The 57,671-nt window shown below is 45.4% G+C and carries 65 protein-coding genes and 1 tRNA gene (1 of these 66 only partly in view); 35 read left to right on the top strand and 31 right to left on the bottom strand.

Features of this window, described 5'->3' with window-relative positions; translation table 11 throughout:
* From QXV08_RS05530 to QXV08_RS05510, 5 genes are all read left to right on the top strand, one after another.
* A protein-coding gene (locus tag QXV08_RS05530) for a DUF499 domain-containing protein (RefSeq protein ID WP_342784955.1) crosses the window boundary here: on the top strand, positions 1-1,284 show its 3' portion. 2,142 nt of this gene lie to the left of the window's left edge; 1,284 of the gene's 3,426 nt are visible here — the last part of the coding sequence; its start codon lies off the left edge, out of view; its stop codon occupies positions 1,282-1,284.
* A 5-nt stretch (positions 1,285-1,289) separates the two neighbouring features.
* Entirely contained in the window at positions 1,290-1,727 is a 438-nt protein-coding gene (locus QXV08_RS05525; RefSeq protein WP_342784957.1) for a hypothetical protein, read from the top strand.
* The gene (locus QXV08_RS05520; protein ID WP_342784959.1) at positions 1,690-4,731 is read left to right on the top strand and encodes a protein NO VEIN domain-containing protein; all 3,042 of its coding nucleotides are present in this window, start codon (positions 1,690-1,692) and stop codon (positions 4,729-4,731) included. The genes QXV08_RS05525 and QXV08_RS05520 overlap by 38 nt, the downstream gene beginning before the upstream one ends.
* A 9-nt stretch (positions 4,732-4,740) precedes the next feature.
* Positions 4,741-6,024, top strand: a complete 1,284-nt coding sequence (locus tag QXV08_RS05515) for an MBL fold metallo-hydrolase (RefSeq protein ID WP_342784961.1) — start codon at positions 4,741-4,743, stop codon at positions 6,022-6,024.
* Between the two features lie 295 nt (positions 6,025-6,319).
* Positions 6,320-6,448 (top strand): hypothetical protein, encoded by a 129-nt coding sequence (locus QXV08_RS05510; RefSeq protein WP_342821427.1) that lies wholly within the window; start codon positions 6,320-6,322, stop codon positions 6,446-6,448.
* Positions 6,449-6,492: 44 nt separating this feature from the next.
* On the opposite strand, the gene QXV08_RS05505 is transcribed toward QXV08_RS05510, so the two are convergent.
* Positions 6,493-7,056 (bottom strand): class I SAM-dependent methyltransferase, encoded by a 564-nt coding sequence (locus tag QXV08_RS05505; protein ID WP_342821426.1) that lies wholly within the window; start codon positions 7,054-7,056, stop codon positions 6,493-6,495.
* 505 nt (positions 7,057-7,561) lie between these two features.
* Here QXV08_RS05505 and QXV08_RS05500 point away from each other — a divergent pair.
* Both QXV08_RS05500 and QXV08_RS05495 read left to right on the top strand, forming a co-directional pair.
* Positions 7,562-7,765 carry an antitoxin AF2212-like protein gene (locus QXV08_RS05500; RefSeq protein WP_342784965.1) on the top strand — a complete coding sequence of 68 codons (204 nt, stop codon included), beginning with the start codon at positions 7,562-7,564 and terminating at the stop codon, positions 7,763-7,765.
* Positions 7,766-7,770: 5 nt separating this feature from the next.
* A complete protein-coding gene (locus tag QXV08_RS05495; protein ID WP_342785361.1) occupies positions 7,771-8,211 on the top strand; it encodes a PIN domain-containing protein in 441 nt (146 codons plus the stop codon).
* A gap of 356 nt (positions 8,212-8,567) precedes the next feature.
* On the opposite strand, the gene QXV08_RS05490 is transcribed toward QXV08_RS05495, so the two are convergent.
* Positions 8,568-8,711: a DUF5615 family PIN-like protein gene (locus QXV08_RS05490; protein WP_342788191.1), complete on the bottom strand. Its 144-nt coding sequence runs from the start codon at positions 8,709-8,711 to the stop codon at positions 8,568-8,570.
* 13 nt (positions 8,712-8,724) lie between these two features.
* The gene (locus QXV08_RS05485; RefSeq protein ID WP_342788192.1) at positions 8,725-9,171 is read right to left on the bottom strand and encodes a hypothetical protein; all 447 of its coding nucleotides are present in this window, start codon (positions 9,169-9,171) and stop codon (positions 8,725-8,727) included.
* Between the two features lie 557 nt (positions 9,172-9,728).
* Between QXV08_RS05485 and QXV08_RS05480 the strand changes: the two genes are divergently transcribed.
* Entirely contained in the window at positions 9,729-9,986 is a 258-nt protein-coding gene (locus QXV08_RS05480; protein WP_342788193.1) for an AbrB/MazE/SpoVT family DNA-binding domain-containing protein, read from the top strand.
* A complete protein-coding gene (locus QXV08_RS05475; RefSeq protein ID WP_342784973.1) occupies positions 9,961-10,413 on the top strand; it encodes a PIN domain-containing protein in 453 nt (150 codons plus the stop codon). Before QXV08_RS05480 ends, QXV08_RS05475 begins: the two co-directional genes overlap by 26 nt.
* Before the next feature lie 665 nt (positions 10,414-11,078).
* Here QXV08_RS05475 and QXV08_RS05470 read toward each other — a convergent pair.
* From QXV08_RS05470 to QXV08_RS05450, 5 genes are all read right to left on the bottom strand, one after another.
* The gene (locus tag QXV08_RS05470; protein WP_342821425.1) at positions 11,079-12,161 is read right to left on the bottom strand and encodes an integrase; all 1,083 of its coding nucleotides are present in this window, start codon (positions 12,159-12,161) and stop codon (positions 11,079-11,081) included.
* Positions 12,162-12,481: 320 nt separating this feature from the next.
* Positions 12,482-12,556, bottom strand: a tRNA-Arg gene (locus QXV08_RS05465).
* A gap of 67 nt (positions 12,557-12,623) precedes the next feature.
* Entirely contained in the window at positions 12,624-13,046 is a 423-nt protein-coding gene (locus QXV08_RS05460) for a hypothetical protein (RefSeq protein ID WP_342784977.1), read from the bottom strand.
* Between the two features lie 2 nt (positions 13,047-13,048).
* Entirely contained in the window at positions 13,049-13,423 is a 375-nt protein-coding gene (locus QXV08_RS05455; RefSeq protein WP_342784979.1) for a hypothetical protein, read from the bottom strand.
* A 1-nt stretch (position 13,424) separates the two neighbouring features.
* The gene (locus QXV08_RS05450) at positions 13,425-13,808 is read right to left on the bottom strand and encodes a hypothetical protein (RefSeq protein ID WP_342788194.1); all 384 of its coding nucleotides are present in this window, start codon (positions 13,806-13,808) and stop codon (positions 13,425-13,427) included.
* Positions 13,809-13,936: 128 nt separating this feature from the next.
* Here QXV08_RS05450 and QXV08_RS05445 point away from each other — a divergent pair, with 128 nt between their 5' ends.
* Both QXV08_RS05445 and QXV08_RS05440 read left to right on the top strand, forming a co-directional pair.
* Positions 13,937-14,815, top strand: coding sequence for a hypothetical protein (locus tag QXV08_RS05445; RefSeq protein WP_342784983.1), 879 nt, complete (start codon positions 13,937-13,939; stop codon positions 14,813-14,815).
* Between the two features lie 41 nt (positions 14,816-14,856).
* A complete protein-coding gene (locus QXV08_RS05440; RefSeq protein ID WP_342785363.1) occupies positions 14,857-16,014 on the top strand; it encodes an AAA family ATPase in 1,158 nt (385 codons plus the stop codon).
* Between the two features lie 491 nt (positions 16,015-16,505).
* Here QXV08_RS05440 and QXV08_RS05435 read toward each other — a convergent pair whose 3' ends face one another.
* Positions 16,506-16,691: a chromatin protein Cren7 gene (locus tag QXV08_RS05435; protein ID WP_173361975.1), complete on the bottom strand. Its 186-nt coding sequence runs from the start codon at positions 16,689-16,691 to the stop codon at positions 16,506-16,508.
* Positions 16,692-16,943: 252 nt separating this feature from the next.
* On the opposite strand from QXV08_RS05435, the gene QXV08_RS05430 reads away from it, so the two are divergent.
* The 4 genes from QXV08_RS05430 to QXV08_RS05415 all read left to right on the top strand — a co-directional run bounded on the left by QXV08_RS05430 (position 16,944) and on the right by QXV08_RS05415 (position 21,041).
* Complete coding sequence (locus tag QXV08_RS05430) at positions 16,944-18,155, top strand: 4Fe-4S dicluster-binding protein (RefSeq protein ID WP_342784987.1); 1,212 nt, start codon at positions 16,944-16,946, stop codon at positions 18,153-18,155.
* 117 nt (positions 18,156-18,272) lie between these two features.
* Positions 18,273-19,556, top strand: a complete 1,284-nt coding sequence (locus QXV08_RS05425; RefSeq protein ID WP_342788195.1) for a phosphoglycerate kinase — start codon at positions 18,273-18,275, stop codon at positions 19,554-19,556.
* A gap of 2 nt (positions 19,557-19,558) precedes the next feature.
* Positions 19,559-20,611, top strand: coding sequence for a type II glyceraldehyde-3-phosphate dehydrogenase (locus tag QXV08_RS05420; protein WP_342784991.1), 1,053 nt, complete (start codon positions 19,559-19,561; stop codon positions 20,609-20,611).
* A 13-nt stretch (positions 20,612-20,624) separates the two neighbouring features.
* Positions 20,625-21,041, top strand: a complete 417-nt coding sequence (locus tag QXV08_RS05415) for a universal stress protein (RefSeq protein ID WP_342784993.1) — start codon at positions 20,625-20,627, stop codon at positions 21,039-21,041.
* On the opposite strand, the gene QXV08_RS05410 is transcribed toward QXV08_RS05415, so the two are convergent.
* Entirely contained in the window at positions 21,028-22,560 is a 1,533-nt protein-coding gene (locus tag QXV08_RS05410; protein ID WP_342784995.1) for a glycosyltransferase, read from the bottom strand. The genes QXV08_RS05415 and QXV08_RS05410 overlap by 14 nt on opposite strands.
* A gap of 81 nt (positions 22,561-22,641) precedes the next feature.
* On the opposite strand from QXV08_RS05410, the gene QXV08_RS05405 reads away from it, so the two are divergent.
* On the top strand, positions 22,642-24,288 hold the full coding sequence (locus tag QXV08_RS05405; RefSeq protein ID WP_342784997.1) for a peptidase: 1,647 nt from the start codon (positions 22,642-22,644) through the stop codon (positions 24,286-24,288).
* Positions 24,289-24,293: 5 nt separating this feature from the next.
* Positions 24,294-25,958 carry a phenylalanine--tRNA ligase subunit beta gene (pheT, locus tag QXV08_RS05400; RefSeq protein WP_342784999.1) on the top strand — a complete coding sequence of 555 codons (1,665 nt, stop codon included), beginning with the start codon at positions 24,294-24,296 and terminating at the stop codon, positions 25,956-25,958.
* Between the two features lie 65 nt (positions 25,959-26,023).
* On the opposite strand, the gene QXV08_RS05395 is transcribed toward pheT, so the two are convergent.
* From QXV08_RS05395 to QXV08_RS05385, 3 genes are all read right to left on the bottom strand, one after another.
* Positions 26,024-27,199, bottom strand: a complete 1,176-nt coding sequence (locus tag QXV08_RS05395; RefSeq protein ID WP_342788196.1) for a cation:proton antiporter — start codon at positions 27,197-27,199, stop codon at positions 26,024-26,026.
* 57 nt (positions 27,200-27,256) lie between these two features.
* Entirely contained in the window at positions 27,257-28,216 is a 960-nt protein-coding gene (locus QXV08_RS05390) for a hypothetical protein (RefSeq protein ID WP_342785003.1), read from the bottom strand.
* A 138-nt stretch (positions 28,217-28,354) separates the two neighbouring features.
* Positions 28,355-28,729: a helix-turn-helix domain-containing protein gene (locus QXV08_RS05385; RefSeq protein ID WP_342788365.1), complete on the bottom strand. Its 375-nt coding sequence runs from the start codon at positions 28,727-28,729 to the stop codon at positions 28,355-28,357.
* 225 nt (positions 28,730-28,954) lie between these two features.
* Between QXV08_RS05385 and QXV08_RS05380 the strand changes: the two genes are divergently transcribed.
* Positions 28,955-29,080 (top strand): hypothetical protein, encoded by a 126-nt coding sequence (locus QXV08_RS05380; protein WP_342785007.1) that lies wholly within the window; start codon positions 28,955-28,957, stop codon positions 29,078-29,080.
* 58 nt (positions 29,081-29,138) lie between these two features.
* On the opposite strand, the gene QXV08_RS05375 is transcribed toward QXV08_RS05380, so the two are convergent.
* Positions 29,139-29,510 (bottom strand): MGMT family protein, encoded by a 372-nt coding sequence (locus tag QXV08_RS05375; RefSeq protein WP_342785009.1) that lies wholly within the window; start codon positions 29,508-29,510, stop codon positions 29,139-29,141.
* 191 nt (positions 29,511-29,701) lie between these two features.
* On the opposite strand from QXV08_RS05375, the gene QXV08_RS05370 reads away from it, so the two are divergent.
* The 6 genes from QXV08_RS05370 (at position 29,702) to QXV08_RS05345 (ending at position 35,158) form a co-directional block, all read left to right on the top strand.
* Positions 29,702-30,184 (top strand): molybdopterin-binding protein, encoded by a 483-nt coding sequence (locus QXV08_RS05370; RefSeq protein WP_342785010.1) that lies wholly within the window; start codon positions 29,702-29,704, stop codon positions 30,182-30,184.
* Between the two features lie 6 nt (positions 30,185-30,190).
* Positions 30,191-30,919, top strand: a complete 729-nt coding sequence (locus tag QXV08_RS05365; RefSeq protein ID WP_342785012.1) for an HAD family hydrolase — start codon at positions 30,191-30,193, stop codon at positions 30,917-30,919.
* A gap of 30 nt (positions 30,920-30,949) precedes the next feature.
* The gene (locus tag QXV08_RS05360; RefSeq protein ID WP_342785365.1) at positions 30,950-32,347 is read left to right on the top strand and encodes an MATE family efflux transporter; all 1,398 of its coding nucleotides are present in this window, start codon (positions 30,950-30,952) and stop codon (positions 32,345-32,347) included.
* 81 nt (positions 32,348-32,428) lie between these two features.
* Entirely contained in the window at positions 32,429-33,631 is a 1,203-nt protein-coding gene (locus tag QXV08_RS05355) for a DUF1464 family protein (protein ID WP_342785014.1), read from the top strand.
* A complete protein-coding gene (locus QXV08_RS05350) occupies positions 33,618-34,241 on the top strand; it encodes a DUF447 domain-containing protein (RefSeq protein ID WP_342785016.1) in 624 nt (207 codons plus the stop codon). Before QXV08_RS05355 ends, QXV08_RS05350 begins: the two co-directional genes overlap by 14 nt.
* Positions 34,226-35,158 carry a GHMP kinase gene (locus QXV08_RS05345; RefSeq protein WP_342785017.1) on the top strand — a complete coding sequence of 311 codons (933 nt, stop codon included), beginning with the start codon at positions 34,226-34,228 and terminating at the stop codon, positions 35,156-35,158. The genes QXV08_RS05350 and QXV08_RS05345 overlap by 16 nt, the downstream gene beginning before the upstream one ends.
* 9 nt (positions 35,159-35,167) lie before the next feature.
* Here QXV08_RS05345 and QXV08_RS05340 read toward each other — a convergent pair whose 3' ends face one another.
* Both QXV08_RS05340 and QXV08_RS05335 read right to left on the bottom strand, forming a co-directional pair.
* Positions 35,168-36,676, bottom strand: a complete 1,509-nt coding sequence (locus QXV08_RS05340) for a gamma-glutamyltransferase (RefSeq protein ID WP_342785019.1) — start codon at positions 36,674-36,676, stop codon at positions 35,168-35,170.
* Between the two features lie 9 nt (positions 36,677-36,685).
* The gene (locus QXV08_RS05335) at positions 36,686-37,864 is read right to left on the bottom strand and encodes a CaiB/BaiF CoA-transferase family protein (protein WP_342785021.1); all 1,179 of its coding nucleotides are present in this window, start codon (positions 37,862-37,864) and stop codon (positions 36,686-36,688) included.
* Between the two features lie 104 nt (positions 37,865-37,968).
* Here QXV08_RS05335 and QXV08_RS05330 point away from each other — a divergent pair, with 104 nt between their 5' ends.
* On the top strand, positions 37,969-38,772 hold the full coding sequence (locus QXV08_RS05330; RefSeq protein WP_342785023.1) for a hypothetical protein: 804 nt from the start codon (positions 37,969-37,971) through the stop codon (positions 38,770-38,772).
* Between the two features lie 69 nt (positions 38,773-38,841).
* Here the strand turns inward: QXV08_RS05330 and QXV08_RS05325 are convergent, their stop codons facing one another.
* Positions 38,842-39,600, bottom strand: coding sequence for an RAD55 family ATPase (locus tag QXV08_RS05325; RefSeq protein WP_342785025.1), 759 nt, complete (start codon positions 39,598-39,600; stop codon positions 38,842-38,844).
* A 125-nt stretch (positions 39,601-39,725) separates the two neighbouring features.
* Between QXV08_RS05325 and QXV08_RS05320 the strand changes: the two genes are divergently transcribed.
* The 4 genes from QXV08_RS05320 to QXV08_RS05305 are packed head-to-tail and all read left to right on the top strand — an operon-like array spanning position 39,726 to position 43,085.
* Complete coding sequence (locus QXV08_RS05320) at positions 39,726-41,195, top strand: FAD-dependent oxidoreductase (protein WP_342785027.1); 1,470 nt, start codon at positions 39,726-39,728, stop codon at positions 41,193-41,195.
* Positions 41,192-41,674 (top strand): 4Fe-4S binding protein, encoded by a 483-nt coding sequence (locus QXV08_RS05315; protein WP_342785029.1) that lies wholly within the window; start codon positions 41,192-41,194, stop codon positions 41,672-41,674. The genes QXV08_RS05320 and QXV08_RS05315 overlap by 4 nt, the downstream gene beginning before the upstream one ends.
* Positions 41,674-41,958, top strand: coding sequence for a (2Fe-2S)-binding protein (locus QXV08_RS05310; RefSeq protein ID WP_342785031.1), 285 nt, complete (start codon positions 41,674-41,676; stop codon positions 41,956-41,958). Before QXV08_RS05315 ends, QXV08_RS05310 begins: the two co-directional genes overlap by 1 nt.
* Complete coding sequence (locus tag QXV08_RS05305; RefSeq protein ID WP_342785033.1) at positions 41,955-43,085, top strand: FAD-binding oxidoreductase; 1,131 nt, start codon at positions 41,955-41,957, stop codon at positions 43,083-43,085. The genes QXV08_RS05310 and QXV08_RS05305 overlap by 4 nt, the downstream gene beginning before the upstream one ends.
* 7 nt (positions 43,086-43,092) lie before the next feature.
* On the opposite strand, the gene QXV08_RS05300 is transcribed toward QXV08_RS05305, so the two are convergent.
* From QXV08_RS05300 to QXV08_RS05265, 8 genes are read right to left on the bottom strand one after another with little or no spacing between them, the layout of a single operon-like run.
* Positions 43,093-43,569 (bottom strand): molybdenum cofactor biosynthesis protein MoaE, encoded by a 477-nt coding sequence (locus tag QXV08_RS05300; RefSeq protein ID WP_342785035.1) that lies wholly within the window; start codon positions 43,567-43,569, stop codon positions 43,093-43,095.
* 1 nt (position 43,570) lies between these two features.
* Positions 43,571-43,807 carry a MoaD/ThiS family protein gene (locus tag QXV08_RS05295; RefSeq protein ID WP_342785037.1) on the bottom strand — a complete coding sequence of 79 codons (237 nt, stop codon included), beginning with the start codon at positions 43,805-43,807 and terminating at the stop codon, positions 43,571-43,573.
* Between the two features lie 2 nt (positions 43,808-43,809).
* Positions 43,810-44,238, bottom strand: a complete 429-nt coding sequence (gene moaC, locus QXV08_RS05290; protein ID WP_342785367.1) for a cyclic pyranopterin monophosphate synthase MoaC — start codon at positions 44,236-44,238, stop codon at positions 43,810-43,812.
* Positions 44,239-44,255: 17 nt separating this feature from the next.
* The gene (gene moaA / locus QXV08_RS05285) at positions 44,256-45,170 is read right to left on the bottom strand and encodes a GTP 3',8-cyclase MoaA (protein ID WP_342785039.1); all 915 of its coding nucleotides are present in this window, start codon (positions 45,168-45,170) and stop codon (positions 44,256-44,258) included.
* Between the two features lie 2 nt (positions 45,171-45,172).
* Entirely contained in the window at positions 45,173-46,282 is a 1,110-nt protein-coding gene (locus QXV08_RS05280) for an ATP-binding cassette domain-containing protein (protein ID WP_342785041.1), read from the bottom strand.
* Positions 46,275-47,051 carry an ABC transporter permease subunit gene (locus QXV08_RS05275; protein WP_342785043.1) on the bottom strand — a complete coding sequence of 259 codons (777 nt, stop codon included), beginning with the start codon at positions 47,049-47,051 and terminating at the stop codon, positions 46,275-46,277. Before QXV08_RS05275 ends, QXV08_RS05280 begins: the two co-directional genes overlap by 8 nt.
* Positions 47,048-47,911 (bottom strand): molybdate ABC transporter substrate-binding protein, encoded by an 864-nt coding sequence (modA, locus tag QXV08_RS05270; RefSeq protein WP_342785369.1) that lies wholly within the window; start codon positions 47,909-47,911, stop codon positions 47,048-47,050. Before modA ends, QXV08_RS05275 begins: the two co-directional genes overlap by 4 nt.
* 15 nt (positions 47,912-47,926) lie before the next feature.
* Positions 47,927-48,925 carry a molybdopterin-binding protein gene (locus QXV08_RS05265; RefSeq protein WP_342785045.1) on the bottom strand — a complete coding sequence of 333 codons (999 nt, stop codon included), beginning with the start codon at positions 48,923-48,925 and terminating at the stop codon, positions 47,927-47,929.
* A 136-nt stretch (positions 48,926-49,061) separates the two neighbouring features.
* Between QXV08_RS05265 and QXV08_RS05260 the strand changes: the two genes are divergently transcribed.
* Complete coding sequence (locus tag QXV08_RS05260) at positions 49,062-49,970, top strand: ARMT1-like domain-containing protein (RefSeq protein WP_342785047.1); 909 nt, start codon at positions 49,062-49,064, stop codon at positions 49,968-49,970.
* Here QXV08_RS05260 and QXV08_RS05255 read toward each other — a convergent pair.
* From QXV08_RS05255 to hxlB, 4 genes are all read right to left on the bottom strand, one after another.
* Positions 49,959-50,222 (bottom strand): hypothetical protein, encoded by a 264-nt coding sequence (locus QXV08_RS05255; RefSeq protein ID WP_342785049.1) that lies wholly within the window; start codon positions 50,220-50,222, stop codon positions 49,959-49,961. The genes QXV08_RS05260 and QXV08_RS05255 overlap by 12 nt on opposite strands.
* The gene (locus QXV08_RS05250; protein ID WP_342785051.1) at positions 50,215-50,655 is read right to left on the bottom strand and encodes an ArsR family transcriptional regulator; all 441 of its coding nucleotides are present in this window, start codon (positions 50,653-50,655) and stop codon (positions 50,215-50,217) included. Before QXV08_RS05250 ends, QXV08_RS05255 begins: the two co-directional genes overlap by 8 nt.
* 40 nt (positions 50,656-50,695) lie before the next feature.
* Positions 50,696-51,169 (bottom strand): hypothetical protein, encoded by a 474-nt coding sequence (locus QXV08_RS05245; protein ID WP_342785053.1) that lies wholly within the window; start codon positions 51,167-51,169, stop codon positions 50,696-50,698.
* Positions 51,170-51,244: 75 nt separating this feature from the next.
* A complete protein-coding gene (gene hxlB / locus QXV08_RS05240; RefSeq protein WP_342785055.1) occupies positions 51,245-51,850 on the bottom strand; it encodes a 6-phospho-3-hexuloisomerase in 606 nt (201 codons plus the stop codon).
* Between the two features lie 265 nt (positions 51,851-52,115).
* Between hxlB and QXV08_RS05235 the strand changes: the two genes are divergently transcribed.
* The gene (locus tag QXV08_RS05235) at positions 52,116-53,006 is read left to right on the top strand and encodes a radical SAM protein (protein ID WP_342785057.1); all 891 of its coding nucleotides are present in this window, start codon (positions 52,116-52,118) and stop codon (positions 53,004-53,006) included.
* Positions 53,006-53,551, top strand: a complete 546-nt coding sequence (locus QXV08_RS05230) for a ZPR1 zinc finger domain-containing protein (protein ID WP_342785059.1) — start codon at positions 53,006-53,008, stop codon at positions 53,549-53,551. Before QXV08_RS05235 ends, QXV08_RS05230 begins: the two co-directional genes overlap by 1 nt.
* A gap of 1 nt (position 53,552) precedes the next feature.
* Here the strand turns inward: QXV08_RS05230 and QXV08_RS05225 are convergent, their stop codons facing one another.
* The gene (locus QXV08_RS05225) at positions 53,553-54,656 is read right to left on the bottom strand and encodes an aminopeptidase (protein WP_342785061.1); all 1,104 of its coding nucleotides are present in this window, start codon (positions 54,654-54,656) and stop codon (positions 53,553-53,555) included.
* Positions 54,657-54,714: 58 nt separating this feature from the next.
* On the opposite strand from QXV08_RS05225, the gene QXV08_RS05220 reads away from it, so the two are divergent.
* Entirely contained in the window at positions 54,715-55,200 is a 486-nt protein-coding gene (locus tag QXV08_RS05220; protein ID WP_342785063.1) for a ferritin, read from the top strand.
* A gap of 58 nt (positions 55,201-55,258) precedes the next feature.
* A complete protein-coding gene (locus tag QXV08_RS05215) occupies positions 55,259-56,221 on the top strand; it encodes a triphosphoribosyl-dephospho-CoA synthase (protein ID WP_342785065.1) in 963 nt (320 codons plus the stop codon).
* On the opposite strand, the gene QXV08_RS05210 is transcribed toward QXV08_RS05215, so the two are convergent.
* Positions 56,208-57,155 carry a molybdopterin-dependent oxidoreductase gene (locus tag QXV08_RS05210; RefSeq protein ID WP_342785067.1) on the bottom strand — a complete coding sequence of 316 codons (948 nt, stop codon included), beginning with the start codon at positions 57,153-57,155 and terminating at the stop codon, positions 56,208-56,210. The genes QXV08_RS05215 and QXV08_RS05210 overlap by 14 nt on opposite strands.
* A 54-nt stretch (positions 57,156-57,209) precedes the next feature.
* Here QXV08_RS05210 and QXV08_RS05205 point away from each other — a divergent pair, with 54 nt between their 5' ends.
* The gene (locus QXV08_RS05205; protein WP_342785069.1) at positions 57,210-57,575 is read left to right on the top strand and encodes a hypothetical protein; all 366 of its coding nucleotides are present in this window, start codon (positions 57,210-57,212) and stop codon (positions 57,573-57,575) included.
* Positions 57,576-57,671: the final 96 nt, after the last annotated feature.

Genomic DNA, 57,671 nt, shown 5'->3' with positions numbered 1-57,671 from the left:
ACCGATGCCTCTATGGCCGATACCATAGTTGAGACAGCTACGCGTGCTCTTAAAAACACTAGACCACCGAAACTCTATGAAGAGCTAGACTTTGAGCAGCTCGAATACATGCTATCCCAAGCCGGCATTAATATATCCGAAGGAGACTCCGCAAGACTCGTCTCAGATATCGTCGACTACTTCTACTCCAACCCAAGACTACCCATGGTGAGAGAGGAGACAATCAAAAACGCCCTAATCGATGGCGTAAAGACTCTAAGGATTGGAGTGAAGAGGTCGGGCAAGATATTCTTCAAGAAGGTGTATGAGTGCAAGTCTAGGCATGACTGTAACCCGCCTTCGATGGAAGAGGGAGAGGCTCCGCGGGAATTAGAATCGAGTGATTTAATACTACCGTGGAGGATGGCTCTCCAGGAGCAGCTTGAAGGCCTAAGAGATGTCAGAGAAGAGAGGGTAGCTGGCGGAATAAGGAGGATATGGTACGCATTCCACATTAACGGGAACTTTGTACCCGTAGCAAAAGCACTGGATACCATGGACCTCGATTCATTACGCTATAGCCCATTAGTTAGAGTTACAGAGTTCATAGAGGAAGGTGTAGACGTTAAGCTAGACAAACACGAAATCACTGCTTCGCCAGGCGAGGAGGTAACAATAACAATACTTGTAGATAGGATTGGCGGGTTCAAAGGAGAATTATCCCTGTCAGCTACCAGTGGCGAGCTAAGCTCTAGTAAACTTAGTATCGACGACGAGAGAACGTCTGCAACGATAAATTGGAGGATAAAGGCCCCGGAGGAGCCAGGTACGTACAGCTATGAAGTGAAAGCCTTGAATACTTCTGGAGAGATACTAAAGACCTCAACGGTCACGATTATAGTTAGGCCGAAGGGCCGCGAGGCTGTTAAGGGTGTTCCACCGAAGGGTACAAAGCTCTCGCTGATAGAGGTTGAAGTCTCCGGCTTCAACTTCAAACCACTAAGGGTTATCGATTCCAAGTTTGGCTCTGAATGCGAGGTTGAAGAGGCTGTACTCGAGCTAGAGGCTGAAATAGCTGGTAGGAAGCCCAAGGTGGCCCTAAGGCTCAATGGTGTAGCCCTTGATGACGTAAAGAGCATCTTCCCGGCTATTGCACAGAGATACGGCATCTCTATGAGACACCTGTGGTATCGTCTTAGGCTGAGGCCCCGCAATGGTGAATACGTTTTGGCGCCGGAGTTTAGCGAGAACGAGGCGAGAGATGTTGAGAACTATATGACCTACTACGTGTTTGAAGAAGGGTGATAACAGTGGAAGCTAGTGAGAAGCGAATAGTTTTACGTTTTACAACTAGGAGAGTGGGCAAGCATGGCAAGCCCGTGGAAGTTGTTCATTTTTATAGCTCAACAGGTGGTAGGGTTTTCCACGCATGCTGCGAGAGGGGAGTGGTTTCGAGTTTCCTCCAAAGGATAAACTATGACGCTAGGCGGAGTAGGACAGGCAAGACAATCTACTTAGAGGGAGACAGAGCCGAGGAGCTCTTCAGGAAGCTGGTTATCCTTGCAGGATGCAGACAATGTACGAGAAGCCGGGCGAAAATACCCGAGATAGCAGAAGTGGTAGCAGGTCTTGGCGAGTTCGAGACAATCTTCTGGTACAGTAAAATCCTCGAGGAATACGAGAAGAGGGGGTTCTGGGGGGTGTGCAGGGTTGCAAAAGGCTTCCGGGTTCTCTACAGAATCGACTAGGAGACAGGCCCTGAGCCTCCTCGGTAGGATTGTTAAGGGATACGAGCTTCACCCCTTCTTCTTCATTTTAAACACCAGTGCCGACCCTCCGATATTGCCCTTTGCTCACCAGACAGAGCTGCTTTTCAGGCTGGCTTTTCGTAAGCCCATTAGAATCCTTGTTGGCGACGAGATAGGACTAGGTAAGACTATCGAGGCGATACTCGCAGTCAAGCTACTTGAGAAGAGAGATGGGGTTAGAAGGGTACTGTTCCTCGTCCCTAAGATTCTATTGGAGCAGTGGAGAGGGGAGCTTAAGAGGTTCGGGGTTCATGCAAAGGTCATAAAGAGGGGGAACATCTCTACTCTAGCCCAGCAAGGCTTCCCCGAAGGATGGTATATTGCTTCTATAGACCTTGTTAAGAGAGAGGAACACAAGCCTAAGATAACTGGCGTTGACTGGGACGTGGTTATAGTTGACGAGGCTCATAGAGTAGGAAAAACTAGGTCGGGCCAGGAAAGTATTACACAGAGATATGAACTGGTGGAGGATTTAGCAAAGACTACTAGTCGAAATATCATTCTACTCTCAGCAACTCCTCATAGGGGACATGTCACTGACTATATTTCTAGGCTTAAGCTTATTGACCCCTATCTTATTGGCGAGAAGGAGCTGGATAATGACTCATTCTACAGGCTAACCTGTGACTCAATTGTGATACGCAGAACTAAAATGGACGTGAATGAGGTCTATGAGTACAGACAGATATTCAAGAAGGCCAGGTTTGTCGCAAGGGTCATAAGTGCTACACGTGAAGAGGCGGAGTTCAATGAGCTTCTATTTAGATTTCTACGAGATAAATTATTAAAGTATTATGAATACATTGGAGAAGAGCCTAAGGCTCTTCCCTTGCTACTTGCCCTTATAGCTAAGAGAGCCTCCTCAAGCCCCTATGCTGCTATGCAGACACTAGAAAGAATGCTCTACAAAAGGTCCCTTGTAATTGAAGGAAAGGCAGCCTCTTTGGTTGATGCCGATAAGCTTGATAAAGAGGCTGAAAACATAGTTGAAGCTTACCTTGGCTTAGGCTTTGAAGACTATAGTGAATTAGGTGACCAAGATGAGGCCGTCGAACCCGACGAGCCCATTAATAGATTCGCTGAGAAATGTGGTGCCCTGCTCGAGGAACAAGACCTAGAGATAGTTGAGCAGCTCTTTCGTCTTGCAGGGGTAATAGCCGAGCGTAATGATAGTAGGTTAAAGGGCGTCTTTAAGCTTATACGTGAACACCTTGCTAGTGGAGACAAGATTGTAGTATTCACAGAGTACAAGGATACGGCCGAGTATATTTATAGCAAGCTTAAAGAGGAAATGCCGAACGTCGTTGATGCAACAGCAGTCATCACGTCCGAGGGAATAATTATTCCTGGTTGGAGAGAGCGTAGAAGACCCGATATTGAAGACTTAAAGAGATATTTACGGCTTGGGAGAATTAAACTCATTATTTCAACAGATGTCGCATCAGAGGGGCTGAATCTACAGGTAGCAAACATCATTATAAACTATGAGCCCACCTGGAGCCCTATTAAAGTAGAACAACGCCTCGGGAGGGTGTGGAGGCTTGGCCAGGAAAGAGAGGTAACAAGCTACACGCTTTTCCTGGCTATAAGAAGCGATAAAGACGTCCTAGATGTGTTGTATAAGAAGTTGCTTGCATGGGGTCGCTCCCTCCAGGAATCCCGGGTATCTATTGGAGAGGAAGTCGTCATAGACATGATGACGGAGGAAGGGTTTACAACGATTCCCATCGATGTAGCTAAGGGCACTCCGAAGTACAGCGAGTACAAGGCCTTATTGACATACATACGTGAGGGCCGTGATGGACTAGAGCACTATGTTCAAAGCATCATAAATGCTCTAGCTGCTCTGAAGAAGAACCTCGAAAGGGTAGGTCTAACCAGGAGGAATATTGCATTTAGAATTGAAAGACTGCTTAGCGATGTTCTAGGTGATTTCCGTGGAAACACTGTTGACGAAGTGTTCAAGAAGCTATTCATAGTAGTAGCAGGGCTGAAGGGATTAAGTGTTAAAGTTGACGGAGACAGGGTATTTGCCGGGACATATAGACTAGACAATGTAAACGATTTTTACCTAAATACTATCTCGCTTCTTTCAGGCACTAGTGGTTTAGATAAGCCCGTTTACATGGTATCCTCGGCGCAGGTGGAAGGTTTAAAGGAGTTGTATTTGTTCAAAGTCACGATATTCCTTGGAAATAGCCCTATTTACTCTGAAACCGTGGGCGTTGGAGTTAAAGCTGGTTCTACTGAAGTGTTCAGAGGGAGAAAGTTACTTGACATTATTGCCGAGAGTTTGTTGCCGGACCGGATTATATCAAGTGTGGACGAGTACTACGCCCCAAGTACGCTTTTACAAGACTTAAGTGTGAAAGCCTCGAAGACGATTTTAAATAATGTTGTGAGGGCGGCGACAAAGGAGCTGCTCGACTATGTATCCAAGCTTGAGAACCTACGTTTAAGCGCACAACACCGAGATTGGGAGCCCAAATCCCTGGAAGTATACAGTGATAAGTCCGAGTACCTTGGAGCAATAATATTCACAGCACCATCTGAAGGTGGTGTCAGCAGCTCTGCTCCACCAATCCCAATTAAGGTTAAGGAGATAGAAGAAGCTGCTATGAGGATAGCAATGGAATACGAGAAAAAATCGGGAAGAATACCTGAGGACGTCAGCATGAGAGAGCATTTCGATATTCTAAGTAGGAATCCACGAACCGGCGAGGTGCGGTATATAGAGGTTAAGGGGAAGTCTAGCTTTGACCTTGAAATCGAGCTTACTGAAACCGAGTTTAGAGTTGCTAAAGAATATGGCGAGAAGTACTGGCTCTACATAGTCTATGGAATTGGAACTGGAAAACCCAGGCTATTAGCCGTCCGAGACCCTGTTAACAATATGAGGTGGAGTGAGGTTAGCGTTAGGAGGTATAGGTTCAAGCCGGAGTAGGTGCTAGCCTTGAAGCCGCAGCTAGTCCTAACCGAGGAGCCGATAACCCTTGAGGTGTATGGTGGGTATAGGGAGATTGGCGGGAACTGCATCGTCATCAAGGATAAGGATAGGAAGATAGTTTTCGATAATGGTATTAGGTTCCAGGTGCTTAGGAGATATTATCGTGGAAGGATACGACCTCTCGGTATAAACGAGTTGAGAAGTATTGGTGTTATACCACCACTAGACGTGTTCGAGGATATTGATGCACTCTACATATCCCACTTTCACCTAGACCATTTAGGGTTACTTGGAGCGCTTCCTCCTGGAACGAGGGTTTATGTTCCATCAATTAGTGTATTGGAAACTATTGAGGAATGGTATAGAGTGACTCCTACCTGGCTTGCGGAGTTACCCCATAAGCTGCATGTAGATATTGCTGAGCTAAAACCGTACAAGGAAGATGAGCATGGAGTGACTCCTATACCAGTAAGTCACAGTGCTTATCCCTCTTATGCACTAGTCTACAATGGGTATGATAAGACTGTTTTCTACAGCGGTGACTTCAGGGTTCAAGGACCACTAGGTCCCAGAATCGATACACTGCAAAATATGGGGAGGGTTCTCGGTGCTGAAGGTACAGACTTCGCTTTACTCGAAGGCACTAATATAGGAGGTGTCGAGACGCCTATAGGACCCGAAGAGTTTAGAAGCATAGTGAACAGGGTTCTCATGGGAGGCGGATTATCAATAATCTCCCTTGACCCTCTTGACTTCGAACTTCTTACAGCAATTTCTGAACTGGCATTATCCAATGGTAGAACGGTTGTTATAGCGTCTTCGATGATAGCTAGTGTTCTGCCACAGTGGTTTACTAGCGAGTTTAACGTGGGTAACCTTAAGCTTGCCGTAGCAACCGAGCTAGAAGAAGTATCAGCAGTGCCAGTAGACCATGTTAGCCTCAAACAGGACGTGTTCGAAGACCCTAGTAGTTATCTGTTAGTGCAAGAGCCTGTTGGCTTCTTAGAGATGCTTAGACAAATGAGAGTTTGGGGGGAGAGGTTGCCAAGGGATGCAACAGCTCTCCTGACTACGCCAGAACCCTTTGAGGCCGAGTCAGAGGTCGAGGAGGAGACTCTCGCCTACTGGCTGTACATGCTGGGGATACAGGTCTATAGGGTAAGACTCTCCGGACACTACTATCCACACGAATTAAGAAGCATACTCGACGTAGTCAAATACAGGAGACTAATACCGATACATACTAGGCACCCTAAACTAATGCATACCCTCTCCGGGTATAACAAGTAGGGCCTAAACTAGATTATCACACAATGTGATAATTAAAGCACAAGCATAAAACACAGCATTCACATTAAGCCAAGTATACCACTAAGGTATACTGTCTAAGTTAAGAAGACTGTATCATCTGTTGTTGATATTTATTTGGGCACCATATACAATACCTTACGGTAATGTTCAACAAATAGTCTAAACAGGTAAGTGTTACATTTTTCATTATGTTGGTTCGGCTGTCCAGGCGGTTATTGGAGGATTCCACCTCATTAATGCACCATATGAGAGGATAAAGAAGACTGTCGAAGCGTTGGAACAGTTGAATGTTAAATACGTATATGCTGGACACTGCATCGGCTTCAAAGCACAAGTAGAGCTTTACAGAGTGTTTGGAGACGGGTCCGCACCACTGAGTACTGGAATGGTATTAGAGTTCTAAATTTCTTAATTGATGAAAAGGTGATTAATCAGCATAGAGAGGTCTCACGGAATTCTAACCAGTAGGATTCCCTCCTGAGTAGGTATTATAGTTGCGACAAAACCGCTCTCGCCGCTCATAACGTCTTTGAAACTTTTAGCAACCTCGTCTACGTATGCATTATGGAAAGCTATTGCTCCTCTAGGCCTCACCTTCTTCACTGCTTCGTTGAAGAACTGCCTGTAGGCGTGTTTGTCGATGTCGACGAACACGAAGTCTATCTCTCCATCCCCGAATGCTTTTATAAAGTCGAGAGCGTCTTGGTTGACTAGCTTAACCTCTACACACTTACTCTTCACATTTTCGAAGTTACGTTTTAACACCTCATACCTTCCACGGTTTCTCTCTACAGCGTAGACAACTCCTTTAACGCACAACGCGTCGAGTGAAGCTACAATCCATAGAGTCGAGTAGCCGACGCCGGCGCCTGCGTCAACAGCGGTAAAGCTCCTTTTGTTTTCAACCAGCATTGAAACTAACGTGTATAGTGCTAAACCGTCTTCCCTATCGATCCTAGGGATAAACATTCTATCAGAGGCTTTCTCGAGATAATTGAGATATTTCAGCAAACCGTTCGAGTAACACATTCTAGCCCAGCCCAACATAAAGCTGTTATCGAATGCCTAACATCTTATTAAAATCCCATCAGCACTTATTCAATATTTACGCAGGAAGCTCTTGAAAATCCAACTTCAACAGTCTAGTTGAAACCAAGCCTACTCCTCACCGTCGAGTATAGTTCATCGAGTATCATCACTAAGGGATTCAACGTTAACATTCTCAAACCAGCTACCACGATAAGAGGTAACACTAGGTAGTCTACCCAACAGTTTACACTCCTTGAATAATGATATGAACTACAGGAGAAAAGCAGATGTTTCTACGGGCACGCCGGGATTTGAACCCGGGGATCCTCCGGCTCCGAAAGCTGATACCAATATCAGGGTGTTGTGTGAAGCCATTGAGTGTTTACAATGTTTTTGTAGGAGTGGCTATGTGTTATCCAGTGGTGGAGTTATTCTACTGCAATACGTTTTAATCTCTAAAGTCATAGTATAGTAATTGGGTGAATGCATGTCCAAGGTTATCAGGGTAAAGTATGAGAAGGGGGTTCTTAAGCCTTTGGAGCCTTTGGAGCTTCCTGAAGGTGAAGAGCTACTGGTTGAAATTATTGATGTTGAAGAACGTATTAGGAGGCTTCAAAGGTATAGAGGAGTACTTGGCCCCGTTGATGAAGAGCTTTTAGAGGAGGCTGTAGAGGAGGCAGAACAGCTTTGATATACGTGGACTCAAACGCTCTGATTTATTTACTTCACGATGTCAGGCCCAAGTCCGATCTAGTTATCAGACACTTAGCTAGGCATGAAGAGGTATTCACTAGTTTGAGAACAGTAGAGGAAGCATCATACATAATAATTCGGGTAAAGGCAAGCAAGCTGTATGGTGCAAGAGGAGTTTATGATATCCGCAGGATTGTTGCTGAGCACGGGCTCGACTTCGTGAAGGACGAGCCGGAGGCTCTTAGGAAGCTAGTAGAGGAGAACAACATAGCTGTTCTACAAGACGTGGCGACTACAGAAGAAATCCACGAAACTATGTTAAAATACAAACTCCTTCCAGGAGACGCTATCATAGCCTTAACCTGCAAGCGATACGGCATAGACACCATACTAACCTTTGACGAGGACTTCAAGAGGATACCCTGGCTGAAGATTATACCTTAACCCCTACTCTAGGATAAATCACGCCCGACTATCTATCCTGCGAAAAGACTAGCGCCCTTCCAGGGTCTCGACTACCGATACATTTCAAGCATGAGTTAACACGGTCTTGACAAGTTCCAACGGACACGCCGGGATTTGAACCCAGGGCCTCCGGCTCCGAAGGCTTACATCTATATTAAATTATTGCATGGAGTCAAAGGTTTTACTACCTGATAGGTCTTCTCCTAATACTAGTCTCGGTCACTACCTTTGTGTAGCCATATAGTTTCTCACATAACTGTAAGGCACGTAGTATTGCCTCTAGTCTATGAGGTATTGTAGTGGTCCTTAATCTTAGGAGCAGTATTCCTGGAGGATTATATTGCTTGTGCTAAGTAGCCGAAATCCCTATCCGTAGTCACCACTACCTTGCCATGGCTCACGGCTATTCTGAGAACCTTCTCGTCTGAAACACCGCGTAGTTCTTCAATAACTGTTTGGACTAGCAATATCTGTGACACTTTTCTGGGGGTTCTACAGTATGTTAGTATATCCCAGATAATCTCGTAGATGCTCCGCCTTGGCTTCATTGCTTATCACGTGCAATATTATTTTGATGGAACTACTTGATGGACTTGAAAGCACATTTTCTATCTGTTTAACTCTCGCCAGCCTTCTGAAAATAATTCTCCTCTCGAGGTATAGATCTAGGACTCCATAGCCAAAGTATATGGTGGTCAAGGCAAATCTAAATAAGCCCGAACCTATCTCCCTATCAATGCTCTCTTTCACAGCCAGTACTGTTAGTGCTATAAGCACGGCACCTATTGTTGTCAGCATTATCCCCACCAAGACTATGCACCAGCGATAGCCCCTGTAAAGCGATATTACGTCCTTTACAAGGTGAACAGCCTCCTCATCCAGCCCACGTATTCTAGCATAAGGAAATGGTAAAGGCCCATATCTTCTTAGAATACACAAGATATTGTAGATTAGTGTAGCTGAAATTAGAAGCCCCAGAACACCGGAGAGAGCTAACAATGTATATTAAGTAAATAATCAGCGATACCAGTAGTCACTAGAAACCCCCCTAACGGAGCTACCTATCATTGAGGCTGAGAGACCGAGCAAAACTGATGAAGCGGCCAACCAGGCAGACAACCCGTCAATCTTTCTTGGCGACCGACCCCTCCTTTCCAGCCACTACAAACACCACTAACATAACGAACGCTATACTTATCTAAAAAGCTGTTGTGTATTTTAGATTCAAAAAACTTATAAACAAAAACGTGAGCTAGGTATTGACCAGACTAACGAGATAATGTTACAGAAATCGCTTTAGTCCGTACTACATCAATGGATGAATATAAATGCATCTTGGTAAACCCTCAAACATAGGGTTGACAACGCTAAATCTTTAGTCGCATGCCTTTCTAGTGCTCTGTACCCTAAGGAAGAGCTGATTTATCAAACTGCGTTAGAGAATTGGAGTCTGCTATTTAGTTAAACCTTAAATAAAGCGCTAAACTACATCTATAATGGTGGAGATTGTGAACATAGTTGTAGAGACTAAAGTTGGTAAGAAAAGAATTATTGTTATACCTAAGACTATTGCTGAGGCTGTAAAGATTAGTGAGGGCCAGAGAGTTAGGATCATGGCGGCTGAAAATAAGATTGTTATAGAGCCTGTGAGAGATGCTGTATGGCTCGCTCTCTACGGCAGGAAGATAGGTAAGATACTACCCGAGGAGGTTGAGGAGGAGAGTCTCCGTGAGCAAGAAAAACTCTCGGGTTAGTAGCAGGGTACTACTCGACACATCATTCCTCCTACCAGTCCTTGGTTTTGAAACATCAGATAGAGTTATGAGGGTTTTTCAAAAACTAGGGTCTTACGAGCTATACTACAGTGAAATCAGCATACTTGAAGCCCTCTGGAAGATAGTGAAAACTATTAAAGGAGTAGAAGAAGAGCTCGCACGCATTGAAGAAGGCGTTATAGCCATAAGAGAATCCATGAAGCACGCGCCAATCAATAGCGAAGCCGTCAAGAACGCTATACACATGTATAAGCTGAGCCACAAGGACATGGTGGATAACCTGCTCTACTCGATCGCCGCATCGAACAAGCTCAGATTTCTCACGGTAGATGAAGAACTAGTAGAGTTCATAGAGAAAAATGGTTTAGCAAGAGAGTATATAGCTACCCCTGAAGAACTAGGATAGGATATAACAAGATGATAGTAGTTCTTTTCGAAGAGTTCTTTTACTAAAAAGTGGAGGAAAAGCTACTGATCGAGATAGCCAACAGACTGAGTAGACCTGTTTTAACGAGAGTCCACGATTCAATCCTGCAACGGCTACTCGACTGACCGAATTGAGAGGGTAACAAATGATCTTCGTGCCAAAGAACCTCTACCCTAGTATTCTACCATCTGCTGGGTGCTCTGGAGGAGGCTAAGCTAGTGTATAAAGCTAGCATAAAATTCATATCCACAGAATTGACATTTAATCACAGCCATTGTGTCCTAACCCCTCTTCCTAACAAATATCTTACCATCCTCGAAAATCCACTCACCTTGTCGTTCTCGTTTAAGCCTAGAAGCTTGCGTACCTCGCGGGGGACAGTCGTCCTATAGTACCTGCCGATCCTGGTTACGGCGAGCACAGGCATAGACTCTACAGCACCTACTATAAGATTTGCAATAGTAAGGTAATAAACCCGCTGTCTAAGCGGCTTCTGCATCTCTAGGAACTATGGTCCTGGACTCATCTGCATCAGTTCACGGATCATGAAAACCTTGTCTACATCTTTCTACACTTCCATCGCCACGATGTCTGCGTAGAGCACTAAGTAGTGCCCATAACCACCACCTTCACTACTCACCGCCTCACCCTATTCCCTTCTCTTCCAGCTCACTAACCAGCTCCAGGTACTTTGGGTAGTACTGGTCTGCCTCGCTCAGTAAGTCCTCGTACCTGGCTTCAGAGACCCTTAGCTCTCCAAACCTGCTCTGGATGAACCTCGCAACCTCTCTAGGCATGGCTTTGATCATAAGCCTCCAGGCAACCTTCCTCATGTACTTGGGTAGCACGAGGCCGTGCCGCTTAGCGTATTTCCTGATAGCATTTCTATCTATATACTTAGGAGCAATAGTTCCAAGGACCTTTGCTGTCTCCAGGCTCATGTACACCCATTCACAAGGCTTCTCAGGGCCCTTCAACCCCATGTAGTACCTGCAGAAGCCTTCCTTCTCGAAGCAGACGAGCCTCTTGGTCTCCAAGCCTACCCCTGGCACCTCGACTACTTCGCTGGGGTTCCATTCCTCTATCATCTTGAGGGTGTGTTCGAGCCTAGTGCCTGACTCAAGCATAACCCTGTATACAATGTAGTACACTTTATGCCTCTCCCTGAGGAACTCCAGGGTTTTCTTAACGCTCTCAAGGTCTATCTGATACGGCCTAACATCTAGTTTGTAGCTCCTGCTCGGGACAACCTCCATTATCCAGCCAAAGGTCTCTGGACTGATCCTGCGCTTGTAGTAAAGGTATTGAATGTAGTGGTGGAACACGTTTCTAAGCCACTTGTTGGGGTGGTTCACCACGTAGTCTATGAGCTGCTCCGAGAGCTCCTTGCCCTGCAGGTACTTCGTGAACAGCGACTTGTAGTACTTCAACGTGTCGACGTCTTTCACCTTTCTTCTCTTCTTGCCCTCTGATAGAAAGCGCTCGAAGTCACTGCTCCATTCAAGCTTCACGCCCGCGAAGCTTATGCCAAGCATCTTCCTAAGATCCTCCCTGAAGTTCTCGACGACGGACCTCAATATCAGCTGCTTGAGGTACTCGTCGCTGGCGGCTATCCTGAGGATCTCGATAGCCACGGGGTAGTTCACGCTACCATCCTGCCTTACAACACCCAGAGCCTCCAGTGCTTTCCTCGCGCCCAGGACCTCCCTGAACTCCTGCTCTGTCATCAGGGAGAGCAGGGCCCTCAGCTTCCCATCGTCTACTTTCTGTCACCTATTCAAAAGCCGCCACAAAGTGACCCTGCTAACGCCTAAAGCCTCTTGAACCTTATCCTTACCTAGCCTATTAATGAGGTATTCTAGGATTCTGTACCTGTCGTCGTCACCCACTCTGCTTAAATCAAGCGAATCTACCCAGCTAGCCAAAACCACGGCACCAAGTATATTATTCCATGGTCTTATCAAATAAATGTTTCATGAAGCCGACTTGAAACATGAAACATTGAGGAAACTCTACTCACGGGTTTAATCAAGTGATGAAAAACTGACGGGCCCGCCGGGATTTGAACCCGGGTCCTCCGGCTCCGGAGGCCGGCGCCCTATCCTGGCTAGGCGACGGGCCCGTGTTCCTTGATTATAGTATGCTCCCCGATTTTTATTAATTATGTTGTTGCTCTGGAGTATTGATGTCTACTCGTCTTCTTTAACTAGTTTCTCGAGGATCCCGGTGATGCCCCATGCCGTTATGATGCCTAAGATTACTAGTAGTAGTGGCATGATGTCTATGTAGACCTCTATGTTGTCTTCTCCGGTGGCTAGTGGGGCTTTGATTAGTCCTGGGCCTGCTGTGGATGTGATGAGTAGTATGCCTACTAGTATGGATAATGCATGGAAAACTATTCCGATAAACGGCTTCAACAGGTATGAAAGGGTGCTTAGCGCTGTGAAAACACATATCAGGAGTAGTGGTAAGTGGGGCTCAACTAATTCGATCCCTGTATTCAACATATGGCTTAGTGTGCCTGGTAGTATGAGGGCGAATACAGCATAGTATATTAACCCAGTTATAAGCCCCTTGATGATGCTGGCCACGGTTTTCCCCACGGTCGTCATACCTATCCACCAGTCTTAATCACTATCTTGTATAAGCCTAGAACCTTGAACTCAACGTAGTTGATGCTCGGGGCCTCGTTAACATCTAGGTCGACCTCTACTACTTTTTCTCCTTTATCCAGCTCAGGGATCGAGATACTGGTTGTATTGAGGTTTACCTTGAAGTCCCTTAGCTTTATGGTTGAGCAGTATGAGATAATTAATGGAACCCTATAAGTATTATTATCGAGGACCTGGAGACCACTGGTATCAACCCTGATTGATAGGCAAGATGGATTAGTAGCGAAATCACGCATTAGTATAATCAGCGGGGATATTAATAGAATAACCACTGTAACAGATGCCACGAACAACACGTACTTGAATGGGCCGAGCAAGCTACTTCCCTTGCTTTTCTTCTCTCATCTTAGACTCAGGCTTCTCTCCAGGCTTCTTCTCCTCCCCTTCACAAGACTTACCCTCAGACCTTAATCCCTTGATTCCATGCCCTATTAGGATGGAGCCCGCCCACACGGTTATGCCTAGGAAACCCAGTCTAACCGCTATATCGACAAGTATGCCCACTAATTTGACTACTGCTTCCTCCATGCTTGAGCCCTCGATCCCTGGCAATCTATAACCGTAGAATGATGACAAAGCTATTGATACAGCTAGAACTATGAATACTAGTCCCAGCAGTATCAAGACTAGGGAGACGAGTGAGGCATGCTTAACAAGATCCATCTCTATATCAACTCCTCTAGAAATATTATTGTAATCCATAATATTTAAGCCTTGAATACCTTGGCCGACTAATAGTACTGGATACGCTAGCTGTATTACTATACCCGTTGTTTAAAAACCGTTCACAAGGGATATGTTGGTGGAAGCGTGTGGTAAGGGGTTTAGGCATGTCTATCTCTATTAGTGGCTCAAGAGGTGGCTTCTTCAGTAAACTACTGTGGGTGTTTAAGCCTAAGGATCCATTTGTCAAGAATATTGAGGAATCCATAGTATTAATGGATAGGATGATAAAGAGTATTGAGGCATCCAAGAAAAGCCTTGAGATCACCCTCGAGGAGCATAAGAGGAAGCTTAAGCTAAGTGGTACACAAGACAGGGAGCTCCAAGAGATAATAGACGAGGAGAACAGGAATATAATGGGCTACCTCAACCTCTTCACAAAGGTATACTATGATTTAACAAGGGTCAGGCTCAGGCTTGAGACGATCACGCAGGTTCAGGAACCAATGAAGGTGTTACCAGAGGTACTGGAAGAATTAAAGAGGATCGAGCCTGAGGTCGAGAAGATCAACCCACAGCTGGTAAGCTTGATAAGAATGATTGAGCAGAAGGTTGGAAGCATAAAGGTGTCAACAGATAGCTCATCGATACCTCAGCCCCTCATAAATAAGTATATGAGTCAGAAAAACGAGGAAAAGACACCGGTAAAACCGATTGAAAATATTGAGGCACTAGTCCCGCCAGCTACAGTGGACGAGGGAGCCAGGGCGGCTGTGAAAACACCGCCTCCACCACCCTCGAACAATGTGCAGCAAGCGTTGAAACCAATAGAGGTTGAACCCGAGTTTCAGCGGGGCAGTGTAGAGAGCAGGGATGAGGTACCGTTGAATATTGTTGAGCAATGGGTGCTGGCTGAGCTAAGGAGTAAAGCAGGGATACTCGACATCCAGTACTTCACGTCGAAGTACAGGGTTTCACGCGACAAGGTTTATGAGGCATTAAGGCGGCTAGAGGAGAAGGGATTAGTGAGGTTAAAGCGCTTCTAAGCTGAATCAACCCTGGCTGCTGGAGGGTGATTGCTGTGAGCATGCAGTATCTCGTTGATAAGGGTGTAGAATATGCTCACAAGGCTGTCTCAGCAGATAAGGCTGGAGACTATGAGACAGCTATAAAATACTATAACTCCGCCATAGATCTCTTATCAAAGTACCTTAAACTATACCCTGACTCACCTCTAGCGGAGACATATAGGGACCTGGTGCAGAAGTATAAGAATAGGGTGGCACTGCTAGAGAAGTACCTATCCAACTCGGTGAAGATAGGTGGCCCCCAGGGCGAGGAGGGCAGTATAGATGATGTTGTCGAAGTACTGGAGCCTGAGAAGAGGAGTAATAAGAACATGTTTAAGGATCTAGTAGACCTGGAGGAAGTAAAGCAGGCGTTGAAACGTTCAGTGATATATCCTGTGAAAACACCACACCTCTACCCTCTTGGATGGTCGCAGGGAATACTCTTGTTCGGTCCGCCTGGATGCGGTAAAACAGAGCTGGCGATAGCCCTTGCCAACGAGGTAGGCGCTGTCCTCATAAATGTAAGCCCAGCCACAGTTATGAGTAAGTGGCTCGGCGACACAGAGAAAAACGTTAAGAAGATATTTGATAAGGCCAGGGAGTATGCTTCGCAAGGTAAACCCGTGATCATATTCATTGATGAAGTAGACAGCTTACTACAGCCCCTGGGAAACGAGGTGGGCGGCGAGAAGAGGATGAGAAACCAGTTCTTGATCGAGATGGATGGATTAAAGAGCAAGGAGAACAAGAAGATGCCGTTATTCGTAGTGGGTGCAACGAATAAACCATGGACGCTCGACATAGGCTTCATAAGGAGGTTCGAGAAGAGGATATATGTTCCACCACCAAACAGGGAGGTCAGGAAACAATTATTCATACACTACATCGGTAAACTAAGGGACATCTACTCAATCGATAACATAGACTATGAGAAGCTAGCGGACTTAACAGAAAACTATAGTCCAGCAGACATAGCCAGCATAGTTAAAGAAGTACAGAATAATGTAGCTGAGGAATTAAACGAGAAGGGGTTATCGAAGCCAGAGGACATAAAGCAAAGCAGGCCACTAACCACAGAGGACTTCGTGAAGGTAATAGAGAAGAGGAAACCCAGTATAGATCCCTCATGGCTGGAAGCATACAAGGAATGGCAGGAGAAATACGGCGCACTCTAAGGAACCGGGTACCCGGTATCCCGGTTTTCGCACTCTATAATAGGGTCACATTATACTAGCAATGTCTTACTAGTGCGTGAACCCATTCCATGCCTTCCTACCGGTTCATTAATACTCCTTATACCCGGTTTTCATAGTTGTTCCAAGTACTCCCCGTGTCCATTGATATCCGTGGAAATGATTAAATCCATGTCTCGGAATAAATAATATAATGTGCGATGAGGAGAGTCATGCCGAGGGATCCCTAGGATGACCTCAACCCTGGGGTAGCTGAGCGATTCTTCATCTATAGGACCAAGCTTATGAATAGATATTACAACTGAAAGCCTCGTCCCCAGGATGGAGAGAGGTCACAGCCAATCATGCTAGAACCCTGGCATCAACTAGTCCTCTTCCCAGGATTAATAGAGGTCTATATTGATACTATCTTGGAAGAGGATCATATCCTCGAAACAGAGATAGAGGGTTAAAAACATACTGTGGTTAACCAGCTAGCTGCAGAGCGGGTATTCCTCTGGTACCCTGGTTCTAAAGTATCTCCCGGTTCCAGGATCCTGGAACAACCCTATCTTTACTCCTTTCCTACCCCTTGGGTTCAGCTGCCATACCTTTACAGGAACTAGCTCTAGTTCCCTACCACCCGGGGTTTTCACTTTTACTTTCTCTGTACAGGGCATATGGATCACCATTGTAAATTAATATGTTAAACCCTTATATAACTTTTCCCATAGCTTAGTAATTATTCGATTTTTCTCGATACAATACTATCTATGTACATAACAATGTTATTACATATATTCAACTATATTGAGAAACAATAAGCTGACCTCCCCCCAGCCCTAAAAGGGTGAGGCTTTCAGTTGCAATGTTAGTGCTTATTTACCTGTTTTAACAATATATACTCATAATAAAGGTTGGTGGGAGAGTATATGGCTGACCTAAGTGTTGAAGTAGCCGGGTTGAAGCTAAGAAACCCAGTAATGAATGCTGCATGTCCTGTATCAAGGGACGCCGAGGCCATGAAGACGTTAATAGATAACGGCGTTGGCGCAGTTGTGGCTAAGACTATAAGTGTGAAGCCGGCTATAGTCCCGCGCCCCAGTATGGCGGCCGTTGATCGTGGATTAGTGAGGGCTCACCTACTGAAAACCCTGAAGCCTGGCGATGTAAGGATTACGCCGGTGGACAGCGGGAACCACCGCTTCATATATGCTGTCCTCAATGCTGAATTATGGAGTGATATACCTGCTGAGCATTATTTAGAGAGAGAGTACCCGCTTGTTAAGAGGTATTGTGAGGAGAAGGGGGCAGTGTTTATAGCGAGTATAGGGTATACGCCTGAGGAACTATCTTTACTCGGCCCGAAGGTTGAGAAAGCCGGTGTTCAAGCGATCGAGTTTTCAACCCATTACATAGGTAGGGATTATCGCCCAGTAATAGAGGCTGCCAAAGCCCTTAGGGAGAGCGTTGACATACCAATATTCCCGAAGTTAAGTCCCTTCACCCCTAATATTCCCGAATTAGTGAAGGAGCTTGAGAAAGTTGGTGTTGATGGAATCGTTGCTACAAATACCATTGGCCCAGCCCTACACATAGATGTTGAGACCGGCTTGCCGATCGTTGGCGGTCCATACGGCTATGGATGGATGAGCGGCCCAGCCCTTAAGCCACTCGCATTAGCGGTTGTCTCACAGGTTGCATTGAATACAAAGCTGCCTGTGATAGGTGTTGGAGGGATTAGTAGGGGTGTGGATGTCATAGAGTACTTCATGGCCGGTGCTTCAGCAGTACAGGTATGTACAGCAGCGTTGATCGAGGGCCCACAGGCATTCGCTAGAATAATCAGGGAGGTGAACGAATGGCTCGATAGACACGGATATACAAGTATCCTTGATGTAAAGGGCTTAGCATTGAAGCACTTAAAACCGGAGCCTAGAAGAGTGTGGGCCCAGCCACCGGTAGTGGATGAGAAGAAGTGTATTGGATGCGGGTTCTGTGAGCAGGTATGCAACTATGATGCTGTACATGTTGAGGAGTCGAGCGGTAAGCGTGTTGCAAGGGTTAATATAATGAAGTGCTATGGATGTGGATTATGTACGAGTGTATGCCCCACTAGAGCTATACACTTCATTGAGAAGTAGAAGTAGTTTTAATCAGACACCATAATTTTTCTTAATTCTTCATTTTATCATGTTTATGTAAAAAACCATGTAGGAATTCTCGTTGATTCGTTTTAAATATTTAAATAAACCCTTCCATTGGAAGTTATAAACGCCGGCGTCAATGGGATAAATGGTGGAATAATGAGCCACTTAGAGATCCCCAGGCTACCCACAATAAGGGATATTGATATAACGGGTAGAAAAGTCTTCATGCGTATAGATATAAATGTCCCCATGGATCCCGACACCGGTGAAATACTCGATGATCGACGGATTAGAACACATTCCTCATTCATCAGAAAAATAATGGAGGAGTATAGGCCTGCACTGGTACTTGCATCACACCAGGGTAGACCCGGTGACAGCGATTTTACATCAATGGAGAAGCATGCCGAATTATTATCAAAGTACACTGGGATAGATATACGTTATATCCCTGATGTAATAGGTCCAAAGGCTCTTGAGGAAATAAATAACTTAAAGCCAGGCGAGATCCTGTTGCTGGATAATCTGAGGCTCCTTTCAGAGGAGGTATTAGAGGCCCCACCCGAGAGGCAGGCATTAACCATTATGGCCAGGAGGCTTTCATCAGTGATCAACATATATATGAATGATGCATTTGCAACGGCTCACAGGAGCCAGCCGAGCATCGTGGGATTACCACTACTCATGCCGAGTTGCATCGGCCCCCTGTTTGAGCGTGAGATGGAGGCAGTTAAAAAAGTATTCGGCTCCGGTGAGTCACCCAGGATATATGTTCTAGGCGGCTCCAAGGTTAGGGAATTATTAAGGGTCATCGAGAACCTGATGAGGAATAAGTTAGCCGATAGAATACTTACAACAGGCCTACTAGCACATCTATTCCTAGTCGCCAAAGGAGTGAACATAGGGACGGAAAACATGAAGATCCTGGAGGAGAAAGGGGTACTACCCCTTGTCCCCAGGGCTAGATACATACTGCTACGGGGAGCACCGGTTGAGACACCAGTGGATCTCAAGGTTGAAGTAAACGGTGATGTAAGGAACACATATATAGGTGAGGTTAGAGGTGTGGCTAAGGATATAGGTGAAAACACAGTCCAGATATACAGCGACCTCATAAGGGATGCCAGGATCATAGTTATGCGTGGCCCGGCGGGCGTTATAGAGGATGAGAGGTTTAGAGATGGAACACTTAGGATACTCGACGCCGTATACAGTTCCAACGCTTTCACATTAATAGCTGGAGGACACTTGGCCTCCATGGTGAATGAATCGAAGTTATCGAATAGAATACACGTGTCAACAGGCGGTAACGCACTCCTACTATTCCTCTCCGGCGAAGAACTCCCGGCATTGAAGGCACTGGAGTTATCAGCTAAAATGTTCCTGGGATGGTAGCCATGCCTGTTAAAGTAGCTGTAAACGGCTCGGGAACCATAGGTAAGAGAATTGTTGACTCAGTATTGTTGAACAAGGACTTTAAGCTAGTTGGAGTCGCCAAGTATAAGCCGGATTACCAGGCGTACCTAATGATGGAGAAGGGTATACCAGTGTTTGTTCCACGGGATAAAGCAGGGGAATTCATTAAATCAGGCATCGAGCCGAGTGGATACATAGACTACTTGTTTGAAGAAGCAGATTTAATATATGATGCCTCGCCAGGTGGTAAAGGCGTATTAAATAAGGAAATATATGAGAAACACGGTAAACCAGCTGTCTTCCAGGGAGGCGAGGACCCGGAGATAGCTGAGATCAGCTATAGCACGCTCTGTAATTACAGTGATGCATTAAACAAGAAATATGTAAGAGTCGTCAGCTGCAATACAACAGGCATGCTGAGACTACTATGTATACTGGGAAGGGAGTACGGTGTCAAGAAGGCGCTGGCAGTAATTATCAGGAGAGCGGCGGATCCCAAGGAGGATAACAGGGGACCTGTTAACTCCATACTGCTGGATCCCCCGGAGATACCTAGTCACCACGGGATAGATGCCCGCACAGTAGCTCCATGGCTTAATATCACTAGTGCCGCCGTCGTGGTTCCAACAACTCTTATGCATATGCAGTTCATAGAGGTGGAGTTAAAGTCCCCTGTCAAGAAGGATGAGGTGCTGGAGGTGCTGGGGAGATATAGGAGGTTTCTACTTATAGATTCAGCCCGGACAGGCATCGATTCCACAAGTAAGCTCATGGAGCTAGCCAGGGATGCTGGTAGGATGCGTGGCGACATATATGAGAACTCAGTGTTCATTGATACAGTCAAGATCGAGGATACACGACTCTACCTGTTCCAGGGGATCCACCAGGAGTCAATTGTTATCCCGGAGAACATGGATGTAGCATACGCGATGCTGGGCCTTGAACACGACCAGTATAGGGTTGTGGAGAAAACAGATAGCCTACTGGGGATCGGCTCCCTGGAAAAATTGATTAAGACGAGTAGACATAAATAAAGAGGTGAGAACCATGAGTGAAGCACCCACATACGAGATAAGCTTCTACTTCAGGAAAATCCTTGTCCCAGTAGATGGGAGCGAGAATAGTTTGAAAGCACTGGAGTTCGCTATTGACCTGGCAAGGCACTACGGCTCCAAGATAATTGTAGTATACGCTAAACCGAGGGGAGATCTACGGGGAGACCCCTTTGAACGCGTGAAGCTAAGGGTGGCTAAGGAGGGCATGGATATACAGTATAAGCTGATAGAGTATGATCCCTCAAGTAGTAACACTCCCTCAGTCCTTGTCAGGGAGGTTATTGAAGGAGGTTATGACGCAGTGGTAGTGGGGGCTAGGGGTCTAAGTCTCTCGACGGAAATACCTATAGGGAGTACGGCTTTATCCCTAGTAATAAACTCGCCGGTTTCAGTGTTTATTGTGAGGTAGATCCACTGAAATAATATTTTTTCAGGACACCAGTCATATCTACTTTTTCAGGAGTCCTCTTCCAGGCATTCATTGAGACCTCTAGGTATTTCTCCGGGTCTTTATGATACATGTCTATTATCCATAGTAGCTTGCTTCTGAACTCCGCGTATTCTCTTTCATCTATCTCCCTGGCTCTAGGATCAGTATATATGTTTATGAAGTCCCTGAGGTCCTGGCCAAAGAGCCAGCCTGTAACCCCGTCTTCAACCACCTCGAGTACTCCCCCATCCCTACTAGAGAGTACCGGTACTCCATTAACCTGCGCCTTCATAAAGCTTGTTCCACATGCCTCCCACCCGCTGAACGGGGTGAAGAGCCATAGGTCTGATCCCTGTATTATTAAACGGGCTGTCTCAACATCGTATTCTGGAAGATACACTACGTGAGCCAGCTTCAAGTCTAGCTCCCTGAATTTCCTCAGATACTCTATTCCATCCTGGTCTCTTGGATGGGGTTTCCCAGCTATTATGAAGAACGCGTTGATATCCGGGTTTTCCTCAATGAATCTAGCTATAAAGTAGGGCCTCTTGTATCTAGCTAAACGCCTTGTCCACGCAATAATTGGCCTCCCCTCAGCGTTTACATTATTTTTCACTGCTTTAACGAGTGAGAGAAGCTTCTCCCGCGACTCGGTCCTGGCCTTCACTAGTATTTCTTTCTGGAATAAGCCTTGCCTCCACGCATTATATAGCTCTGGATGCATCCACCTGGGTAGATATATGCCGTTAGTTATCCCCTTGAATTTACCAGCGTACGCCGGGAAGATCCTGCCTATTATCTCCTCCTGCTTCCTGGATACAACGATTGCTGATTTAAGCCGTGATAAAGCATACTCGGAGAGGTTTACATTGTCTCCCAGGAACAGCCCGAATTCTCTCGCTATATATTCCCCTGGGAACCCTGGATGACCCCAAGGCCCGGGTGTGTGGATTATTATCCTGGCTTTATCGCTAACATCTAACATGCTTAGGATGAGCGCGGTGTATGACTCCTCGAGGTCTATTACGCTGATCTTATCCAGGCCTATAATGTTCCTTATATAGTACGAGGACGCCTTCGCTAGAAGAGCATACTTGAGGAAACTCTCCTCCGCATTGTCTTCAAGGTATACCCTATCAGTTAGCTTCCTCGCCCATTGAGGGCAAACAGCCTCGAATAATACGGCTTTCGCCGTCTTATACTTGTAGACCCAGGGTCTGACTATTACCTCAGTGTTCCTCAGGGTTACCACGAACTCCTCCTCAGGGGTTAGTTTTTCAAGGAATTCTTTACTCTGTCCTTCGGGAGCTAGTAGTGGTTGAATGCCCTGGAAAGACACAGACACATATCCATGCCTATAATAGAGGGAGAGCACTGTGTAATCAATACCCATATCGCCTGCCCCATATAGCTTATCCCCCTCTAGGACGCCTAGTCCGCCTGCATATATGTGTGATTTATCGAGGGCTAACTCGGGTGTTATACTTACAATGACCATGCATATCTCCCGGTATTATTTTTAATGGCTTGCCACACTTTATTATCCCTATAGATTATTTAAGTATTACTTACATGGGGATTGACGAATTTGATTAAAGAAGTAATGGAGTCCCTTAGGAGAAATACACGTGGTTTAATAACATTAGACGTCTTAAACATGCTGACAAGGCATCATAGAATACAGGGTAGTAGCGGTCTCGAGAACGCTTTAATGGATCTACGCGAAATACTTGAGGGGCTGGGCTACTCTACACGGATGATAGAGATACCCAGCGATTCCAGAAAAGGATTCATCGATACCCCTGTTTCATGGGATATCGACGAAGCCTTTCTACAATTCAAAACAGGGGGTAATGTGATAGAGGAGTATCGCTTCGATGAGCATCCAACACTGGTTGCAGCCCACTCGCCTCCAGGGGAGGGATGCGGCGTTCTCTCCCTGTGTAGTGGAGGAAAATGCGAGGGTGAGGTAGTTTTAACTAAGGGCCCTGCCTACGAGGCGTATGTTAAAGCGGATGCCAGGTTGGTGTTGGTCTATGATTCTAAGAGATATAGTGAGGCAGTACCTTACATGGGGTTGTTCCTCCATAGTAATGAGGTGAAGGATAAGGTTGTAATGAATATACCGTATAAAACAGCCCTTAAACTAATGTCGATGCTGATAGAGAACCCTGGAAGGAGGATAGAGGTTTGCTGGAGCAGTAGGACAAGGTATACGGGTAAGCCTATGCACGCGCTCATCGCTTGTAATAAATACGAGGAGCCCGGTATAGTGCTTGTAAGCCATATATGCCACCCTAAACCAGGGGCTCATGATAATGCCAGTGGTAGTGTCGTAAACTATATGGCGGCTTTCGCATCACGGTTAACCGGGTTGGATGTACCTTTATGTCATGTATGGGTCCCGGAGCACACTGGGACCGTATTCCTCGATAACGCTCTACCATGGCAGCCTCTTGGAGTAATCAACCTAGACATGGTGGGCTCTAAGCAATGGGTGACTGGGTCCACGCTCAACATAGTTAACACGCCATTATATATGGAGTCGATGATTACCCCGTACATGTATCTAGCTGTGAAAGCGGTATTTGATACAGCACAGTCATTCGGAGGCTTTAATCTACCAGGGGCGAGATACTCGCTGTCACCGTATACTGTTGGAAGCGATCACGATGTCTTTATTTCATGGGGGCTTGACACAGTCATGCTTAACGAGTGGCCGAGTAAATACTATCACACAGACATGGATACCGTGGAGACTCTTTCACGGCATTACCTACAGGAGACAACAGTGGCTTCACTACTGGCTGCGTTTCTAGCTTATAGGAGGCTTCATGGCGACGAGGTTTCCTCAGTGTTCAGGAATTATTTAAAAACATGGTATGCTGTAGAAGCCGTTAAAACAGGCTTCGGCACCAGCCTGGGAGATCTATCAAGAGTGATCGATGGATTCCCGAAGCTGAGGCCTGACAATATCGTGAAACTGTCATCACCAATATCAACAAGGAGTATTCAGAGAATACTGGGATTTGAAACATATAAGAGGGTTTCAGAGATAAAGGGGGCTCTCACATATTTATCGCTCTACGCGCCCTTAGCCTACGTTAACGGCTTAAATAACGTTGCACAGTTATTCCAGGTTGAAAACTTGATTAAGTGGAGTAGTGAGGAAGAAACATTAATCAATAACGCCTGGGAATCAATTAGAAATGAATTATTGAAGTGATAGATATGCCGGTTATCAGGGTAAGCATTAGCGATATAGAGGCCTTGCTGGGTAGTCGTGTCACATTGGAGAAATTATATAAAGGGTTAACGAAGCTTAAATGCGAGGTTGACAATGTTGAGGGAGATATATTAGAGTACGAGGCAAACCATGACCGCCCCGATCTCTTTAGTGCAGAAGGCCTTGCAAGGGCTCTGAGACCCTTCCTAGGGCTGGAGGGGAAGCAGTACTATTTTGTCAATTCAAGTATTAAAGGATATAGTGAGGGCATCCCTGGGAGACCCTATATAGCTCTCGCCGTGGTAAGGGATGTAGTTTTGAATGAGGAGGCCATCGTCCAAATAATGCAACTACAGGAGAAACTGGCCTCCACATATGGCCGGGCACGTAGGAAGGCGAGTATAGGTGTATACGATCTCGACAAGATTAAACCACCAATATACTATCGGGCTGTCGACCCCTATGAAACCAGGTATAAGCCTTTAAATGAAAACCGTGAAATGACGCTTAGACAGGTGCTTAGTGAAACCGAGAAGGGGAGGTTGTATGGGTATATAATTGAGTCCATGGAGAGGTACCCGGTGCTAATAGACTCTAAGGGGACGATACTCAGTCTAGCACCTATACTTAACTCCGATGATAACAAGGTCACCACTAATACACGCAACATATTGATTGATTCAACAGGTTTAAACCCAGAGATCGTCGTAGACATGGTTACTATAATGGCTGTGAACATCGCCGAGAGATCCCAAAGCAGGGTAATCGAAGTCGTTGGAGTAGAGCATCCCGGCGGATTAATCATTGAGGCGCCTAGGAGAAAGGGCAGCCTCATCAGTGTTAATTTAAGTGATGTCAGTAGACTCATAGGCGTCGACATCAGTGTAGAAGACGCTGTAAGGTATCTCTCACTCCATTATTATACAGTGAGAAGCATTGAGGGGGGAGTCCTCACGGTGGAGACGCCTATCTACAGGATTGATGCTAGAAGCTGGGTTGATGTTGCAGAGGATATAGCTATATCCTATGGCTACGATGCTATAGGAAGGCAGGCAGACTCCCTACCCTACTCAACCAGCATTGGGAAGATACATCCATTAGAGTATATATCGAGGAGGGTCAGGGATATACTAGTAGGACTCGGATTCACTGAGATAGCAAGCTACATGATGACTAGTATCGAGTCCCAGACTACATTAATGGGGTATAATCAGGAGGTCTTCGTTGTCGAGAACCCTAAGTCGGATAGGTATACAGCTATAAGGTCATGGCTGACGCCCGGCATAATAGAGGCGATGATCGAGAACAAGGGTAAGAGGGCCAGGCTTGCAGTGTTTGAAATCGGGGATGTAGTGCTCCCCGACGAGTCAATGGAGACGGGTGCACGCGTGGAGAGGAGAATAGGTATTGCTGTTTCCCATGAGAAGGCCACGTTAACCGATGGCCTCGCAGTGGTTAGAACACTCTTCAAAGAGCTTGGTGTAGCATTATCTTTTGAAAAAACCATAGTCCCAGGCTTACTCCCCGAGAGAACGGCTGCTATCAATGTAAACGGGGAACAGATAGGCTTTGTCGGGGAAGTGAAGCCCGAGATACTGTATAAGCTGGGATTAATGAATCCTGTCGTCGTATCTGAAATAAACCTGAATAAAATTATTAATTACTTGTAACCAATCGGATATTTTCGAGGATGAGGCTTGGAAGGGATGACTCGAAAGGGGATGAATGCACGGGCCTAGCTGAATCCTTTCCTAGATAATAAGGATACAAACATTATTGAAGCAATGATAGTGGAGAGGGCAACGGCCACCACGGTGTTAAATATCTCAAGTGATACAACCCCTAGTTCGAAGCCCTTAACCAGCAGGGTTAGCTCCAATACCCCCCTCCCTGTCATTGATGCCCCTGCAGCCAGGCTTGTAAATGTTTCTTCACCCCGGAGCTTGAAGAATGAAAAATACACCAGTGTTTTAACAGATAACCCTATGACTAGAAGCAAGACGAAGAGTAATGTGTTGATGGCTGATACTGTTATATGGAGCCCTACATATAGCATGAATAAGGGGGTGAAGACACCATCTATTATGGTACTCAATATACTGGTGAAATCATTTATCCTGGTTCTATATCTTAACATGGGGTCATGCATCCATATTCCCCCCGAGATGAATATCCCAGCTAGATAAGCAGCTATAAAGGGGCTTACACCGGAGACATAGGCTACTAGTAGCATTAGTGATAATAGTAGCAATGCTATATCAGTGAAAAACGCTATGTCCCTAGACATATAGATAAACATGTTTTTAAGGATGCTCTGCCGCCTCGATAATATTGCGAGGACCAGTATCGTGAGCGCCATAGAGACCAGTATTGGTAGTACAACATTACTGATGTCCCCTGTTACATACCAGGTATAGTATGCAGACGCAGCAAACAACATGAAGAGATCATCAACGAAGCTTGCCGAGACCAGTATCGACTTAATGTGGATGGGGAGCCCCTTTATAATCATAGATACTGTTTCAGTCGCGGTGTTAGATAATAATAATGCGATGATGAACGCTGACTCGAGAGGGAATCCAATATATGTTACAGCCAGTAAAACAGATACCATGGTGAAGGCAACGGAGAGCAGTGAGATCATTGTTGATGACTTGAAATTCTCGATTACAGTCTCTAGATCACTCGAGACGCCTGCATAGAATACTACAAATATAGCCGCCACATTTGAGATAAGCATTAGATCACGTATATACTCGCCCCTACCCAGGGTTAATCCAAGTAGAATAGCCGTTGCTAAATAACCAGTTGCCTCGTTTATATTCAGTCTACGTGCCATATGCCCGGCGATCTTCGAGATTAGAAAGCCTAGAAACACGTATTCTATTGTTTCCATTTTAGTCGGTATCACCGTATATTATACTGCTTATAGAATAGCTTTTAAGCCTTGCCTAGTTAAAAACAAGCCTTAAACCATAGGCAGCTGCTTCACACCCCATAGCCTATATGTTATCTCTACTGCTGAAAGAGATTTCCCGAGCGATACCAATTCGTTTGCGAGGCCCTTGACGGAGAGGTTTTCGATTTTACCGTAGAAGCCTATAGGCTCCCCATTCCTGTTAACAAATATCACTAGATCCACCGTATCGCTTTTATCCTTTACAGAGAGTATCCCCATTTTATACTGCGAGAGCACGCCTTTCTTTTCACGTGCCTTATTTATAAGGATGTCGATATCCCAGGGCGCGGTTAACTCACCTGATGACACTAGGTCGGAGTTTATGAGTGCCATCGCTATCGATACCTCGTCAAATAATTTAGTAACGTCTATAGTGGTTTCTTTTTCCTGGGGAACCTGCGTCTTCTCGAGTTGAGTAGGCTTAGGTGGAGCGGGAGATAACGGGGGTGGGGGAGGCTGGGGGGTCGGTGGCTTTACTGCTTCCTGTGGCGGGGTTTCAACTCTTTGAGGTGCTACCTCGGCTGGCTTTGGGGCTGGCTTAGGTGGAGTTATCATTGGCTTTACAGGCTTCTTTAACACATCCTCTAACTCCTTGGTGAATGAGTCGAGAACGCTTGAACACAGCGCTATATTTCCTCCCTCACACACAGCCCTTAAATTAATATGTAAGGCGTAGAAGACTGGTACAAGCCTATACTCTATCCATGCCTTAAATGCATCCGAGTTGAAATACATTAGGATGGTATCATCACTCTTGACCTCGCTTCTTATCTTCAGAGGTATCCTTGTTACTCCTAGAATAGACCTCCTGCTTAAGACGGCTGAGACCTCGTTGGTGGATGGGTCGCGCGCTGTTATCGTGAAGGACTTCATGTTTGATATAAGAGTGGCTACATCATACAGTAATGCATATGCTTCCTCCTTAGATAGAGGCCTTATTATTACCTTCTCGAAACCGCTTGATGCCACGGAAAATGCCACCTAAAATAGATTTACCCCTACAAAATATTAAAAATAACAACTATGACAAATATACTTTTATCCCAGCTTTAAACCAACTATAACTCGATATAAATAATTCCGGGAAGTAATGTATCGTATACGAGATTAAAGCCTACCGCCTCCACTGATCTCTTCTATAGGCTCGTCAACAGCATTAAGAACCTCCCTGTAGAGGCCTCTCGAGAATAGGGAGCGGCATATACTGCATTGATCCAGGTCTTTCATTCTTCCCTTCCTGAAATCCTCTACAGTCTCCTCAAGCAAGTTCTTAAGGCCTGGTATTCCAAGGACTGTCTCATAATACTTAGGCTTCCTCTTTCCCGTTAAAGCATAGTTTACAGCCGACTGCTTCATACCTAGTGCTCTGGCTGCTTCAAGTTGTGTGAATCCTAGTTCTTTAACTAGCCTCACCGCTAGATAGGATTTAATAACTGGCATTATCTTCCTGTTTAACACCATGCAGAAAGCCTTCAAACTCACCACCTATAACCATGTTATTTATTAAGTGTGACCAGGATATTAAAATAATTAGCTGTTCTTCACCTCTTGACTGCTGTTTTGGTTTCGTGCGTGTTTGTGTTGGTTGATATCAGTCTTGCTTGATGCTCTTGTGCTACTGGGTTTCTTCACAGCGTTATCGTGCTCTTCGAAAAGCTATAAGCTTTTCACTTACATGATTATGTTGAGGACGGTACAGTGAACTCGGTGAGCAATGCGAGGGGATGGAAGCTGCTCAATGAGGCCCCGTGCCTGCCCGAGAGAGGAAGGCTCCTGAAGGGCGGGCGCAGAAGCCGGGCAAGGGGTGATGAGGCAAGCGGCGAAACCAGTTAACATGAACCACTATGAAACCAGAACCCCTAGCTCGGGATTCATTTACTAGGTAAAAACTCTAAGAGGGTTTACTTAGGATGCTGGATTCCAGATCCACTATATAGTCTTCTTTAACGTGTCCCTCCAGGAATTCCACACCTTCCAGGCTTAACAGCTTCTTCTTCACATGACTACCTCCCAGTGAAAAACCACCTATTCCTCCATCACTATAAACGACCCTATGACAGGGGATGATAACCGGGTGTTTATTAATGGAGAGGCAGTAAGCCACTATCCGGGGGTGTATCTTGAGTAGCCTAGCTATACTCGAGTATGATGTTGTTTTACCAGGGGGTATGATCATAGTCAATGTATAGACGGCTTCACATATATCTCTCATTGACGCTTTGTATGCAGTGACCTCTCCGTCCTTGACCTCGATTACTATCAAGGCTCACACCTTTAATGGCTTCTAACAGGATTAAGCTTCTTAAATGTTATTTTAACACCTTCCCCGGGATCGGCATCTATGTCTGCCTCCTTACTCTACACTGCGTGATAGATTCATGTGAAGTAAGAATAGTGTTGATACAGCTAGGTTAATTAAACACGTGGGGGTTCTAGTTATCCATGGTGTTGAATATGGCTGTGAAATTCCATATTGTAGTGGTTAGTGATAGGGTTGCCAGTGGGGAATCTATGGACGTCAGCGGTGAGAAAGCCGTTAACTACATTACTGCGAGGGGGCATATAGTTACAGGGAAAACCGTGATAGGTAATAATTATAGAGACATAGTCAGGGTAATACGTGAGGCTAATGGCAAAGTCATATTATTCATTGGCGGTACAGGCCCCAGTCCCAGGGATATAACCGTGGACGTTATTGAATCGCTTGCATGGAGAACATTACCCGGCTTTGGTGAAGCCTTCAGGAGAATATCGTATGAGAGAGAGGGGTCGAGGGCGTTACTGTCCCGTGCAGGCCTCTATATACTGCCGGATGGGAGAATAGCTGTTGCGCTACCAGGTTCCCCCAGCGCGCTTGAGATAGGTTTAAAGATACTAATGGATATTATTGAACACCTTGTTGAAGAAGCGGAGAGATTCGAGGGCGCTCATAGGTGATTAGGTATGGCTGGTTGCCTGGCTATAAGTTTCGATATATGGGGTACGCTTGTGGATCTCGATAAAACCCTTGATCACCTCTCAGAGATAGCTTCTAATAGGCTGGGTTTAAGCATTGATGAAGCGCGGAGAGCAATATATGTATCGCATGAGGAGGCCCGGAAGCTCAGGAGGTTCACGCCGAATATTCCACCACTTGAACTCATTGCACGTGGCAAGGAGATAATCGCGGCAAAGCTCTCAACCAGCCTCAGCACTGTTGACTCCATCCTAATGGAGGCGTTCACAACCGTTGATCCGGGATCGATAATCTACCCTGATGTTATACCGGCTTTAAGTAAGCTCCATGATGAAGGCATCTATATGGGTGTAGTGGGTAATGTTCTCTTCTGGCCCAGTGCTTACACAATGATCATATTGGATAAAACCGGGCTCTCAAAATACTTTAGGGCAACCATATTCTCGGACATTGTAGGCTACAGCAAGCCGGATAGAGAGATATTCCTGGAATTCGCTAAGACCTCCGGTTTCGAGCCAAACAAGGTAATACATGTAGGAGACAATGTCATCGAGGATGTTGGCGGAGCATTGTCATCGGGATTCCTTGGTGTATTGATAAATAGGGGGTCTAATAGAAGTATATATGTATGGGAGCTTAACGCGGCCGTAATTAACGATATGAGGAACCTGGTAGACCTCTACAGGGAGGCATCGCTGAAGATATGCCGTAAATAGTGCAATGATTTACTGGTGATCGAGAAAGTGATGAGGATAGAGGAAAACAGGGAGAGAATACTTTACGGGCCCATTGGTAGAACACTCCTATGGCTCGGGCTACCATTAATGGCTGTCCAATTAGTGAACGTATCATACAATATAGTGGATACATATTGGCTAAGCCGCTACAGTGAGATAGCTTATGCTGCACCAAGGCAGGTCATGCCAACTTTCATGTTATGGAACTCGATAGCGCAGGGATTAATGGCGGCGAATCTAGCATTGATAACTCAATTGATAGGTGCACGCAGGTATGATGAGGCAAGGAAATACGTGTCATTCTTTGTCTCGGCAACGCTTCTCATCAATACTGTTGTTTCTATAATATACTTTATTCTAAGACCCATAATATTCAGCTACATAGTGCAGACACCGCCTCTCCTCTACAATGATACCTTAACTTATTCCGGGATAATCACGCTAGATATAGTTTTCTCGGCATTCACTCTAACCTACTCGACAATCCTTCAATCAATAGGTGATACACGTACACCTGCATTAATAAACTTCGGAGCCGCATCCATGAACATGGTTTTAGACCCCATATTCATTCTAGGGGTTGGAATCAATGGATCGATGCTGATACCGCCTATGGGGGTTGCTGGGGCAGCGTATGCTACAATACTTTCAAGGTTCATTGGAGTATTACTCCTGTATGACAGATTGAATAAGAAATACCCATATCTAAAGCCCAGGTTAACACTTAAAATAGAATGGGACTGGCTTGCTAAAAACCTGAGGATCGGGGCTCCAGTGTCGTTAATGATGGCTTCAAATAGCTTGGCATTCATGTTTCAGAATGGCCTTATAAACCAGTTCGGTGAGTATGTTGCCGCTGCAGCGGCCATAGGGCTTATAATGATGGATCTAGCTGATGCAACTTTATGGGGTTTCACAAGCAGTGTCGCAGTCATGGTGGGGCAGGCACTTGGGGCTGGATTAATTGATAGGGCAAGGAAGGTCGCCTTTAAATCAATGCTCTATATAGGGGTGTCAACACTAATAGGGTCATCCATGGTTTACATGTTAAAGGAGGCATTTATCTCCGTGTTCACTGATAACCAGGTTATATCGTCTGAGGCAGATAGATTCGTCACAGTTTTCCTACCATCAATAGTGTTCTTCGCGTTATTCTTCATAGGCATGAGCGTTGGCAGGGGTTCAGGGCATACAATGGTTCCAACAATAATGGGGATAATTCGCTTATGGGGTATAAGAATACTATTAGGCTATATACTAGCGTTCACCATAGGCCTTGGTAGTCTAGGAGTATGGATCGCGATGAGTTTAAGCAACGTGGTTGCCGGCCTCTTAATGATAATATGGGTTGCTAGAGGTAGATGGGCTATCCCAGTTGTAAAGACCAGGGAGTCCGCAACAGTTTAACAGTGTTCTATCACTCTTTAATGGTTGAACCTAATGCTTTAATATTGCATCCCACTTAGTTGTGTTTTAGGGGTTCTCGAAATGCCTAGAGTTCTGGGTATGGATCCCGGCTCTAAGAGTATTGATATATGTGGTCTCTGTGATGGGAGAATATGCTTCGAGAAATCAATAGATACCGTTGAGGCGAGTAAGAATCCTCTCAGAGTAGTGGAGCTCGTTGAAGGCTTCCACGGGGTTGATCTAATAGCTCTCCCCTCGGGCTATGGTGTAGAGCTCACATACCTGGATCATATAGAGGACAACATGTTGGAGGACTGGTATTACACCTTCATACTAGCCACCACCAGGGAGGAGATAGTGGAGGGCTTAAACAGGAATAATATCGGGGCATTCATCTATGACGCGATGGGGAAGATAGTGAGGGAGTTGAAGAAGAGGAGGGTTAGAGGGGTATTTATTCCAGCAGTAATAAACCTTGAAACAATCCCCCTACATAGGAAGCTCAACAAGATCGATATGGGTACAGCTGATAAGCTAGCCGTTGCAGTCCTAGGGATACACGAGGTCTCCCAGGAGCATAAAATACCCTATGATAGAGTTAACTACATACATGTAGAGATGGGGTTCGGCTATAACGCAGTGATAGCAGTTAGGAATGGGGTCATAGTTGACGGTGTCGGCGGCACCTTAATGCCTGGCCCAGCGTTTCTAACTTCGGGCGCACTGGATCTAGAAGTAGTACAGGCCGTAGGGTTATTCAGCAAAACAGATGTGTTTTCCACCGGTTGCAATGTATTAACTAATACTATGTCACCGGAGGAATTCATATCTAGGATAAGTGAAGATCCATTAGCAGAGATCTGCTTCGACGCGATGATCGAGTCTATTGTAAAGACGGTTTACTCTATGATCCCGCTGGTGGGCGAGGTACGTGAAATACTGTTATCAGGCAGGGTTTCAAGAAACCCTGTCGTTAAAGATTACATAGAGGATAAGCTCGGGGACTTGACGAGTATTAGGGCGATGAAGGGATTGCCTGGTGCATCCATAGTAAAAGAGACCGCGCAGGGATACGCTGTAATAGCTGATGGCATAGCCGGCGGCGTCTTCAAGGAACTAGTTGATCACGTTGGAATAAGAAGTGCTAGAGGCACCTCCCTTGACTACATAGTTCACCCGAGATTCATGAAATCAAGGCTTGGAGCGAAGTTCGCTGAGTTAAGGAGGCTGATGCATGGGGAAGCATTTAATATAAGATGGTGGAGGAGTCTTGGCTCTAATTAGGGAGGGAATACTATACGAGGCGATAATATCTCTACTAGATGATCTAGGCAAACCCTATGCAACACCATCGGGGTTCTGGAAGTCAAATGGGAGAATACTGGTGAAGTTCTACAAAGGGTTTAAAACACATGAGTTATTAGTGACTGTGAAAAACCCAGTACTCAACATTGTCAGGGATCCGCTTCTATACTATAGGACAGCTTTTAAGGCGGAATCCAGTGGGTTGACTCCAGAGGACTACGTGGTTGATGAGGTGAATGGGCGTGTCTTCCTGAGGAATGCTGAAGCCTACCTGCTACTAGACCTTATTAGAACCGTGGATTATGGGAAATATAGCTTATTTGAATATGATTTAAGGGAAATAAGGGTGAACCCACATATCCACCTGGTACTTGAACCATACTCAAGATGCTATAGCTCTCTCATAGAGATGATTATATACGCTACCAAGATAAGGGCGCGAAGCCAGCTCTCAACCACAGAGCTTGAAACAGCTTTAAGAAGTATTGAGTATTCATATAATGTAGCAGTGAAGACCTGTATGGATAGTGCTTACATGGATTTAGCCAATACGATTAGAAAGGTGGTGGAGGATTGGCTAGGAAAGTAAAGATTAACACACCCTCGAGACTACACTTCGGCATGGTTAACCCGTTTATCAGGGGAGCGAGGAGATATATTTCAGCAGGGGTTGCAGTATCATACCCTAACAACATCGTTATCGTTAAGGAGGGAAGTGAACTACGCGTCGAGGGTTGCAGGTCCGATGAGGTGTTTACCAGAATAAAAGACTTCGCCGTTAAACATGGTTTAAAGGGGATCATCGAAATAAGGGAATGCATACCCAGACACATAGGGCTAGGTTCCACAACGCAACTAGTGCTCGCAGCTGGATATGGGCTTGCATTAGTGAACAACCGCCTGATAGATCCTGTCGAAATAGCTGTCGAGACAGGGCTTGGCAAATACTCTGGTGTTGGAACATATGTATTCAAACATGGTGGATTCGTGGTTGACATGGGTAGATCCGGGTCCACAGTATTCCCGCCCCTCCTAACCAGGCTTGAATTCCCTGAGGAATGGGTTTTCATCATTGCAATACCTTCAGGTAGTGGGCTCGATGAGGAGAGGGAGGACAGGATTTTCACTGAAGAAAACAGGAATATTCCCGTAGAATTAACATGGAAGGCCTCATATCATCTAATCGAGTTATCCTCAGCCGTAGTCGAAAGGGATTTTGACTCATTCGTGAAGGCGTTGACAGCTCTGCAGGAAACCGTTGGCTCTATGTTTTCCAGATATCAGGGAGGTGTTTTCTCGGTTAATTCTGCTAGGGCCATTGAGCTACTCAGAGAAAACGGTGTAGAGGGGGTTGGGCAAAGCTCGTGGGGTCCGGCTGTCTATGGGGTTGTAAAAGGATTAGAAGAGGCTGAGGCGATCTTAGAGAAGTTGAGGCCGAGACTTGATGGGAAGGTATTCATTACTAGTCCACGTAATAAAGGAGCCGAGGTTGTGGAGGAAAAATAGCGTTGTAATCTAGTTTATGGCTATAGCTATCCCCTCGCTACGTGGGTCGCCGGCAAGTATTAATTTCTCATTATCTAGGATGGCTACATGTACATGTCCATGGCTTCCAAAATACTCTACTTCTTCGATGCTTATGCCTCCAACCGTATTAGCCTCAAGCGGTTTCTCTAAGACAAGTCTTTGGCTTCCGCGGGGTTCCACATAGATGAACCGGGGAGCTGCAACCGCTTTTACGGGGTCCATTCCATATACGAATATGTTTTCATATACCCTTAGATGTAATTGAGGCCTGTAATCTCCCCCTACACAGCCTATAATATATTTTTTATCGTCTTCAACCACGCCTAGAATCGACAACGTGTGGAGGGGTAGTTTCCTGGATGCAGGGCTATTAGGTAATCCATGCTCTTTCGCGAAGCCTATTCCTCTATTCTGCACGGGGAAACCGCCCATCATTAGTCCTGAGCCGAATGGATGGAAGAGGCTTTGAATGAATCCAATTAATGATTCCCCATCTGAGACGATGAAGAATGTCGTATCTCCCCCGTGTTTTCCACGTGTACTGCTTTGACTTACACCGTGTTCGATAAGCTTCTTTACCCTACTATATCTCAAATACTCGTTTACATCTATCTCCATGTAGTCGGGGTCGCCTAGGTAGAGGTCTCTGAATGTGTAGACAATATCAACTGGTTTACTCCAGGCGCTGGCTCGCTGGGGATCCTGGAACCCATACCTGGATAACTCTTCCTCATAGAGCGCGCTGATCAGCTGGAGCGTTGATGCCCCTTGAGTGTTTGGCGGGAGTTCATAGAGTATTCTTCCTTCCACCTCTAGCCTGAGGGGATCTACTTTAAAGCCTTCATGGATCATAAGGTCTTCAAGCCCTATATTAACTCCCTGATCCTGTAGTTCCCTGGTTAGTTCCTCAGCCAACTCCCCCTGGTAGAATTCCTCCCAGCCCCTTGACGCGATTAGCCTAAGGGTTCTAGCAGCGTCTTTATTGGTGATTTTACTGCCTAGTTTAACTCCTTTATAGTATTTAGCCCACTTGAACCCAGATAATTCTTTTTCAACCGCCTCAATGGATCTCGCCAGGGTATACCCAGCATTAAATCCATTATATGCCAGCGATATCGCTGGCTTCAATAGTGTCGCTAAATCAAGTGTTCCATACTCCTCGTTAACTATACCCCACAGGTATACGAGCCCGGGGATCGTTACTGTTAGAGGTCCTCTGAAAGGCTTCTCCCTAATGTATTCATCAGCATTGAATCCGCTGGGCGAGCGACCTGATGACGCGTAGGCAACAATCTTGTCTCCTACGAAGCCTAGTAGGAATCCATCACCCCCGGGCCCCCCCATTTGGGGCTGTACAACCGATAAAACAGCACTAATGGCTATGGCTGCGTCAAATGCATTGCCCCCTCTCTCCAACACGTCTAACCCGGTCTTTACAGCTAAGGGGTGGTCGGCTACTACACCCTTAGATCCTATCCCGAGCTTAGCTACGGGCATGATGACCGCCTATGGATAATATATAATGCCCATTTCTTTAAGCTTGCTTATTTCCTCCGGGGTGTATCCAAGCTCCTGAAGTATCTCTACTGTGTGCTCCCCGAGTCTTGGTGGATGTAGTTTCGAGCTGTATTTTTCATTATCAAAATATCCTGGCTCGCTTAACTGGGGGATCTCGCCTAGTATTGGGTGATGTATCTTATAGACTATTCCCTGCTCTCTAACATATCTGTCTTGAAACACCTCGTCTAGCTCGTATACTGGTGCAGCTGGAACACCAGCGTTCTCCAGCTTCCTAAGCCAGTTATCCCTTGTATCAGCCTCGAATATTGATTGAAGCATGTTAACGAGGGCCTCTCTATTAGCCACTCTATCGGCATTTGTTCTGAAGCGCGGATCATTTACAAGGTCTTCCCTACCAATAGCCTGGCACAGAGAACTCCAGAGCCTATCGTTTGCAGCTGCCACAATGAACCATTTCCCATCCCTATCTCTGAAGGCTTGGTAAGGCACCATGGAGGGATGAGCACTACCCATCCTTCTCGGTTTTCTACCCGTCGTGAGGTACATTATTGGCAAGTAGCACATCGAGAATATTGCGGCATCATACATTGGGACCTCTATTTTAACAGGCCTCTTTCCTGCGTAGAGGGCGCTTAATATATATATTGAGGATAGTAATCCAGTGATCACATCAAATAATGCAAAACTAACCCTCACAGGGGGTCCTCCTTCCTCACCAGTGGACATCATGAGGCCTGACATGCCTTGTAGAACCAGGTCATATGCTGGCTTATCCTCATATATGCTTCCCTGTCTAAACCCCTTAATACTCAGGTATATGAGCTTTGGATTGATTTTTACGAGGCTTTCATAGTTGACCCCGAGTTTCTCAGGCACCCCGGGCCTATAGTTCTCTATCACGACATCGCTTCTCTCCACTAGCTTGTAGACTATCTCCCGCCCCTTAGGGTTTTTCAAGTCTACTACAATACTCTTCTTCCCCCTATTTATCGAGAGATAGTAAGCGCTCTCCCCCTTGATGAATGGGGCCCAGCTCCTGGTTTCATCTCCATGTGGGGCCTCGACCTTTATTACCTCGGCTCCTAGGTCAGCTAGCACCATGGAGGCAAAGGGCCCGGCAAGTGTATGGCTTAGATCAAGTATCTTGATATTCTTCAACAACATTTCCACGCCCCCTCGTTCCTAATTCGAGTTGCGATATAAAATGATTTTAATATTAGGCTGGGATATTGCATAGAGCTTAGATGTATAAGTAGGGTTGATGATGTATGATAGCTAGAATACCTTTACTTCTACTCTTTACTACCATAGTATTTTCAAGCATAATCAGTGTACACGCCGGCTCCGACACCGTTAATATAACTAGGCTTCATGCTTCGATAACATATGATCCATTAGAGGATAATGGAGTATTCGATCTAAACATCACTCTTTCAAGTAGGAGTGAAACCCCTGTTGAACTGACACTGGATAATCCATTTGATCCATCCGTAAACCTCTCCTTGGTCTCAGTGGATTGCGAGCCTGGAGGAAATGTTGTTGTAGATTATGGTGTCAGTGATAACGATATCACTATATTATTTAATAATACGAGCTGGGTGATGTTGTACTTCACTATAGAGGGCTTCATGGAGTCCAGTAACCTTGGGTCTTACGCTGCCTACATAGACTTAACCGGTTATAACGGTGTAGCGAATCTATTGTTAACGCTTCAAATACCATATGGATACCAGGTAAATGTAACGCCTTCAACAGGTGTCACCGTATCGCAGGGTAATGAATCAATAATAGTGAACTTGTCCCAGGCACTTTTCTACACTATAACAACATGGGTTCCTGTAACAGAGGCTACCACATCACCAACGGCAACTATGACAACAATTACTAGTACTGCAACGTCAACTACCATTGGTACATCGGCTACAGCTATTACTACTACATCTACAGAGCCAGCTACTGCATCGATCCCTGCAACTCATGGAGTATTAGACAGCATCTTACCACTAGTGATAGGTATAATAATTATAGTGATGATCACTGTAATACTGGTTTCCTATAGGTATAGAAGATAGTTTTCTCTCCTAATGGACGTTTTAAATGCCTATGGATATTTAAACTGTGTTACCGTAATTTGTTGCCCACTATTTTTTCTCAACCTTTAATATCACCGGCTTAACTCCGGCGTTATCAATCGCGTAGAGAACCCATCCATGCCTATGTGTCACGCCCTTTATCTTCCTCACTATTATCTGGCGTACCTGTATAGGTAGCTGTAGGGATAAACCCTCTTCTAGACCGCGTGTTTCAATTATACCGTCAACCAGGTGTTCTATAGTGTACAGGTATTCTTTAAAGCCCTCTGTGGAGGTGTGGAGTGTTGCTATTATAGGTATTTTCAGTGTCTTAGAGATATTGGCTCTTAGAAGCTTGATGAACTCCATGAACCGTGTGGGGTCGAGTGAGATCATTGCTTCGTTTAATGAATCTATAATGATTAATCCCCTATCACTTAACCTCGTTGAATCCAGTACACGTAGAATAGCATTGGCAATGTTCTCGGGATTCCGTGGGTCAACATCTTCTACTACAAGTGGATGAATTCTTCCTTTCTTGCCTTTGATCAGATAACTGAATCCATCTATTAAGAGTAGCTTAGAGGAGGTATTGCCATCTATTCTTAAACCAAAGGACTCTAATTGCTCTATTATAGTTAAAGGATCATCGTCTAGGCAGACATATATCACTGGCTCATTGTTCTCGATGATGTTCTTAGCTATATTGGCTACTATCGCGCTTTTCCCGGAACCTCCTTCCCCAGCTAACACTATAAACGAGTTCCTTGGGATACCCTCGGGTAGTATGTAGAGGAATAAGTCCAGTGTAATAAGGATCTTCTCCAAGGCTACTACTACCCCCGTTTTTTATTTAATCCCGGGGGCATTAAATATTTATTTCCCAGTAGTATCTTAATGTATATATTCCGTATATATTACCCAAGGAGCTGCTTGATACGTGGTGGGAGCTAGTGCCAGATTACAGGATATACGAACACCCCATAATAGATTTCAAGCGGGGGCGGCGCATCAAGTTCACGTACAATGGCAACGTTATAGAGGCATATGAGGGAGAAAGCATACTTGCCTCCCTATATGCCTTAGGCTACAGAGTTTTCTCCAGGAGCCCTGATGGCAGCAGGCTCCGGGGCGCTTTCTGCATGATTGGCAAGTGCTCTAGCTGCCTCTCATATGTTAACAATGTCCCAAATACAAGGATATGTATTGAGCCAGTGAAGGATGGGATTAATGTGGTAAGTGGAGACGGTATCCCAGAGCCACCAGCTAATATTGGTGGTGCGCCCGTGAGAAAGGAGATAGTGGACACGGATGTCCTTGTAATTGGTGCCGGTCCGGCTGGGCTCCAAGCAGCTTTAAAGCTGGGTGAGAAAGGCGTTGATGTGGTCCTCGTTACAGATCACTTCAGGCTTGGAGGTCAGCTGGTTAAGCAGACCCATAAGTTCTTCGGTGATACAAGATACCATGGTGGTGTAAGAGGCTTCAAAATAGCTGAGAAACTGGTCAACGAGCTCAAGAAGTATTCGACCATTAAAACATACACGAGGGCTTTTGCCTACGGATTCTTCAGTGAGGGCTATATGGGTATAGCCGTCCAGGGGGAGGAACCTGTTAACCTACTTGTCAAACCCAGGTACACTATAATCGCGACAGGTGCAACTGAGAGGATGATTTTATTCGAGAACAATGACCTACCAGGTGTCATGGGGGCTGGCGGCGCTCAAACACTTATGAATGAATATGGTGTTAGACCGGGTGAGAATGCATTGGTTGTGGGCAGCGGTAATGTTGGATTAATAGTGGCGTATCAATTACTGCAAGCCGGGGTAAGGGTTCACGGTATAATCGAGTTAATGAGGGAGATCGGTGGCTGGGTCGTCCACGCAGCAAAGGTGAGGAGGCATGGAGTACCAATCCTTACTGGTCATACAATTATAAGGGTTGAGGGAGCCGAGAAAGTTGAGAAAGCAGTAGTAGCGGCTGTCGACGATAAGTTGAACCCTATCCAGGGCTCGGAGAAGGAATATAGTGTAGACCTAGTCCTCCTAGCAGTTGGTTTACAACCTAATTACGCACTCCTGAGTCAAATGGGGGCTACTATGAAATATATTCCAGAAGCCGGTGGTCTCGTACCAGTTAGAACGAAATACATGGAGACAAGTATACCAGGCGTCTTCGTGGCAGGCGATCTAACGGGTATTGAGGAAGCTACAACAGCCTTCATAGAGGGAGAGATCGCGGCATATACAATCCTTGAGAGAATGGGGTTTACAGATGTGATTACTGAAAGAGAGAAGTTGGTGGATTTCCTGTGGAATGAATACAGGATGAGCCCTGTTATCTCAAGGGCCAGGCAGGGCAAGCTCAAAGCCACTGTAACGGAGGAGGAGATGGAGAGGCTTAGGAGGGGGATGGATATATGAGCTCTAAGCGGACAGGCATTATAACTAGAGAGGAACTAGTGGAGAAGAAGTTGCTTCCATCCATGGAGAAGCTCTCCAAGGGACCCATAGCCATACTTGAATGCCCTGAGGAAATACCATGCAACATATGTGTATCGGCATGTCCCTTCAACGCTATCTCCAAGAGCAGGATATACGAGGTACCCAGATTAAACCCGGATAAATGCATTGGTTGCGGGGTCTGCGTGGGCAAGTGCCCCGGCTTAGCCATATTTGTCGTTGATGTAAGTAAGCCTGGTAAGGCCTATGTCACACTACCATATGAAATGCTGCCGCCGCCCTCTAAAGGAGCCCGGGTGGAGTTACTGGATAGGGAGGGCAGGGTCCTCGGGGAGGGGACAGTGGTTAAGGCATGGGTCTATGAGAAAACATGGGTTGTGACAGTTGAAGTACCAAGTGATGCATGGTTTGATGTACGCGCGATCAGGGTTGTAAGGTGATGAACGTGAGCATGGATCCAAGGAAAATAATAGTTTGTAGATGCGAGAATGTTACATTAGCCGATGTATTAAACGCTATAGATAGCGGGCTAGATAACCTAGAGGTATTAAAGAGGAAGCTGAGGATAGGGATGGGTCAGTGCCAGGGGCAGACATGCCTCCTCCTGGTTGCAGGCATTCTAGCGAGGAAGACTGGGAAAAGCTTCGATGAGGTCCTCATCCCCCGTAATAGACCCCCGGTCTCTCCTGTGAAAATAAAGTACTTTACAGGTGATAAGGGATGAAGACGGGCATACTAATTATTGGGGGCGGGGTAACCGGGTTATTCACTGCTGTAAGCCTTCTGGAGCAAGGGTACAGGAATATAGTGATTATAGAGAAATCATACATTGGTTCAGGCGGTACGTTTAGATGTGCAACTGGGATAAGGGCAAGCTTCACTAGTAGGGAGCATGTTAACGTGATGAAGAGGGCTATAGACTTGTGGCCTGAGTACGCTAGGAAACTAGGGTTTCTATACAGGAGGGATGGCTACCTATGGGTATTGACAAGGGAGAGGGATGTCGAGTTCTTCAAGCAAGTTGTCGAATTCCATCACTCACTCAGTGTACCTTCAAGAATGGTTACTCCTGAGGAAGTAAGGGAAATAGTTCCATCAATAAATACTAATGGAATCCTTGCAGCAGTACATGACCCCTTGGCTGGTAAGGCTCAAGTATTCAACGCGGTTCTAAACGCTGTCATCCATCTAAAACGAAACAATATTAATGTATATGAGGGTATGAGAGCCCTTAAAATCAGTGGTGAAGGAGGTAGGATAGTTGTTGAAACAAATAAGGGGAGGGTTGAGGCGGATAAGGTAATCGTTGCCGCCGGTAAAGACAGCGCCGACCTACTCAGAGGCCTCGGTGTTGAACTCCCAATACATAATCTAGCCAAGCATGTTTTAATCACTGAGGCGTTTAAACCGGTTATTAAGCCGCTTATAATAGACTGGTCATCGTCATCGTACATTCTACAGGTATTCCACGGCAACATATACATTGGCTCGGATATACCTGAGAATTATGATGAACCGGCTGCAAATAAATACATGTTTCTAGAGAAAGCCGCCAAAGTATGGACAAGGTACTTCCCGTGGTTGGGTGAAGTATATGTTCTAAGGTATTGGACCGGGTACTACGATATGACACCGGATCACCATCCAATAATAGGGCCTCTGGAGGAAAACGAGAACATACTTGTCGCAGCCGGGTTCAGTGGTCATGGATTCATGATGGCTCCAGCGGTCGCCGAGGCGCTCACACAGTATATTCTAGGCGGGAAACCCACCATACCGGAGTTTGAGAATCTTAAACCTGATAGGTTTAAGAAGGGGAAGTTGATAAAGGAGATAGCAGTGTTCGGCTAGTCCTCCATTATGATGGTGAAGGAGTCAGCGTCCTCCTATACCTGACTCCATCGCCTATAACCCAGTATTCGCCATCGCTTCTTTTTTCAAGCTTGAAAACCGGGACTTCCTTTTTAACCCTTTCAAGAGCCTCCATCATTGCTGGGTTAGTGTTCTTTCTGCTTGCACCCATCGTAACGATATATATAGTGGTTTCACCTGGTTTGAGCCGTCCAAGCCTATGATATATCACGACAGCGCTGAGAGAGTACTTGGTGCATATATCCCTCGCGATCTCCTCGAGTCTCTTGGCAGCAACCTCACTTATAGCCGTATATTCAAGTTCATGTACTCTTGCCTCGTTTAACTCCCCTTTCACTAAGCCAACAAATATGGATAAAGCACCGTTTCCGTGGTTCTTATCCATGGCTGAGAGCTTCCCGATTAATTCATCAAGGAGTATTTTTTCACCACTCTCTAGGAGCTTGGCCTCGATATAGCACATCTCAGCCACCTGAAAACGGAGGCGCTATATAGACTGTATCACCGTCCCTAAGTTGTTGATCCATGCTCGCTATCTCCCCGTTGATCAGTACTATTGGCTCGGGTTTTGATGGTAGACTATACGTGTTCTTCAAGTAATCCAGTAGCTCGCCCACCGTGATAGACTCATCGAGCTCGATTCTCACTTCGTTTCCAAGGAAATCCGAGAATATGGAGTACGACCTGATAGTGATCCTCATGACTACACCCCCTTCTTCTTCTCTATGACCCTGAGATCAGTTATAACCGTATATGGGTATTGCCCATCTTCATTCTTCTCGTATTTCTTAACCATATCCCATATGTTCAATAATGCTATGGCTGCACCTGTTAAAGCCTCCATTTCCACCCCTGTCTTAGCCGTTGTCTTAACTGTTACATAGACTCTTATACCGTCATCGAGTACCTCGAAATCAACTTTGACATTTGTTATGGGGATGTTATGTGTTAAAGGCAGTATTCTAGGTGTCTCCTTAACACTCATTATGGCTGCTATTGTTGACGCTGAGAACACGTCTCCCTTCTCAACAAGCCCTTTTTTAATAATTTCTATGGTCGAAGGCTTAAGTTTTATATAGCCTGTCGCCGTCGCCTCCCTGTACACGTCCTCCTTCCCGGTTATATCAGCCATTCTGATGCCCACGTGGATCACCCAGGTTTAAAGAACGGCTCCCTTAAATAAACGGCTCTCTTTATACCGTTTATAACTCCTTTCTCATCCCTATTCTTAAGCTCCCTAGATATATCTACTATCGGTTTATCTACAAATAGGCATGTCTTGATCCATCCCTCCGGTGTAAGCCTAAGCCTTGTACACCTTGAACAAAGAGCTGGATTTCCATACCCCTTCACAACATCTACCTTTATACCGCTTGGCATAATGTACTCTGGCCTACTCTGGAACTCCCTTACTGTTTTAGCGGTAGAGTTTTTCTCAAGGAACTCTATAACCGGGTCCACCATAACATGTTGATCCCTGTAGACATCCTGCGGTGTCCCAAGTGGTATAAGCTCTATGATGTTTACGTCAAGCCCCCTATCCGACGCATATTCCACTATATTCTTTACTTCATCAATGTTCACCTTCATTACTACGAAATCTATTTTAACCTTGATTCCATGGTTCAATGCCTCGTCAACGCCTTTCAAGACCTTCTCGAGTAGCGTGGATCCCCCGGTTATAAATCTATATACGGGGGGCTTGAGGGAGTGTATGCTTACATTGATTCTATTTAATCCAGCCTCTGCAAGCAATCCTGCTTTTTCAAGTAGTAAACTCCCATTCGTAGTCATTGAGACATCCCTTGTATAGGTGGCTATCTCTCTAACTATATCTACTATATCGCTCCTCACCAAGGGCTCTCCTCCAGTTAGCTTGAAGGATTTTATGCCGTGTTTTACCGCTACCTCGGTTAGGAAGCCGTAGTCCCCGGCATCTAATGCTTCATTCCCTGGGTTATTCATCATTCCTTCCCGGTGGCAAAATATGCATTGATAGTTGCATCTCGAGGTTACAGCGATCCTGAAGCTATCTATTTTCCTGCCGAACCTATCAACCAACACTTTTAACTACCTTCCTGATCGATTAAGTAGGTGTGCTCCCTGCTCATATAGAGGAGTATCCTCTTACCTTCCCTGAAACCATTTAGCTTGGACCACTCATTCTTAGGTATTGTTAACGTCGTGATTCGCCCCCATATATCTATAACTAGCTTTACACCGGTTAAATTATCTATTTCCTCAAGCAGGGATGCCTCAAGAGTATAGTGATCGCCTTCGCCTGGAGTAAGGGTTATATATCCCGGGTTTACAACTATGAGGGAGTTTCTCCCTTCTATGCAGGAACTAGCGTATTTATTATACTCTATCTTCTTCTCCACTCTATCTATAGCCACTAACGCCTCGCTATCGCTGCACTTCTTTATTCTAGCCGGGATCACGAGGAATTCAAGGGCTTGAAGCATGTATGGGCTTGAAAGAATCTTGTGCTCGCTTAACTCGCCATCATATACTATTCTACCATCAACCAAGGCTATGACTCGCTCCTTGAAGAAGAATATATCTTCTATGAGATGGGTGGTCAATAATACTGTCACCTTAAGCTTATTAAATAAATTAAATAACTCATTCCTCAATCTCTCTCTGGTAACCGGGTCTATGGGGGACAACGGCTCGTCTAATAGTAGTAATGAAGGATTATATGATAATGCCCTTGCAATAGACGCCTTCCGCCTTAATCCATTACTTAGTTGGCCAGGATACATATCCCTGTATTCCCTTAGCCCGAAGACCTCGAGTAGCTCATTCACTCTTCTCTCAATATCGTTTCTACTCCAACCCCGCTTTCTCAAGGGTAACTCAATGTTCCCCTTAACCGTTAAATTAGGGAATAACGAGGGTTCTGATGGCACGTAACCTATGTTTCTCTCATAGGGGGGCTTATTCACTCTAGGCTTCTTCATATATGGTTTTTTCTCATATATTGTCTCACCATCTATGATTATAACGCCTGAATCGGGCTCTATGAGGCCGGATATCGATTTCAACAGGGTTGTTTTACCAGACGCGTTAGGACCGATTATTACGGCTATCTCACCCTTCTCCAATTTGAACCCTATGTCCTTGTTAACTTGTCTACCATTGAAACTCTTATTGAGCCCGTTGACTTCAAGCATTTCGCGGAAGCCCCTCCATGGATTCCAGCTGGTAGACTATGGTGATGAGCACTAGTATTGACACGATATATATTGACAACGTGATCACAAGTACACCTATACCCCCTAGTTGGCTAACCAAGTAGAGGTATATTGGCAGCGTCACTGTTTTCCCCCATATACCTCCACCGATAATATAGGATGCCCCGAAATCCCCTAGGACACGTGTAAAAACAAGTATAAAGCCAGTGAACACCTGCCTAGTGCTCATAGGTAGTAGGATACTGTAAAGGTACTCGATATTAGTAAACCCCATTGTCAAGGCGGCATCCTCATAGCTTCTAGGGATACTTGAGAACAATGCAGTGAAATAGCTCACGCCAACCGGTATTCCTAGAAAGAGCTGGGCTGCTATTATCCCCTTTGGGTCATTCACTATTTTCAATGTATTATCGATGATCAAGCCTAGAGGGGTCTTAGTGAAGAACAGCAGTAACAGGAGCCCTACAGCCGCTGGAGATATAGATGATGGAAGCATTATAACCGGGAGTAATAGATTCCTCCTAGTTATCCTCCTTGAAATATAGTAGCCTACGGGTATTGTGATCAGTAATATAAGGATGGATGAAGTAGTCGAGGTGTACAGGGAGAGAAGCATGGAGTAGTAGAAGTCGCTTAACATGTGCCCGGGTACAAGGATCCCCTGCCATATAGCCATGTATATAGGGGTTGCAAATACCGTGGCGTCAAGGACTAGTAGCAGTATAAGCAGGAGGAGGAACACCCTCATTTCGCATACCCTGTGCAAGCATTATTAAACAATAGCTCTTCGGGTCTATAAGGAGTTATAGAGGATATCTTATCGAGGCCCCCTATATATCCATTCTCCAAGGGATATGGATTGAATCTAACATACTCCACAAGGAACTCCACGAACTCTAATGCTGCCTGATAGTTTTTAGTGGTGTTGAGTACTGCGATCATTTGACAACTCATCGCAGGTAGCTGTGCTGGATTAAGCCAGATTATACTTGTATCATTCAAATACCAGTAATGCGCTACATGTGGAAGTATTGCAACATCCACGAGTCCTAATGCAACCTGCCTAGCTGTCTGCCCTACATCTCCATAGATCACTAGCTTGTCTTTTACTTTATCGTAGATGCCGTTTCTAACAAGTAGTTCCACAGCCATTCTGCCGAAGGGGGCCACGTTCGGGTTAGCTATGCCTATTTTCACGTTCTTTAATACTAAGTCATCGAGGCTGGTGATATTTGCCGGGTTATCCCTGGGGATTATAAGGGCTAATACTACATATGAGAGCACCTTAATCGACTCGTTCACTACTAGCCCCATTCGTGAGGCATTCAACATGTACTCGTGATCCGCTGTGATGAAGACGTCTCCTTCACCAGTCAATGATATCTTATTTAATAATGTCCCGGTAGCACCTCCAATGATCTCGATTCTAACATTTGGATGCAGTTGCATGTATTCCCTTGAAGCATTCTCCAGTAATGGTTGAATCACCGGGGGAGTATAGACCAAGAGCTCCACCTGGACGGGACTCTGTGAGTAATACGTGTAGATCATCCATGAGGATACCACTAAAACCAGTAGTATCACGCTTAAAACTATTGTCCTAGACACAGGCTTCAACAGGCCTCACCGCTTCCGCAGAAAGTACTCGGATAACCCTCCCTCGCCAAGTGAGATCAGATACTCCCTCGGGATTTTTACCCCGGCCGCTATCCACGGTAACACTACGTCTAGGATATTGTAGTCCGGGAAGTATATTATTCCGCTTGAAACCCCTATCACGGCTTTCCCATCCTTGTATGCAATCATGCTCATAGTGGTTGGCTTCATTGGGACACCGTAGGCTACTACCTCACTGGCCACACTAGCTATAGCCTTCGGTGTTTTATCGGTTGGATCAATACTCATACCCCCGGTGACAACTACTGCATCATGGTCGAGCAATAGGTTTTCAATGGCTCCCGCTATCTCGAATTCATCATCCCGGACATATACTAGTGCCCCCTGCTCTAATTCATATAACCGTATCTTCTCAACGACAACCGGGGATGCAAGATCCTTCTTCCTCCCCTCCACGATCTCTGTTCCCGTTATAATAATACCTATCTTAGGGTGTGTATTCCTGTAGACCTGTAGGATTTTACGTGATGCAAGTATTTCACTTGATATGTATGAGAGATAATCCCTGGGGATACTCAGAGGTATTAAGTCGACAATGCCGACTATATCTGAGCGCTTCACATATACGCCTTTACGTCTAGTTATGACGACGTATACTCCTGTAGAATTGATTTTCTCGAGTAAAGTTGAGTCAATCACGAGTAACCCGTTCACGGCTGACCTAAGTATTGCTTTTCCCTCAGGCGCCTTCTCAACTATGATATTTTCCCCTGAGATCAACTGGGCAAGCTGTAGCACGGCCTCCTCCTCGTGCAAGCCGTACTCTACGTTGTCTTCATCCTCAATATACACGTAGTAGTGGCCGTGATTCTTCAGTAACTCAACGTCTTCAAGACCCACTACTTCACCACGTCTTTTAATCGGTGACTTGAAATCCGGTGTAACAGCCGAGTAATCAAATGCCAGCTTTCTACCTACTGCATCCTCTACTTTCACGAGCTTCATATTAAATCAGCCTGTATTATGTGACTATTAACTATTGGTCAACTATGCTGAGAAATATATATTTTTGTCCAATAATTAATGGACAGATCAAGATTTATCACGGCATCATATATAGTGAATCACCAGGGATGATGACATGAAGCCACAGGCAGAGTGTTTAAGGTGTATTTTGACAACGAGGCTTAGAGAGATAGAGTATTCATCGTTAAGTCCCGGGGAGAAGATAGTATTAGCTAAGAAGGTAATGAGTAAACTAGTGAACGACTTCTCCCTTGATTCAACTGAGTTAACGAGGCTTGCATCGGACCTGTTTCAGCTAACGGTAACAGCACCAGGTGTCCTCGACTACTATAGGTTGGTGAAGACTCAAAGCATGAGAAGGGCCCTCGCAATGAGGGATGCCCATAGGGAGCATGCGAGATACCTAGATGACTACAGGAGGCTACGTTACCTATTGAAGGTCTCAGCCCTCGGAAACCTTATAGACTATGGTGTCATGGATCACAACTTCAATGAAGAAATAGATCCAGGCATCGCTGAGAACGTGGAGATAGCGATAGATGATAGTGTTAAATTCTATGAACTAGTGAGAAGAGGCGGGCTTAAGATAATGTTTCTACTGGATAACGCTGGGGAAGCAGTCTATGATTCACTACTCGTAGAGTATCTCCGTGGAAAAGGCAACACTACTATAGGGGTAGTTAAGGATGAGCCAGGCTTTCAAAACGATGTAACACTTAGCGATGTCATAGAGGTCGGCTTGGACAAGGTATTCGATGAGATTGTAACACCCGGTTGCAGAAGCATATGTTCATCCATACACCTCGATAAGGTGAGCGAGGACTTTAAATCACTATTGAATTCAGTCGACTTAATCATTGCGAAGGGTATGGCGCACTACGAGTACTTAACAGACATTGATATAGGTAAGCCTGTATTACATGTCTTCATACCTAAATGTGACCCCATCTCTAGAAGCCTTGGCTCGGTAACTTACCGTGGTAAACCGGTGGTGTATTTAAGGTTTCCGGGTTCAAAACCGTAATCCCCTCATATGGGAGCCTGAATCCACTAGGCTAAAATATCTCACGGTGTACTCATGGATTATATCTATTATTAGGCCTGGTGGAACCCGTTTCCATAGAAGTGAGGCTGTTAAACAAGTAATGTTGTATATGTATAGGAGGATGTACCCGGTGAGAAAAGATAGTGATAAGATTATTCCCCATAATCCAGCACCTATAATGATGTCCAGTAATTCAAGAAACAATATTACATAGTGTTTTCTATTATCCATGGGGCTTCTCCAGGCACTTCCTCAATATTATTCTAGGCCTCTCACTACTCCCCATGTTTACTACAATACCTTTACTAAGTAATATTCTAACTCTCTCACCAATGATGCGTCTCGAGGCTTTCCCACGTATGTTTCTAACACCTCTATACACTTCCGAGATACTCATTTCATTACAGCTGGAAAGCACTTCAATAATCGCCCTTGTAATCGGATCCGGTTTATCTAGCCTAATTAAAACATCATAAGCCATCCTAGCGATTTCAAGGGATCTAATTAACGGGAGTGAGAATGCTGATGCTACCTCAAGCGCTATTTTAATTTCCGGGTGATCGATGTTCTGTCTCTCCAGTCTCTCCTCTAGTTTCTCTAGTTTCTCCAGTAGCTCTCTCAATACTGATATGAGGAGATCTAGTTTCTCATCTATACTACTCAAGCCATGCTTTACCTCTCATATCAAGTACTCCGGCCGGCCTCTATTGTTTCTCTCCTTCATCAACCCTTATTCTTTGTGAAGGCGTTCTCTGCATTATTAGCTGGGTGAGGCGTTCAAGGAGGTCTCCCCATGCTGGCAGCGCTTTAAGCCTTGAGTAATAATATTCTTTAACCATTTCTTTAACCATTTCATCGGGGAGTCCCTGAGCCTTGAGTGCCTGGTATAATTGCCCTATATCCTCTCCTAGTTTTTTACCATCATATGATGACTGGATGAAGTTGAATATGTCTCTGAGCCCTGATCCAAGCCAGGTGAATAGGTTTTCTAAGAATGGTGAGACGGCTGATAATATCTTGGATACCTCCTCTGCTTCGCTTTCCTCTCCGCAGTGTAGTTCATCGAGTTTTTCACGTAGCTTATCTCTTAGTTTATTTCTTAACTGCTCATCCTGTATCCCGAGTTCCTCTACTACTTCATTGATAAAGTCTTCCCTCCAGCTGTCTCTCCTACTCATTCTACCACCTTCACTCTAGGAATAATGAGTGTTCACGATATTATTTTTACCTGGATGCAGGTGATCAGTTATTGCTCACTCGATGTTAGCATGCCTATTCCTTAATTCTTCCTCGGTGACGCCGAGTTTATCCATTAGCTCAGCAATAACGCCGTCAAGGAATATTAGCAGTGTATCCTCGAAGAGAGTTCCGAGAGGGGCTAGGGGCTCGTGTAGTCCCAATATCTGCCTGCTAATGTAATCCTCCTCGGCAGCCATCTTGGTTCTACCAGGTATTCTAACAACTATATCGGCTAGCTTACCTAGTGGGCTATCAGGGTATGTGGTTATAGCTATCACCTTAACTCCTACACTCTTAGCTACCTCGGCAGCTGCAACAACTAGTCTAGTCCTACCCGAACCCGAGATGGATACTAGGACGTCGCCGGGGGAGGCTCTTGGGAGTATGGTTTCACCGATAATATATGTGTTGAAGCCTAGGTGGAGAAGCCTCATAGCAAATGCCTTTCCAACCAGGCCGCTTCTACCAGCACCTATAATGAATACCTTCTTATTATTTCTCAATGCGTCTATAAGGGTATCTATCATCTTCTCCTTCTCATCATCGCTTATCAAGTCGACTGCTTTCAACGCAAAGTCTATTATCCCAAGCATAGCATCCCTTGTTACACCTGAAACCATGAGACTCCCTTAGGCTACTATCTTTTAACAAGTATTTAAATAATACAGTATTTACGTGGATCAGTTTTTACAGGGTCTGACCTCCTCCCCACCATTCAGGGCGGGAGGGAAGTCAATGAAGAAATATTAGCTGGGCTAGACATAACCTAATACAGCCCCGCCTCCCTCACACCTCCACGAGACCCCATCGACGGGGGGTGAAAATGAAGGAGGGCGGTCAGGCGGGGTACACTAAATCAGTGAATCGGTATGAGTTGGACACGGTATGGGCGTCTTAAGGCGATTCGACCCTTGGAATTCGCCCCTATGTACTTGCCCATTTAAGTACAGCTTGCACCCTTACACGGGGTGCAGCCACTTCTGCCTTTACTGCTATGCAGCCTCGTATATTGGCAGGAGGCCTAGTATACCTAAGGAGCGCTTTATCGAGAGGCTTAAAAAGGATTTAGGGAGGATGAGTACGAGGGGTATTGTAGAGCTAAGCACTAGTAGTGATCCATATCCACCCATCGAGTTGTGGATGGGTTTAACCCGTAGAAGCCTCGAGATACTTGGTAAAAACGGCTTTAAGCTCTTAATCACAACGAAATCCAATATTGTTGCAAGGGACATAGATATACTGGCGAGATACCCTTCATCAGTAATGATCACTATCACAACCCTTAACACGGAGTTGGCTAGAATACTGGAACCCGGGGCTCCACCCCCTGAGAAAAGAATAGAGGCTGTGGAAAAGCTCAGGAGCAAGGGTATTCCAGTAGGTGTTAGAATAGACCCGGTGATACCCTTCATCAACGATAACCCAGGCGAGATAAGTAAACTAGTTAAAGCCGTTAAGGAAGCCGGCGCGCTCCAGGTAACTGTGTCAACATATAAGGCTAAATGGGATAGCCTGCGGAGGCTCATGAACGCGTTTCCACAGGTTTCAGGAAAACTAAGGGAGTTATATGTGGAGAACGGTGAATACATTCATGGATACATGTATCTCTCCAGCGAGGTAAGGAAGAGTATTCTAAGCCGGGTCATCAATGAGGCTGTGAGAAGCAACCTGCCTGTTGCAACATGTAGGGAGGGGTTTCCAGGGTCCTTCACCAAGGCTTCTTCCTGTGATGGAACTGGATTAATAGTGTATCATCCATTAAACAAACTAGGGTGATGTACTTGGATATAAATGAGCCGGTGAAATTCAACGAGTACACTGGTAAGTGCCCTGTTTGCGGGGGCTTAATGGTTTACGTAGACTATGTTTACAGGATACCCTACTATGAATCAGTGCTGATAACCACTGGAGAGTGCTCCTCATGCGGCTATAAGTACAGGGATGTAAGGTTGATAGATCAAAAGGAGCCTAGGAGAATAATATACAGGGTTGAGAAACCCGGCGATGAGAGGGCATTGGTGATCAGGTCGTCGGGCAGCATCCTCTTAATACCGGAGCTTGGATTAAGTATTGAACCAGGGCCATTCTCCCAGGGATTCATAACAACTGTGGAGGGATTAATCATGGATTTCACTGAGAAAGCAAGGTTCCTCTGTGAGGGAGATAAGGAGAAGGAGGCTGAATGCGGTATCGTGATGGAGAAGTTGGCTAAGGCCAGGGATGGGTTGATCAGCTATACTGTTATTATAGAGGATAAAACCGGGTTAAGCGATATCGTGAGTGGGAAAACAATCTATGAAAAGCTCCAGCCCGAATCCTAGGCTAGATTATGAACCGGCCGTTTTCATAGATTAACTCGTTATCCACGTAGACCTTCGCGTTCCTCATGTCCTTAATCATATCCCAGTGTATTGCTGAAACATTCCTCCCGCCTGTCTCAGGGTAAGCCGAACCTAGGGCTAGATGTATCGTGCCCCCGATCTTCTCGTCGAACAGTATTTCCTTAGTGAACCTGGTTATATTATAGTTCAACCCGAATGCTATCTCCCCCACTCTTCTAGCTCCATCATCTGTTTCAAGCATCTTCTTTAAAAATGCCTCGCCGCGTCTAGCGGTAGCCTCTACTACTTCGCCTTTTCTGAAGACTAATTTAACGCCTTCTACTTCTACACCACGCCATATAGCCGGGTACTCGAACTCCACATATCCCTCGACACTATCCTCTACAGGGGCTGAGAATACCTCGCCACCAGGCATATTGTAGTGTCCATCATCATTAATCCATGTTCTCCCATCCACGCGTAGATAGAGATCTATCCCGGGGCCCACGTATCTTATCTCTCTAGCCTTATTCAGGAACTCCGCTATTCTCTGCTGTCTCTTCCCGATCTCGCTCCACATAGACACCGGGTCAGCCGAGTCAGCGTATGTGGCGTGATAGACGAAGTCCTCGTACTCACTTATACTCATACCGGCTTCCTGGGCTAATGCCCTCGTTGGATATGGGGCTATAACCCATTTCAGCTCACCCTTCGCGCTTCTCTCCAAGTATATTTTATTTAGCTCCCTTCTAGCCTGACTCCTCACCTTAAGCTTCTCCGGGTCTATTCCGATAAGCGGCTTAGTGTGGGATGGCGAGAGTATGCTTATCTGCGCGTTTACTCTTGACACGGTTTCCTTCTCGAGTATGCTTACATGTGAGAGGACTTCTTGAGGCGCGTACTTGTAGAATGCCTCGGTTATTGATTCATCACCTATATTTATGAATACTGGGTAAGCCCCGGCCTCCACAGTATATCTGACTATCTCTCTAACCAATGGTATTGATTCCACCGTGGCATTGATTACGACCTCTTCTCCTTTCCTCAGGTATACACAATAGTTGACTATAAGGCGGGCTAGATTAGAGATCCTGGGGTCCACCATGCAATACACCACGGTTTAAAATGATCGAATACGATAAAATAATTTTAGGTGTCCCCATATGCACCCGGAGTTAATTGAAGCATTAAATAAGCAGTTGAACCAGGAACTCAGGAATGCCTACCTCTACTTCTCCATGGCGTCCTTCCTCGACTACAAGGGGCTACAGGGATTCTCGCACTTCTTCAAGGTGCAGGCGAAGGAGGAGCTAGAGCATGCCTTGAAAATATACCAGTTCATCAATGATAGAGGGGATAGAGTAGTACTCCAGGTGGTAGATGCACCCAGGCAGGAGTGGAGGGATATAGTAGAGTTGGTAAGCGATTTCTACAACGCTGAGCGGGAGAACACTGAGAGGATATGGAGATTAATGGATCTAGCCAGGAGACACGGCGATAAAGCATGTGAGGTATTCCTAGAGTGGTTCATTAACGAGCAGGTTGAAGAGGAGAAGAACGCATTAGAGCTCCTGGGGAAAGTTAAAATGATAGGCGACAATATAGGGGCTCTATTAATGCTTGACAGAGTTCTTGCGGAGAGGAAATGATAATATTTAAACAGAGTTGAAAGAGTAGGGAGCCCTGGAGTGTGAAAGGGGAAAGTATTTGCAAGCCTCAATCCTAGAGGATTTTTCAAGGGCTCTCTCACTAGCCTTAATACTTGAAGCTTCTGCATGGCCTAAGCCAGGTAATGTGCATAGGCTTAGGGATAGACCTGATCTAAGGTATGAGGCGTTCCTGGCTACAGGGGTTATGGCCTATAGTTATTTCAGGAAGGGCATTAAACGAGGCTTGAAAGGATGGCGTAGCATAGTGCTTGGTGATTTGATCTATGGATTAGTCTCAGACTCCATGAGGAAAACCCCTTCATCCAATACATGCCTTGGCTCCAGCACGCTCTTAATCCCCCTCAGCCTTGGTCTAGGACGCTGTATTGCAAAAGGGATCCCTGGATTAGAGTGCGTGATAGGGGAGGCCATGGAGGCGCTTAATGGGGCTGGCGTGTGGGACACCATATATTACTATAGAGCCGTGAGAACGGCTTCACCAAGCTATCTTAAGCCAAGCGATGACACAGGGGAATATGTAAACATATGGGATCCACACTACGCTAGGAAACTAGCTGAGAAAAATACTCGGCTAATAGACGTCTTAAAGTATAGCTCTAGAATAGATGTGGTGGCCGACGAGCTGGTTAACGGATATAAACGCTCCATCGCCTCGGAGAGATTTCTCAGGGAGCGCTTCAACCTGCATGGTGACTGGAATAGAAGCGTTGTTGAGACATACCTGTATATCCTCACGGAAAACAATGATACGATAGTGTTGTTAAAGCATGGGGCTGGAATGGTAGAATATGTGAAAAAGAGGGCGGGGGAGGTTCTCTCAATGGTTCTCAAGGATAATAGTAGCGAGTGGATGAAGCCTGTCACGCTTCTCGATGAAGAATTATACAGGCTTAAAGTAAATCCAGGTGCCGTAGCCGATCTCACAGTATCCTCGATAGCTTTATTCCTGTTGAAGAATATTATCCAGGGCGATGCTTTTCTAAAACCTAGTATTGTTTAAACCTCTCCTCTAGATCAACCCTTCCCCGTGGATGATACCCAAGTGCTTCCCAGTATCCATCCCTGTACTCCTCGCTAAGGATTATCCTTGAAACCCATTTCGCGCTCTTCCAGCCGTATAGGTGTGGTATTATTAGCCTGGCTGGGTATCCATGCAGGATATCGAGTGGTTTACCATTCATTTCCAGTGCTACTATTCCTTTAACCCCGTCACTATACGGGACTATCGTTGTATACCCGTCGAGGCTCTCTGTGAACATCCATTCAACGTTGTGACGCGGAGCCACTATCTCCATAATCCTTGAGAGCCTGACTCCCGTGAACTCGAGGCTTCTCACGCTCCAGCCTGTTACACAGTGGAAATCCACCCTAAGCGTTTCCACCCCTAGTTCGTAGAGGTCGTTCAGTGACAGGCTCACTGGTTTTTCAACGCTTCCAGCTACTTCTAAACGCCATTCGGCTACATCTATTGATGGTACTCCGAGTATATTATATACAATCATGTTAGGTATATATGTTTGCCCAGGGGCTCCGAGTCCTCCCCTATTGTTGATATGGAGCTCCCTGAGGGGATTATACATATTCTCGAATCTAACCAAGTGGACGTAGCCTCTTGGTATAGTGAATAATATGCGTGAAGCCTTATTGTTTCTCACCACTATACGTACACCTATGTATTCGCCACTTGTATCTGACGCTCTGTATTTAAACCTGTATAACATATGTGTGGATCCAATAGATTCATTCGAGTCGAAGACTAGGATTCCCTCCGCGGTATCCTTGAACACGGCTTCCAGGTATTTTTCAGTAATACCCCTTACATCGCTTACATCGTTGATAACCACTGCCTCCTCGATGACGCAGTCCACTACTACTTCAACACCCTTACTCTTCAGCCCCTCGTTCGCAGTGGTATAGCACTTCAACTCAACCACCTATCGGGTTATAAGTTGTAATAATTTATTAATATTATTAATGAGGTGAACGATGTGAGCGATGAGCTACCTGATTCACTAAGACTGAAACTTTACAAGAAGTATGTTTCAGCAATTACTAGGAAGAGTAGTGAGGTGGATAAGACACGGGTTGAAAAACCCGAGGACGTGGTGTGGAGTAAATTAACAGATGAAAAGGCGAGGGAACTCATGAATAAGCTTAAAGCACTCTACCCTGATATTTACCAGGTACTCGTCGGAGAGCTATATAAGTTATTGAAGGACGGCGTATTAAAGGAGCTGGATGGTTTAACCGTTTATAGTATTATAAAGGCTCTAGGACTGAACATACGCCCAGATATAAGGATAAAGTTTGTTAAGGATGGTAAGGAAGTAGATCTCGACGAATACATGAAATAGGGTATTTTAGAAGAGTAAGGAGGGATAGGAAAAAGAGAGGCTTTAACTAAAACTATAACCAGAGCTATTTAACACCGTACATCGTTAATGCTAATA

The sequence above is a fragment of the Desulfurococcus sp. genome, assembly GCF_038881575.1.
Lineage (GTDB): Archaea > Thermoproteota > Thermoprotei_A > Sulfolobales > Desulfurococcaceae > Desulfurococcus.
Note: the sequence above shows the minus strand (reverse complement) of the source record. Positions and strands in the feature narration are given on the sequence as shown.

Bases quoted from the DNA above. Each gene is read 5' to 3' on its own strand.
- QXV08_RS05365 (WP_342785012.1), top strand. From the start codon at position 30,191: ATGGCTGGTTGCCTGGCTATAAGTTTCGATATATGGGGTACGCTTGTG.
- moaC (WP_342785367.1), bottom strand. From the start codon at position 44,238: ATGGCTGATATAACCGGGAAGGAGGACGTGTACAGGGAGGCGACGGCG.
- QXV08_RS05295 (WP_342785037.1), bottom strand. From the start codon at position 43,807: ATGAGGATCACTATCAGGTCGTACTCCATATTCTCGGATTTCCTTGGA.
- QXV08_RS05420 (WP_342784991.1), top strand. From the start codon at position 19,559: ATGCCTGTTAAAGTAGCTGTAAACGGCTCGGGAACCATAGGTAAGAGA.
- QXV08_RS05280 (WP_342785041.1), bottom strand. From the start codon at position 46,282: ATGCTTGAAGTCAACGGGCTCAATAAGAGTTTCAATGGTAGACAAGTT.
- QXV08_RS05435 (WP_173361975.1), bottom strand. From the start codon at position 16,691: ATGCCCTGTACAGAGAAAGTAAAAGTGAAAACCCCGGGTGGTAGGGAA.
- QXV08_RS05500 (WP_342784965.1), top strand. From the start codon at position 7,562: ATGTCCAAGGTTATCAGGGTAAAGTATGAGAAGGGGGTTCTTAAGCCT.
- QXV08_RS05360 (WP_342785365.1), top strand. From the start codon at position 30,950: ATGAGGATAGAGGAAAACAGGGAGAGAATACTTTACGGGCCCATTGGT.
- QXV08_RS05225 (WP_342785061.1), bottom strand. From the start codon at position 54,656: ATGGTGGACCCCAGGATCTCTAATCTAGCCCGCCTTATAGTCAACTAT.
- pheT (WP_342784999.1), top strand. From the start codon at position 24,294: ATGCCGGTTATCAGGGTAAGCATTAGCGATATAGAGGCCTTGCTGGGT.
- QXV08_RS05245 (WP_342785053.1), bottom strand. From the start codon at position 51,169: ATGAGTAGGAGAGACAGCTGGAGGGAAGACTTTATCAATGAAGTAGTA.
- QXV08_RS05415 (WP_342784993.1), top strand. From the start codon at position 20,625: ATGAGTGAAGCACCCACATACGAGATAAGCTTCTACTTCAGGAAAATC.
- QXV08_RS05410 (WP_342784995.1), bottom strand. From the start codon at position 22,560: ATGGTCATTGTAAGTATAACACCCGAGTTAGCCCTCGATAAATCACAC.
- QXV08_RS05260 (WP_342785047.1), top strand. From the start codon at position 49,062: ATGAAGCCACAGGCAGAGTGTTTAAGGTGTATTTTGACAACGAGGCTT.
- QXV08_RS05370 (WP_342785010.1), top strand. From the start codon at position 29,702: ATGGCTGTGAAATTCCATATTGTAGTGGTTAGTGATAGGGTTGCCAGT.
- QXV08_RS05265 (WP_342785045.1), bottom strand. From the start codon at position 48,925: ATGAAGCTCGTGAAAGTAGAGGATGCAGTAGGTAGAAAGCTGGCATTT.
- QXV08_RS05220 (WP_342785063.1), top strand. From the start codon at position 54,715: ATGCACCCGGAGTTAATTGAAGCATTAAATAAGCAGTTGAACCAGGAA.
- QXV08_RS05305 (WP_342785033.1), top strand. From the start codon at position 41,955: ATGAAGACGGGCATACTAATTATTGGGGGCGGGGTAACCGGGTTATTC.
- QXV08_RS05235 (WP_342785057.1), top strand. From the start codon at position 52,116: ATGGGCGTCTTAAGGCGATTCGACCCTTGGAATTCGCCCCTATGTACT.
- QXV08_RS05310 (WP_342785031.1), top strand. From the start codon at position 41,674: ATGAACGTGAGCATGGATCCAAGGAAAATAATAGTTTGTAGATGCGAG.
- QXV08_RS05355 (WP_342785014.1), top strand. From the start codon at position 32,429: ATGCCTAGAGTTCTGGGTATGGATCCCGGCTCTAAGAGTATTGATATA.
- QXV08_RS05275 (WP_342785043.1), bottom strand. From the start codon at position 47,051: ATGAGGGTGTTCCTCCTCCTGCTTATACTGCTACTAGTCCTTGACGCC.
- QXV08_RS05315 (WP_342785029.1), top strand. From the start codon at position 41,192: ATGAGCTCTAAGCGGACAGGCATTATAACTAGAGAGGAACTAGTGGAG.
- QXV08_RS05440 (WP_342785363.1), top strand. From the start codon at position 14,857: ATGCAGTATCTCGTTGATAAGGGTGTAGAATATGCTCACAAGGCTGTC.
- QXV08_RS05460 (WP_342784977.1), bottom strand. From the start codon at position 13,046: ATGACGACCGTGGGGAAAACCGTGGCCAGCATCATCAAGGGGCTTATA.
- QXV08_RS05255 (WP_342785049.1), bottom strand. From the start codon at position 50,222: ATGGATAATAGAAAACACTATGTAATATTGTTTCTTGAATTACTGGAC.
- QXV08_RS05470 (WP_342821425.1), bottom strand. From the start codon at position 12,161: ATGACAGAGCAGGAGTTCAGGGAGGTCCTGGGCGCGAGGAAAGCACTG.
- QXV08_RS05335 (WP_342785021.1), bottom strand. From the start codon at position 37,864: ATGTTGTTGAAGAATATCAAGATACTTGATCTAAGCCATACACTTGCC.
- QXV08_RS05450 (WP_342788194.1), bottom strand. From the start codon at position 13,808: ATGGATTACAATAATATTTCTAGAGGAGTTGATATAGAGATGGATCTT.
- QXV08_RS05330 (WP_342785023.1), top strand. From the start codon at position 37,969: ATGATAGCTAGAATACCTTTACTTCTACTCTTTACTACCATAGTATTT.
- hxlB (WP_342785055.1), bottom strand. From the start codon at position 51,850: ATGGTTTCAGGTGTAACAAGGGATGCTATGCTTGGGATAATAGACTTT.
- QXV08_RS05445 (WP_342784983.1), top strand. From the start codon at position 13,937: ATGTCTATCTCTATTAGTGGCTCAAGAGGTGGCTTCTTCAGTAAACTA.
- QXV08_RS05430 (WP_342784987.1), top strand. From the start codon at position 16,944: ATGGCTGACCTAAGTGTTGAAGTAGCCGGGTTGAAGCTAAGAAACCCA.
- QXV08_RS05480 (WP_342788193.1), top strand. From the start codon at position 9,729: ATGGTGGAGATTGTGAACATAGTTGTAGAGACTAAAGTTGGTAAGAAA.
- QXV08_RS05300 (WP_342785035.1), bottom strand. From the start codon at position 43,569: ATGTGCTATATCGAGGCCAAGCTCCTAGAGAGTGGTGAAAAAATACTC.
- QXV08_RS05230 (WP_342785059.1), top strand. From the start codon at position 53,006: ATGTACTTGGATATAAATGAGCCGGTGAAATTCAACGAGTACACTGGT.
- QXV08_RS05340 (WP_342785019.1), bottom strand. From the start codon at position 36,676: ATGCCCGTAGCTAAGCTCGGGATAGGATCTAAGGGTGTAGTAGCCGAC.